This is a genomic window from Pseudarthrobacter sp. SSS035, from assembly GCF_023273875.1.
Taxonomy (GTDB): domain Bacteria; phylum Actinomycetota; class Actinomycetes; order Actinomycetales; family Micrococcaceae; genus Arthrobacter.
The window spans coordinates 1,771,083-1,826,621 of sequence record NZ_CP096882.1 but is presented as its reverse complement, the minus strand read 5'-3'; the positions used below and the strand labels follow the sequence as shown (position 1 = coordinate 1,826,621).

Genomic DNA, 55,539 nt, shown 5'->3' with positions numbered 1-55,539 from the left:
ACCCTCAGTGCCCTGTCCGACGACGGTGACGCCGTCCGCGGAACCGAGGGCTTCGGCTCCGGCGTTCCAGGATCCGGCGATTCCCTCGGTGAGCATCGTCTGGCCGGCGCAGGCGGAGACGGCGCGGCCGACGGCGGCTGCGAGTTTGTCGCCCAGCTCGCCTTCGGGGGCGAACAGCAGGCCGGGGGAGGTGCAGAGTTGGCCTGAGCTGCCGGTGACGGCGGTGACGTACTGCTGTGCCAGCGCGTCAACGTCACCCTTGAGGGCGCCGTCGAACACAAACACCGGGTTCAGCGAGGACATTTCCGCGTACACCGGGATGGGTTCCGGCCGGGCGGCGGCGGTCCGTATCAGGGCGATCCCGGCACTCTGGGAGCCGGTGAAGCCCACTGCCTTAATGGCGGGATCGGCTACCAGGGCCTGGCCGATGCTGGCGCCGGGTCCGTAGATCAGGGAGAAGACGCCGGGGTGCAACCCTGCGTCCGCAACGGCCTTGGCGATGGCCTGTCCCACGAGTTCGCTGGTCCCGGGGTGGGCGTTGTGGGCCTTGAAGACCACCGGGCAGCCGGCGGCGAGGGCGGAGGCGGTGTCTCCGCCCGCCGTCGAGAACGCGAGCGGGAAGTTGCTGGCACCGAACACCGCCACGGGACCCAGCGGGATCTGGCGCTGGCGGATGTCCGCGCGGGGCAGGGGAGTGCGCTCCGGCAGGGCCGGATCGATGCGGACGCCGCGGAAGTCACCCTGGCGGACCACGTTCGCGAACAGGCGGAGCTGCCCGGTGGTGCGGGCCCGTTCACCGGTCAGCCGGGCGGTGGGCAGCCCGGTTTCCTGGCCCGCGCGGATGATCAGTTCATCGCCGATGGCCTCGATGTTCCCGGCGATGGCTTCAAGGAAGCCGGCGTGCGTCTCGGGGTCCAGGGCACTGAAGGAGGGGTAGGCGGCGGCGGCGGCGGAGGTCGCCGTCGTCAGCTGGTCTTCGGTGATCAGCGTGTACGCGGGTTCGAGCGCCTCGTTGGTGGCGGGGTTGAAGCCGAAGGCGGTCCTGCCGCTGCCGACGACGGGCTGGCCGGCGATCAGGGAATGTCCGGTGAGTGTCACTGTATTTACTCCTAGGGAGACGTTGGTAAGAAGGCCGAGGTTCAGGAAACGGTGGCGATGAGGGCCTTGAGGTCTGCGAGGTCCTGGGGCGCCAGGTTCTGCAGCGGCGGGCGGACGCCGCCGGCGGAGCGGCCGATGGCGTCCAGGCCGCCCTTGACGATGGAGACGGAGTAGCCTTTCACGCGGTCGCGGATGTCCAGGTACGGGATCACGAACTCGTTGAGCTTCTTGTTCACGGCGACGCGGTCGTTGTTGCGGACGTCCTGGTAGAAGTCCAGGGCGAACTGCGGGACGAAGTTGTACATGGCGCTGGAGTAGGTGCTCATGCCCAGCTGCAGCAGCGGGAGGGCGAAGGTTTCCGCCGTGGGAAGGCCTCCGAGGTAGAAGAGGCGGTCGCCGAGCTTGGCGTAGACGCGGGCGTCGTGTTCGAGGTCGCCCACGCCGTCCTTGAAACCGATCAGGTTTTCGTGGCGGTCCGCGAGGGTGGCCACAGTGGTGTCCTTGTAGATGGCGTTGGCGCGGTTGTAGATGATGACGCCCAGCGAGGTTGAGGCGCAGATGGCGCTGACGTGGTCGGTCAGGCCACCCTGGTCGGCCTCGGTGAGGTACGGGGGGAGGAGCAGGAGCCCGTCGGCGCCGGCAGCTTCGGCGGCTTTGGCGTTCTCGATGGCCTGGGCGGTGGACCCACCGGCAGAAGCCAGGACGGGAACCAGGTTGCCGACTTCCTCGACGGCGGTGCGGACCACACGCTCGGATTCCGCCGGAGTGAGGGAGAACCCTTCACCGGTGCCGCCCGCCGCGAAGAGGCCGGCAACCGGGAAGCTGGCCTGCCAGGCGAGGTGCTTGCGGTAGTTTTCCTCGTCGAACTGCAACTGGGCACCGAAGGACGTCACCGGGAACGAGAGCAGGCCTTCCTTGAGGGTGTCTGCCAGTTCCTGGGGGGTGTATTTCGCCACGATGTGTCCTCTGTCTGGAGGCCTCGGGGCGAATGCCGCGGGCCGCTGGATGCTGATTCCTGTCCAGAGTAGGGAGGTCACATGATGCCTGTCTAAGCCCTTTTTCGTATTGATTGATACCCGGACTGCATCACTCCCAAGGAGTCAACCGGCCGCTACTCCGTCCTGAATTCCAGGTCCTGCAGCAGCCGCCGCAGGGCCGGGTTGGCCACCTTACGGTTCCAGATGGCGTGCAGTTCAACCGGGTCCTCGCTGCTGGCGCCGGCCAGTGGCAGGAATTCGACTCCCTTGATCGCCAGGAGCGTAGCTGAGTGCGGGACAAAGGCAACACCGCGCTTGGCTGCGACAAGGGAGACCATGGTGAGGATCTGGCTCACGGTATGCAGGACATTCCCGTGGTGGATGGAGTGCAGGCGGATGACCAGGTCGTAGAAATAGGCGGCTTTCGCCGGCGAATGCATGATGAGGGGTTCGTCCCGGAAATCGGCATCCTCCACCGGCCGGGAAAGGTCCGCCAACCGGTGGCCCGTTGGCACGGCCAGCACCAGAGGTTCCCGGTACAGGAGATGCGAATCAAAGACGTCCCGGTCAAAGGGCGGCCGGGCCAGGCCCAGGTCGAGTTCACCCGTCAGCAGGCCCTGGATCTGTTCCCCGGTGACGAGCTCCTGCAGGTCGATGTCGACGTCGGGAAGGATTGACGCGATCTCCTCCAGGAGGGGACCAAGGATGCTGAACCCGCTGGCCGCGGTGAAGCCCACCCGGAGGACGCCGGAGCGGCCGGTGGCGATCCGGCGGGCCGTCACCGGGGCCCGGTTGGCCAGGGCCATAAGCCTTTTGGCCTCGTCCAGGAAGGCCCGGCCGGCGGGTGTGAGCTCCACTTTGCGGTTGTCGCGCTCCAGCAGCTCCGTGCCGATGCTTTTCTCCAGCTTCTGGATCTGGCGGCTGAGCGGCGGCTGGGTCATATTCAGCTTTTCCGCGGCCCGTCCGAAGTGGAGTTCCTCCGCGACCGCGATGAATCCGGCCAGTTGGTCGAAAGTGAACATGATGCCTTTCGGGTATCACAAATGCATGCAGGGGCTTAGAGATGCATCGTAGCCGACGGCGGTACCCGGAAATTCACCGGATGAGGGGTGGATCCCTTAGCCGGTTTTCCGGTCTTGGCCGGCGGCCAGTGTGGCTCGCCGGTCCTGGATCCACGGTGCGGCCACCCACCAGGCCAACCCGGCCGGGACGAGTCCGGTCCCCACGAGCACCAGGGTGGGCAGCTTGGCCAGCACCAGCAGCCACGTAACCATCACGACGACGGAAAGCGCCAGGGGGATGGCCCGGCGCTGCGCGAGCGACCAGGCCGCAGAAAGCCGCTCGCGGAATCCCGCGATGCTGCCGCTTCCCAGGGTGCCTGTATCCGCGGCGGAGGCCTGAAGGGTGGACGCGAGGACGGCAACATAGCCGGCAACCAGCACCCCATACATCGGAACCAGGATGCACAGGGCCACCACGCCCGCCAGGCCGCCTGCCGTCAGCCAGAACAGAAGTGACGCGGCCGCCAGAACCATGATCAACGGCAGCAGGACAGCCACTTTCCACGTGCGCCTTAAAGCCCAGGTGAAGTTCGCCCAGAAGAGCCTCGCAGGCCGCGGCCTTCCTTCCACGAAGATGTCGCCAAGGGAGTACTGGAGCGCCAGGGCCGCCGGAAACATCGTGATCACAGGCAGGGATGCCAGCAGGAACAACAGCTGAAGCGTCAGGATGTCCCCGGTCACCTCGAAAACGCCGAGCAGCCGGGCAGAGCGCGATGGCCCCTTGGTCGACTCCACTGGCGTCCCTCATCCTTCGTCATTGTGGCTGGTGCACGTCCGGCCGACAGCGTTCCGACGTCCGGACGCGCCTTGCGCGTATGTTCATTTGATCGGATTATGATCGATATTGCAACGGTCGGGCACGAAACTGATCTCGGATGAAGGAACCACGCCATGCTTGCAGAGGAACGCCAGAAGCTCATTCTCGAGCACATCCGCCTCTATGGCCGTGTCCGTGCCGTGGATATGGCCCGGGAACTCAACGTCGCGGAGGTCACTATCCGGCGGGACCTGAACGGCCTGCACTCTGCCGGGATGCTGAGCCGGATCCATGGCGGTGCTGTCCGTCGCGGACAGGAGCAGCCAGGCAGTCCCGGCCAGAAACTGGTGGGCATCGTGGTGCCGAGCAGCCTGTATTACTTCAGCGAGGTCATCCGCGGGGCTGAATCAGCGGCGGAGCGTTTCGGTGTCCGTTTGGTCCTCGGCGTCTCCGACTACGGTGCCGTGGAACAGGACCGGGTGCGCCGCATGATCGCCCTGGGTGTGGAGGGTATCCTTTTGGCCACTGCGGCCGGTGACTCCGATCCCGGTGCCGCGACCTGGCTGGAGGACATCAGTGTTCCCACGGTGCTGATGGAGCGGGCCTTTGGCAGTCCCGGCCTTAAGCGGGAAATGGATCACGTCCGGACGGATCACAGGGCCGGTGCTGTCCTGGCCCTGCGGCACCTCCATGGGCTGGGCCACCGGTCCATAGCGGTGGCCATGTCCGAAACACCTACGTCGTACTGGCTCGAACTGGGTTGCCGGGATGCCTGGGAGATTCTCGGGCTGACGAATCAGCCGGACGTTGTCCAGCTGGGACGGGTGGGCGGAGATGGCGTGCCGGCTGAGTTGGAACGGCTCCTTGACCGCTGCCTGGCAGACAGGACACGGGCGTTCTTTGTTCACAACGACATGGCCGCTGCCCTCCTGGTTGAACTCGCCTTCCAGCGGGGACTCCGGATACCTGAGGATATTGCCGTGGTGGCCTACGACGATGTCACCGCGAGCATGGCGCCCGTCCCGCTGACGGCCGTGTCACCCCCCAAGCAGGCCGTGGGTTCCCTTGCCCTGGAACAGCTCATGCGCAGCATCGGCTACGGCTCCACGGCTGCGGGCCCGGTGTCCCACCTCTCCCTGCTCCCCACGTTGCACATCCGCGAATCCTGCGGAGCGAGGGAACCGCGCGCTGACCGATAATGTTCGATCATGCACGAAACGATTGAATGAAGGGTTGTTTCGATCTACCTTCTTAGGAGGCGCTGGCCCCTGTGCGGCGCATCACAGTCAAGGGAGACAACTCATGAAGAAGAACGCTTTGAAGGTCATGGCGATGTCCGTCGGCCTCGGGCTTGCGCTGGCGGCGTGCGGCTCCGGAAGTGCACCGAGCTCATCCACGGACGACCCCGCGACCGCGACCGGCTCGCTGCGGGTCATGATCCCCACGTACCCCCTTTCCAACGAAGGCAAGGCGGAATTCCAGAAGGTCGTTGACGACTTCAACAAGACCTACCCGAAGATGACCATCGAACCGGACTTCGTCACCTACGACACCATGAACGAGAAGATCTCCACTTCGATCGCCTCCGGATCCGGCTATGACGTCCTGGTCACGGGGATCGGTTGGATCCAGCCGTTCGCCGCCAAAAAGGTTTTCAAGGATCTCGCGGACGTGGGATTGACCAAGGAGGACATCAGCACCAAGACGGCGGAGGCGATGGTCCCGGCCGTCACCCACGATGAGAAGGTTTACGGCTACCCGTTGATCGCCGATGCCCGTGCCGTGGCCTTCCGCAAGAGCGCCTTCATCGAAGCCGGCCTGGACCCCGAAAAGCCGCCGGCCAGCATGGCAGAGCTCAAAGTAGCAGCCGAGAAACTGACCCAGCGCGATGCCTCCGGGGCCATCACCCGTCCCGGCTTCGACTTCTGGGCAGCGTCCGGGGCATACCGGCAGACGTTCACCACCTTCCTGGCTTCGACAGGCACGCCCCTGTTCGTGGACGGCAAGCCGAACTTCAACAATCCGGAGGGTGTGGAGACGCTCGAATGGATGAAAAGCATGATCAACAACGTCCAGGCCTTCGGCCAGATGAACTCCGCCAAGAAGCCCCTCGTCTACACGAATGAGGCCCCCATCGGCATGGTGGGCGGTGCTGTGGACTGCAGCGACCAGGGCATCGGCCAGGCCAACTGTGACGACCTCAGCTTCTTCCTGCTGGACAGCGGCACCAAGGCCGAGTTCGTGGGCGGCGACATTGCCTCGATCGGTGCCAAGACCAAGAATGCCAAGGCTGCCTGGACGTTCATCGAATCCCTCATCAAACCGGAGGCCAACAACGCCCAGGCCAAGCTCAATTCGAAGATCCCGGCTACCAAGGACACCGCGAAAGCAGGGCAGGCCCAGTCCAACCCGCTGAGCAAGTTCGTCGCGGCGAACCTCTCGCACGCGGCCTACGAAGGCGGAGCCTCGAACTGGCTGGAAGTGCGTAAGTCCTTCAACTCCGGCCTGGACGAAGCCCTGCTCGGCAAGCGTCCGGCAGAGGAAGTCCTGTCGTCCCTGGCGGCGCTTTCAAAATGAGCAACCGAGCAACCATGACGCCGACGCTGGCGTCGGAGTCCCCAACCGCGGCGCCGTCAGGCCCGCAGAAACCGGCCGCCGCCAACCGGCGCGGCGGCCGCCCGAAGCGGCGCTCCGTCACACGAAAGCAGGTGTGGGCCGGCTGGTTCCTGCTGACTCCGGCGCTGCTGCACTCCACGCTCTTTATCTCCGTGCCCACCCTCGCCGCAGTGTTTCTGAGCATGACCGACTACAGCTTCAGCGGCGAGTGGGCGTGGGTTGGTTTTGACAACTTCGTCGAGCTGATGGGCGATCAGAACTTCAAGACCGCCTTTGTGAACACCGTTCTGTACGCCGTCGTGGTGGTGCCCATCTCCATGGGCCTGGCACTGGTCATCGCACTGGGGCTCAACCAGAAGCTTCGCGGCATGGCCTTCTTCCGGACCGCCTTCTACATCCCTACGGTGACCGCCACGGTGGCGGTGGCCACCGTATGGCTGTGGATCTACAACCCCGGCGCAGGCCTGGCCAACGGCGCGCTGAGCTTCTTCGGCTTCGGCCCGCAGCCGTTCCTCAACAGCCCCGACACGGCACTGCCCTCCCTGATGTTGGTGGGGATCTGGCAGGGGCTCGGCGCCAAAATGATCATCTACTTAGCCGCCCTGCAAGGTGTTTCCCGGGAACTCGTGGAAGCCGCGGAATTGGACGGCGCCAACAGGTGGCAGACCTTCAAGCATGTGAAGTGGCCGGCCCTGGCTCCTGCCCAGTTCTTCGTCCTGATCACTTCGATTGTGGGCACGTTCCAGGTCTATGACCTTGTCTACGTCATGACCAGGGGAGGTCCCGGGATCTCCACCAACGTGCTGGTGCTGGACATCTACAACAACGCGTTCCAAGGGATGCGGCTCGGGTATGCCTCAGCCGAAACGGTGATCATGATCCTCCTGATCAGCGTGTTCATCATTGTGGGCCGGAAGCTTCAAGGATCTGATAAGAGTGAATAGAACCGCAGGAATCAAACCCGGCAGGATTGCCCTGTATGTGGCCTTAACGGTGGGCTCGCTGCTGATGCTCGCGCCGTTCATCTGGATGGTGCTGACCGCGCTCAAGGCTCCCAACGAAGTGGGTGTCTTCACGTGGCTGCCCACCGAGTACCACTGGGAGAACTTCGCGGAAGCGATGAAAATCGCCCCGTTCCTGAACTACTTCCGCAACAGCTTTATCATCGCCATCGGTGAGACAGCGGTGACCCTGGCCGTCTGCACGATGGCCGGTTACGCTCTGGCCAAGCTCCCCCTTCGCGGGGCCAAATCGCTGCTTAACTACTTCATCGTGCTGCTGATGGTTCCGTTCCAGATCATCCTGGTCCCGTTGTTCCTGATCGTGAAGAGCATGCCGCTGTTCGGCGGCAATGACATTCTTGGCCAAGGCGGCACGGGCTGGCTGGATTCCTGGTGGGGTCTCATCATCCCGCTTGCGGCCGGCCCGATGTACACGTTCCTGGCCCGGCAGTTCTACGTCTCGCTCCCGTCAGAGCTGGCCGACGCGGCCCGCATGGACGGTGTGGGGGAGTTCGGGATCTTCCTGAAGGTGATGACACCTTTGATCAAGCCCGCGTTGGTCACCATTTTCGTCTTCCAGGTCGAAGGAGCCTGGAATGCATTCCTCTGGCCCCTCATGATCACCAACACTGACGAAATCAGGCCGCTCCAGCTTGGCCTCGCGATCTTCTCCCAGGACCAATCCGACGTCCTGTGGCCGTACCTCATGGCCGGGACCGCACTTGCCACTTTGCCGATGATCATCCTGTTCATCTTTGCGCAGAAGCGGTTTGTTGAAGGCATGGCAAGCGCGGGGCTGAAAGGATGAACCGCTGGACGGACGACGACGGCGTGAACCAGTTGCGGCCCCGGGTGGCCTTCGCCATGGGCTCCAATGAGCTCAGGGACGGCCTCATCAATGCTGAAGGATTCGTCCGCCTCCGGGCGGTTGCCGACGTTGTCAGCACGGATGTGCTGACCGACTTCACGACTCCACGGGCGCGGGAGGTGTTGGCTGGGACCACGGCGCTGATTACGGGGTGGGGCAGCCCCAGCATCGATGCGTCCGTCCTGGACCTGTCTCCCGGCCTGCGCCTCGTGGCGCATGCTGCCGGAACGGTCAAGAACCATGTGGCACCAGTGGCCTGGGACCGTGGACTGACAGTCACCACGGCGGCGCACGCCAACGCGGTCCCGGTGGCGGAATATGCGCTGGCCTTCATACTCCTGGCCGGAAAGGACGCCTTCGCCTTCCAAGCCGGGCAACGCGCCAGGCAGTCCGGCTATCGGAAGGAGGTCCTGCGGCAGGACGTGGGCAACAACGGAAACACCGTGGGCATCATTGGTGCCTCCAGGATCGGGCGTCTGGTGATAGAACGGCTGAAGTCGCATGGGCTTCGTGTCCTGCTGTCGGATCCGACTGTTTCACCATCCGAGGCCGCACGCCTGGGTGTCGAACTGGTGACCCTGAAGCAGCTGATGCACAGCAGCAAGGTGGTCTCACTGCACGCTCCCGTGCTGCCCTCCACACTCGGGATGATCGGTGCGGCAGAACTGGCGCAAATGCACGACGGAAGCACATTCATTAACACGGCTCGTGGCGTCCTGGTGGATCACGACGCGCTGCGTACCGAGCTGCGCAGCGGCCGGCTCAGCGCCGTCCTTGATGTCACAGCACCTGAACCGCTGCCGGACGGGGATGAGCTGTACGGGATGCCCAATGTGATCCTGACCCCCCACATCGCCGGCTCCCTGGGCAACGAGCTCGCCCGCATGGGGGACCTTGCCGTGACCGAGGTGGAACGCCTGGCGCAGGGCAGGGCGCCGGAGCATTCAATCAGCCGGGAGACGCTGGACGGCATGGCATGAATGTCCTGACACCAGGCATTTGCTCGGTGACGTTGCGGAACAGCAGCATCGAGGACGTTGTGGACGTCGTTTCCACAGCCCGCCTGGCCGGCATCGAGTGGAGCAGCCAAGCGCACGTTTTCGATGCGGCTGCCGCGCTCCGGGCCAAGCAGGCCACCGCGGCAGCCGGCCTCAAAGTCCTGTCGCTCGGTTCCTACTATCGTGTGGGGAGCCGGGGTGACTTCGGCGCTGTCACGGCTTTGGCGTCAGCCCTGGGAGCTCCGCGGATCAGGGTCTGGGCGGGGGAATCGGCGTCACTGGACGCCAGCTCGCAGGTCTGGGATGCGGTGGTGGAGGACGCGCAGCGGATCTCCGGGCTTGCCGCGGGGTATGGACTGGAAATCGCCTTCGAATACCACGGCGGAACGCTGACTGACTCGGCGGAAACCACCCTGGAGCTATTGGCGCGGGTGGGCCGGCCCAACGTCGGAACATACTGGCAGCCCGCCGTCGGACTCACCGACGAACAGGCCGTCGAGTCGCTGCGCCAAGTGCTGGATCACGTCCTAGGCATTCATTGCTTTTCCTGGTGGCCCGGGCGTGAACGGCTGCCACTCACGGACCGAAAACAGCTGTGGCATTCAGTGGCGGAGATCCTCCGGGACAGGGGAGCGTCCACGGACCTCATGCTGGAGTTCGTGGAAGCGGACCTTCCGGAGAACGTCATCCGGGACAGTGAATTCTTAACCCGCATCACCCTCGGTGCGGAGCAGGCAACGGCACTCAAGGGAGGACCGGAATGACCACCATCGGCGTACAGGCAATGATGCTGAAGGACAGCTTCGCGGAGATCGGGGCGTTTGAAACGCTGCGTAAGGTCGGCGGCATCGGCTACCGCGCCGTCGAGATCTCCCAGATCCCGATGACGCCGGAAAACGTCGCCGAGCTGGACCGTTCCCGCGGCGAGCTGGGCATGGACATTGCGGCCCTGTCCGTCGCGATGGAAATCCCCAAGGGCATGCCGGGCGATTCGCTCAAGGACAACTTCGACAAGGTGGTGGACGACGCCAAGCGCCTGGATGCGAAGCTGCTGCGGATCGGCATGCTGCCGTACTCGGCCATGAAGTCGATCGACGCCGTCATTGACTTCGCCAAGCAGGCGAATGAATATGCCGAGCGGCTGCAGGAGCAGGGCCTGGGCCTGTATTACCACAACCACCACATCGAGTTCGCGAAGTTCGACGGCAAGTACATGCTGGACATCATCGCCGAGAACTCCCCGGCCATGGGCATGGAAATCGACGTGCACTGGGTCCAGCGCGGCGGCCTGGACCCGGTCCGGACCCTGGAAAAGTACGCCGGCCGCACGGCCATGGTGCACCTGAAGGACTACCGGATCGGACACCTCCCGGACGCCGCGTTCGGCAGGCTCGAAGCGGGGGATATGGCTGGCTTCAAGGCCCAGTTCAGGGACCTGGTCCAGTTCGCCGAAGTGGGCGAAGGCAACCTGGACTTCGCCTCCATCATCCCGGCCGCGCAGGCCGCCGGCGCCCAGTACCTGCTGGTGGAGCAGGACGAGCTCTACGGCCGCACCGTCTGGGAAGCGCTGCAGACCTCCTACGACAACCTGGTTGCACTGGGCCACGCCGACCTTTTCTAAGGTCCCACCATCCACCGGCGGAGCCGGCGCGGCTGCCCACTGCGGCAGCCGCGTTCCGGACGCCCCGGGCTGTGATGCCTTGCGGGTATCACCTGATGCATATTTGGGCTTAGACAGGCATCATAACGCCTCCTTATAGTCGTTGAGCGAGCCAGAAGTGATTCGGTTCACAGCGAAGACCGGGCCACGTCCCGAATCTCTATGAGGAGTTCCAATGATGCACTTCCCCACACGGCGCACGATTCTGGGTGCGGCCTCCGCCGTCACGCTGTTGGCACTGACCGCCTGCGGCAACGTCGCAGGCGGCGCCACCGATTCAGCGAAATACCCCAACGGGCCGGTCAACCTCACGGTGGGGCAGGCGGCCGGCGGCAGCACGGACCTGATCGCCAGGGCCCTCGCTGAAGGTGCCTCCAAGACCCTAGGGCAGCCGGTGCCCGTGGTGAACAAGCCGGGTGCCAATGGCGCGCTGGCCACCAAGGAAGTTGCCGGGAAGCCGGCCGACGGCCAGGAACTGGTCCTGCTCACCGCATCCCTGATCACCATTACGCCGCTCGCCGTCACCCAGGACGAAGCCGTGAACATCGATGACCTGGACATCATTGCCGGGTTGTCGCAGGACGACTACGTCCTGGTGGCCAGCACGCAGTCAGGCTTCAAGACCTTCAAGGACATTTCCGATGCCGGCCGCAACGTCACGTTCGGTACGACGGGCGTCGGGACCGGCAGCCAGCTCGCCCAGACCGTGCTCTTCAAGCAGGCAGAGGTCAAGGGCACCGACATTCCCTTTGACAGCGGCAAGCCCGCCCTGACGGCAGTCCTCGGGAACCAGGTGGAACTGGCTACCATCCAGCTCGGCGAAGCGATGCCGCAGATCAAAGCCGGAAAGGTCACGCCGCTCCTGGTCTTCTCCGAAGACCGGAACAGCTTCCTGCCGGACACGCCGACGGCGAAGGAGTCAGGCTATGACGTGCCCGTGGCGCAGTACCGGGCAGTCGCGGCGCCCAAGGGCACCTCGCAGGCAGTCAAGGACAAGCTGCTCGCGGCCTTCCAGGAGACCTTCAAATCGGAGGCCTACAAGGAGTTCAACAAGAAGAACTCCCTGACGCCGAAGGAAATCTCGGGTGAAGAGGTACTCACCGAGTGGAAGAGCTACGCGGCGAAGTACAAGGAACTGGTGGCGAAGTACGACATCAGCCTCAGCGGAACAAAGTGATTCCTGTGAAGGACTCACCCGCAGGAACCACCGACGAGGTTCTCGATGACCTGACCCCCGAGCAGCTCGCCGCCCAGTGGGAGGACGAAGAGCCTCCGGCCGCCGGAGCCCTGGCCAACGCGGCCTCGTCGCTGGTGGTCATGGGGGTGGGCCTGGGAGCCGTGATCCTTTCCTTGGCGATGGGACTGGGAACTCCTGACAAACCGCAGCCCGGCCTGTGGCCGTTCATCATCAGCTGCGTCATGGGGGGTCTCGGGCTGTTCCAGCTGATCGCCGGCCGGAACAACCGGGACGCGGAGAAGTTCACCCGCATGTCCGGCGCGCCGCTGACCGGCCTGGTGACCCTGGCCGCCATGGTGGCCCTCATGCCGCTCATCGGGTTTGAGCTGCCGGCCCTGGCGCTGTGCCTCATCTGGATGCGCCTCCTGGGCGGCGAAACGTGGCGCTCCACGCTGGTGGTCAGTGCCGCCGTCGTGATTTCCTTCTACGCCATCTTCGTCCTCGCGCTCCAAACCTCCATTCCCCACCTCTTCTAGGAGACCCCGTGGATTTTCTGAATCCCGTCATCAACGGATTTGCCGTTGTCCTGGAGCCCACCAACCTCCTGTACTGCCTGCTCGGCGTGGTGATCGGCATGCTGATCGGTGTGCTGCCCGGCCTGGGGCCCGCGGCAACCATCGCCATCCTGCTTCCGCTCACGTACAACGTGGAGCCCGTCACCGCGATCATCATGCTGGCCGGCATCTTCTACGGTGCCCAGTACGGCGGCACCATCACCTCGGTCCTCCTGCGGCTGCCCGGCGAAGCGTCCTCCGTGGTCACCGTCTTCGACGGCTACCAGATGGCAAAACAGGGCAAGGCCGGCACGGCGCTGGGCCTGGCGTCCATCGGCTCCTTCATCGGCGGAACCGTCGCCATCATCGGCCTGACCTTCCTCGCGCCCCTCGTGGCGAGCTTCGCGCTGGACTTCGGTCCGCCCGAATACACCGCCCTGGCGATGCTCGGCATCCTCCTGGTGGCCACCATCAGCAGCGGCTCGAAAGCCAAAGCGCTCATCGCGGCGGCCCTTGGACTCCTGCTCGCCACCGTTGGCCGGGACATCTTCACCGGCGAAAGCCGCTTCACGTTCGGCAGCCTGCAACTGGCCGACGGCATCGACTTTGTGCCGATCGCCATGGGCATCTTTGGCCTCGGCGAGATCCTCTACAACCTGGAGGAACGGCATCGGGCCGCCAAAGCGCCGTCGAAAGTCACCAACGTCTGGCCGTCCCGCCAGGACCTCAAACAGGCCTCAGGCGCCATCGGCCGGGGATCCGTCCTGGGTTTCTTCCTGGGGATCTTGCCCGGCGGCGGCGCCACGATTGCGTCCATGGCCTCCTACGCCATGGAGAAAAAGCGCGCCAAGCAGCCCGAGCGATTCGGCAAGGGCGCACCCGAAGGTGTGGCCGGGCCGGAAACAGCCAACAACGCTGCCGCCACCTCGTCCTTCATCCCGCTGCTGACCCTCGGGATCCCCGCCAACGCCACCATGGCGCTGATGTTCGGCGCGCTGCTGATCCAGGGCGTAACCCCCGGCCCGCAGCTGGTGGAAGAGAACCCGGAGCTGTTCTGGGGCGTGGTGAACTCCATGTACATCGGCAACATCCTGCTGCTGATCATGAGCCTGCCGCTGGTGGGAATCTTCGTGAAGATCCTCCGCGTCCGCGCCGCCATCCTGGCACCCGTCACGGCCCTGATCACCCTGCTGGGTGCGTACACCATCAACAACAGCATGTTCGATGTCACCCTGGTGGTTGTCTTCGGCATCGTCGGCTACCTCATGAAAAAGTTCGGCTTCGAACCGGGTCCCCTGGTACTGGCATTTGTGCTCGGCGAACTGCTGGAAAGCTCCATGCGCCGTTCGCTGCTGGTCTTTGGCGGCGATCCCATGGGCTTCTTTGGCCGCCCGATTTCGGCCACGCTGCTGCTGGTCTTTGTCCTGGTAGCGGTTCTCCCGGCCATCCGCGGCGCCATCGCCAAGCGCAAGTCCCTGGCCACCCCGGCCGTTATGCCTGAGATCAAGGAGAAGGTATGAGCATCGTCGTCGGATTCGTCCCAACACCCGCAGGACAGGCCGCGCTGACGGCCGGCATCGCCGAAGCCAAGCTCCGCAACGAGGACCTGGTGATCGTCAACTCCGCGCGGGAAGGTGCGCTGGTGGACAAGTCGGTGGCACCCGACGACGTCCTCGCCCAGGCAGCCAGCCGCGCCACCGAAGCCGGCGTGAAGGCCACGGTCATCCAGCCGCCATACCTGAACGATCTTGCCGACGAGTTCCTGGAATTCGCCCGGGAGGCCGATGCGTCCCTGATCGTCATCGGGCTCAGGCACCGGACCCAGGTGGGCAAGTTCATCCTGGGCAGCCACGCGCAACGGATCCTGATGCAGGCGGACCGCCCGGTCCTGGCGGTCAAGGCCGGTACTTCGGACAGCTAAGTTCCCGACGGCGGGATGCAGCTTGGGTGCCCCGGTGTCCCCGGCGCCCCGGTGGCCACGCGGAAAGGCAGGCAGTTCCCGCGAGGGGCCGCCTGCCTTTTGTGTCGAGCCGTCGCGGGGCACTTAGGGCATCGGAACCCGGGAACCGGCCCAGTCCGGCGGCGTGTCCGTGTGGAATGCCCCAGTTCCGCCGGACCCTGGCCGGGAGTCTTACTGCCTGAGGTAGAAAATAAGCATGCTTACCAATACGCTGGCAAAGGGAACTTCCCCGTGAACCAGGACGAGGTGAGAGCATGACGGAGACTGAGGGCATCAGCAAAGTTACGGACATCATCAACGGCGCGCACATCGGTATGTTGACCACCATCAACGAAGAGGGCGCCCTAGTCAGCAGGCCGCTCGCCGTCCAGGACGTGCAGGATGACGGCGACCTATGGTTCTTCACGGGCCGGGGAACCTCGCAGGTGGCCCATGTCCAGGCCGATCCGCGGGTCAACGTGTCCTTCGGTAAACGCACCGAGTGGGTGTCGGTGGCCGGTACCGCCGAAGTGGTCACCGACCGCGCCAAGATCCACGAAATGTGGAACCAGACGGTCGAAGCCTGGTTCCCGGACGGACCGGACACCCCCGAGGTGTGCCTTCTTCGTGTCGACTCCGACTCAGCCGAATACTGGACCAGCCCCGGCGGGACCGCGGCCACGGTCTTCCAGTGGGTGAAGTCCAAGGTCACGCACAGCCGCATGAGTGTGGGCGAAAGCGGCACGGTAGAGCTGTAGGGGCCGGCGCCCCTAGTCCCCGGCCGTCAGCGCGGCGAGGACGGCGGGCAGCAGCACGTCATTGCGGCCCCAGACCGGATCCAGGATCTCCACGTACCAGGAGTCGGCGAGCAGTAGCGCCAGCGTTTCGTTGGTTTCCTCCGCCCAGTCCTGGATCTGCTCTTCCTGCACCGGAGTCTCGCTGGAGCCGAGGACGGTAACTACCTCGTCGCCGTCGAGCGTTACCGGGATGGCGGCGCTGCTGGCCTCGCCCGGGGCGTGCGCCACCGTCACCAGCTCAGTCCGGGTGGAGAGGGCCAGGAGTTCCACGGCCGCCTCTGCGCTGCAGAAGCCGGTCACGTACTGGCGCTGGGCGGAGGTGTCGGCCCGCAGGCCGGGCTGGGATTCCTTGGTGAACAGCCCGCTCCTGTTGAGGGCGGCAAGCTCGGTGGCGATCGGTTCTGTTTCGGCGTCGTAGCGGGCCGTGAAGGTGGCGGCCTGGTATTCGCTATGGCCCTCCAGCCACCGCGCCGTCAGTTCCCCGGCCGCTGCAAGGGTGGTGGCCTGCCGCCAGGCCCCCTTATTCTCCAGGCGCCTGCCGAACTGGTCGCGGATTTCCGCTTCTGTGGGTTCCATCCTCGGATGCTACGGCGCCCTGCCGCCGGACTCCAGTGGCAGCGACACAGCAGTTAATGTCCGACGGCGGGAAGTTCCGCAGGGATCCCGGCCGCCCGTTCCGCCGCGGCGAGGGCAAGGCCAAAGCGGACGACGGCGGGAGCGTAGCCCTGGTGCTGCACTGCACGGAGCTGTTCCGCCTCCCTCATGGCGCGGATCAGCGCGGACGTTTCGGGCCGCCGGACGTCCGTCATGGCGGGGTAGTCGATGCAGCTGGCAGGGTCCAGTTCATAGCGGCTCCACCGGGCCAGGAGCGCGTCATGTTCAGCCTGCGCCGCGGTGTGGACGGGCCGGTCCTGCCGCAGCTGCTTGCGGCCCTCCTGCCAGGCCAGGATCTGGGGACTGCCCCGGTATGCGGCCACGCCCGCACCTGTGCCCAGCGCGGCGAGGACCACACCAAACCAGGGTGAAGCGAGTGTGGGAATAAGGATCGCCGGAAGTGCCACGGCGGAGCCCATAAACACGTCCCAGAACACGGGGTCCGGGGCCCGGACGGCAGGGTCCGGCGTTGAATGCTGGCGGACGGCCAAGACGGTGGCAGCCACGGCGCACACGAGCACTGCACCCCAGAAACCCAGCTGCAACGCTCCAAACAGGACGGATTCTGCAAATGCCGGCACTGCGGCACCTCCCCGCGTCAGGCCCGGCCCAGGATTCCGGACTGCTACTTCCATTGCAGCCCTTCCGGCCGCGGGGGTCAATGGCAGGACCGGCTCGGGCGCGGTTTCGGGACCGGCGGTTCCCGCGCCTGCCGCGGGCCGGTAGCTTGGGACCATGAGACTGAAAATGTGCAGCATCCATGTCCAGGATCCGGCCGCCGCCCATACGTTCTACACCGGGACCCTCGGGTTCGAGACGCTGATGGCGATGCCGGAGTACAACCTCTTCATCATCAAGGATCCGGGCTCCGACGCCGCTTCGGTGGGTCTGCTGCTGGAGCCCAGCGACAATCCGATCGGTGCGAACTACATGAACGCACTGCACGACGCCGGGATCGCGGCCATCACCTTCGGGGTTCCGGATGTGCAGGCCGATTACGACCGGCTGGTGGCTGCCGGCGTGAAATTCCAGGGCGAGCCGTCAGAGGATCCGTCCGGGATCAGTGCGGTCTTCGACGACGGCTGCGGCAACTTCGTGCAGCTGCACCAGGACTGACGTCGCAGGTGACTCAGAAAGCGGAGGCTACTCGGCTTGGGCGCGGGCTTTCTTGGCGTCCTTTTTGGCGGCTTCGTCCTTGACGCGCTGGGCTTCGGTGCGGACGGCGGCGTGGGTGGAGCGCTCGGCGACCAGCCAGGCCGGGGGAGCCTGCAGCAGCGCGGTGATTTCCGCCGTCGTCAGCGCTTCCTCAACACCGCCGCGGGCCAGGCCGCTGATGGAGACGTTCAGCTTCTGGGCCACCACCGGGCGGGGGTGCGGGCCGTTACGGCGGAGCTCCACGAGCCACTCCGGCGGGCTGGACTGGAGTTCGGCGAAATCGGCGCGGCTGATGGTTGAATCCTGGAACTCCTGCGGTGTTGCCGGCAGGTAGATGCCAAGCTTCTTGGCAACGGTGGCCGGCTTCATGGACTGGGAGTTTGCAGAGGTCATGGTTCAAGGGTATCCGGCCGCCCGCCCGAAGGGCACCAGCACATCACCAACTCAGTACCAGCACTGCGCCATCCCAGCACCACTCCTGTACCAACCCCGCACCGGTTCCGGCATTGCGGGGCCGCGCGAGCGGTACTGTGAAGACGTGCCCGCAGACAATGAATCCCCCCAGAACGCCAGCCCCGACGAATCGCCGGAGCAGGAGGCGCCCCGCGTGCTCCGCTTCGCCTATGTGGCCGGCGTAACCCCGGGCAAGTGGATCCGCCGCTGGGAAGAGCGCGTGCTGGACATCCCGCTGGAGTCGTTTATGTCCGACGACGGCGCCCAGCTTTCCGTATTGCGTGACGGTTCCGCGGACCTCAGCTTTGTCCGGCTTCCGGTGGAGCGGGAGGGCCTCAACGTGATCCCACTGTATGAGGAGCAGCCCGTGGTGGTGGCGCCCAAGGGGCACGAGATTTCAGTGTTTGAGGAAGTGGCCCTGGCCGACCTCTCGGCAGAGACTTTCCTGGACGTCGCCGAAATGGGTGGCCCGGAAGCGGCCATGCAGGTGGTGGCGTCCGGTGCGGGCCTGGTGATTCTGCCCATGTCCGTGGCCCGGCATTTCAACGTCAAGGACACCGTGGCCCGCCGGCTGACGGGTGGCCCGGTCACGGAGATCGCGCTGGCCTGGCCCAGCGATTCCTCGGACGACATCATTGAGGAGTTCATCGGGATTGTCCGCGGCCGCACCGCGGCGAGCTCTCGGCAGCCCTCGGCCCAGCAGGAGAAGCCCAAGAAGGAGCCGAAGCCGGACCGGCGCGGCCCGGCGGTCAAGAAACCGAAGGTGGCCCAGCGTTACGCGCCGAATCCGGACAAGGGCCGCGGCAAAGGATCACGCAAAAAGGGCAAGCGCTAGCAATTTTGCCGGCGGTGCCGGCTAAGTTGCCCAAGCTGTTGGCAATGCCGGCGCTGCCGCCAAAGGTCGGAACTAGGCCGAGCAGGCTTCCGTCAGTGCTGCGACTGACTCAGCCGGCACCTGGTCTCCGGCCTCGGCGATCTGGCCCAGCGGCGTCGTAATTTCCGCGGGCACCCCGGCAGTGTCCGCGGCGGACACCAGCCCGCCCAGCAATGCCTTGTCCTGGACGCTGACCAGCCCGTCCTCCACCACGGTGCAGACCTGCTTCCTGACCTCGTCCGAGGCTGCGGTTGCCACCTTAAAGGCGGCATCGTTCGCGGCGGTTTCAGCGACTTCCTGGACCGATCCGCAGGCGGAGAGCAGAAGCATCAGGGGGACGGCGGACAGGGCGGCAAGGCGGCGTTTCATTCGTCCAGCCTAACGGCTTAGTCTGTTCCGGATTCGCCGTGCACTTCGCTCAGGTTGTCTTCGGAGCGGTCCAGATACGCCAGGAGGAGATCGGCCGCGCGGTCCAGTTCCCCGGCTTCCAGGGCCAGGCAGATCGCTTCGTTGTCCTGCAGGTAGTGCTGGTAGAACTGCGCGTCCACGGTGGCTTTGTGGAAGAACAGGCGCATCTCGGCCAGGACCTGGCCCATGATGCTGTTCAGCCGCGGGCTTCCCGCCATGGCAACAATGGCGCCGTGGAAGTGCTGGTTGGCGGTGCCCAGGGCTTCGTCGTCACCGGCTGCCGCAGCTCGTTTTCCTTCCTCGACGGCGGCCCGGACAGCGGCCACGTCCTCCGGGCTGCCTCCGGCCCGCAGCGCGCTGACCTCGATGGCGCGACGGACGGTATAGACGTCGTGGACGTCCCCTGCCTCCAGGCTTGCCACAAAGACGCCGCGGTTGGGATGGCGGACCACCAGGCGTTCGCTGGCAAGTTCAACGAAGGCCTCACGCACCGTGTTGCGGGAGACGCCCAGGTCCTCGGCGATGGTGGATTCGGTGAGCCGCGTTCCGGGAAGCAATGCTCCTTCCGCCAGCTGCAGGCGGAGTTCATCCGCCACCCGCTCCGCCACGGACGGAACGGCGACGCGAAGGCGGCCTGCAGCGGTCCGCGTCACCGCGTGATTCGCCGATCCCCGCGGAGAGAAGGACGAAGAGGGGACGAGCGGTTCTGAAGAGGCCATACTCGAGAATTTACACGATCGTCACATTGTTGAATCGAAGGATTGTTGAACAATCTGCAAATTAAGTGCATCCTAGTAGGACCACTCCATGAGACGGGGATCACAAATGGCAACGATTGACCTGAACAGCGACGTCGGCGAGTCCTTCGGACGCTGGAGCCTTGGCGATGACCTGGCAATGTTCGGCTCGGTTTCGAGCGCTAACGTGGCCTGCGGATTCCACGCCGGCGATCCCAGCGTCATCCGCAGGACCTGCCGCGAGGCAGCTGCTGCCGGCGTTGTCATCGGAGCCCACGTCGGCTACCGGGACCTGGCCGGGTTCGGACGCCGTTTTATGGACATCAGCCCCGCGGAGCTGGCCGACGACGTCGTGTACCAGATCGGTGCCCTGCAGGCCCTGGCCGCCGTTGAAGGAACCCAAGTCCGGTATGTGAAGCCCCACGGCGGACTGTACAACGCCATCGTCACACACACGGCGCAGGCCCAGGCCGTCGTCCACGCCGTGAAATCGGTGGACCCCAACCTTCCGATCCTCGGCCTCCCCGGTTCGGAAGTTCTGCGGCTTGCCGAAGCAGCCGGACTGCGCGCCGTGACCGAAGGGTTCGCGGACCGGGCCTACAACCCGGACGGCACCCTGGTGTCGCGCTCCCTCCCCGGAGCAGTCCTTGAGGATCCGGAACAAGTGGCGGAACATGTCCTACGGATGGCCACGGAATCCGCCGTCCGCGCCATTGACGGCTCCACCCTCAAAATCCGCGCGGAAAGCATCTGCGTACATGGTGACTCACCGGGGGCCGTAGCGATGGCCACTGCAGTGAAGTCCGCTCTCGGAGACGCCGGTGTCAGCATCGGCTCGTTCCTCTAGCCCCATCCCGCGGCCGCACTCAGGCCCCCGCACCACCCCTCATCCCCCCGGAGGAAACCATGACCAGCACAAACAAGGCCGCAAAGGCCGCGGCAAGGAAGCCGCCGCCCGGCGCGCTCAAGGCGTACGTCGCCAGCCTCACCGGCACCTCGCTTGAGTACTACGACTTCGCCATCTACTCGGTGGCCTCAGCCCTCGTTTTCCCCAAGATCTTCTTCCCTTCGGATGATGAATTCGTGGGCCTCCTCCTGTCCTTCTCCGCCTTCGCGGTGGGCTACCTCGCCCGCCCCATCGGCGGCATCGTGTTCGGCCGGCTCGGCGATAAGGTGGGCCGCAAGTACGTCCTGGTCTTCACCCTGGTGCTGATCGGTATCGCCACCGTCCTCATCGGTGCGCTGCCCGATTACTCCGCGATCGGCATCTGGGCGCCCATCATCCTGGTGCTCCTGCGCCTGGCCCAGGGCATCGGCGTCGGCGGCGAATGGGGCGGCGCTGTGCTGCTGTCCAGCGAATTCGGCGACCCGAACAAGCGCGGCTTCTGGTCTTCCGCAGCCCAGATCGGCCCGCCCGCCGGCAACCTCATGGCCAACGGCGTACTTGCGATCCTGGCAGCCTCGCTGAGCACCGAAGCGTTCCTCTCCTGGGGCTGGCGCGTAGCCTTCCTGGCCTCGGCCCTCCTGGTGGTCTTCGGCCTGATCATCCGCCTCAAGCTCGAGGAAACCCCGGTCTTCAAGGCCATCGCAGCCCACGGCGACCAGCCGAAGGCGCCCATCAAGGAAGTCTTCACCACCCAGCCCCGTGCGCTGATCGCCGCTGCCCTGTCCCGCGTCTGCCCGGACGTGCTCTACGCGCTCTTCACGGTCTTTGTGGCCGTTTACGCCACCAAGGAACTGGGTATGACCACGGGCAACGTGCTGGCCGCCATCCTGATCGGCTCCGCGTTCCAGCTCTTCCTCATCCCGCTCGCCGGCGCCCTCACTGACCGGTTCAACCGCCGCTGGGTTTACGGCATTGCCGCTGCCGCCACAGCCGTCTACATTCCCCTGTTCTTCCTGATGATCGCGGGCAAGTCCGTGGTGATGCTGATCATCGGCGTGGTGATCGGCCTGGCCCTGCACGCCTTTATGTACGGCCCGCAGGCGGCCTTCATCACCGAGCAGTTCCCGGCCCGCCTCCGCTACGCCGGCAGCTCGCTGGCCTACACGCTTGCCGGCGTCATCGGCGGCGCTGTGGCTCCGTTGATCTTCACCGCCCTGTACGGCGCAGCGTCCGGCGGCTGGTACCTGATCGCCGGGTACATCCTCCTGACGGCCATCATCACCATCGTGGGCATGCGCCTGGGCCGCGACCCGCAGCCGGAAGAGGACCTCCGCCTACTGCACCGCGACGACTCGCAGGAGAGCCGCGCCTGAGCGGCGCGGCCTGATCTCTATGGAAACAGTCAGTAAGCGCGCTGCCGCGGCCCGGGTGCTCGCCGTCAGGCCGGTAGGTACGACGGCGGTACTCGCCGAACTCTTAGGGCTCCACGACGTGCTGGCCCTGCAGGCCCTCCTGCTGGAGGAGCCGCTGCCCGGCCAGGTGGACGTCCTGGCCGCCGCCGAAACCGTGATGGTCAAGGCGGATTCACCCGCTGCGGCGCGCAGGATGGCGGCCCGGCTGCTGGAGATGGACCTGACGGTCCAGTCCCACGCCGAAGGCAAACTGGTACAGATTGAGACCGTGTACGACGGCGACGACCTCGCCGAAGTGGGCCGGCTCACCGGACTGGGCGCCGACGGCGTCATCGCCGCCCACACCGGGCAGGTCTGGACGGTGGCGTTCGGCGGCTTCGCGCCGGGTTTCAGCTACATGGTGGGGGAGAACCAGGTGCTTGAAGTCCCGCGACGGAGTTCGCCCCGGACGGCCGTCCCCGCAGGCTCCGTGGCCCTGGCCGGCAACTATTCGGCCGTGTACCCGCGGAAGTCCCCGGGCGGCTGGCAGCTGATCGGCCGCACCGCGGCCCCCATGTGGGACCTCAGCCGGGAGCAGCCGGCCCTGGCCGCGCCCGGTGACCGCGTGCAGTTCAGTGCGGTCCGCGAACTCGTTGAAGTCGCTGCGCCGCACGCTGCATCGGCGGATTCCGAAACCCCGGGTTCCGGGGAACCGGACGTCCGGTCCGGCCTGCTGATCCTGTCGCCGGGACTCCAGAGCCTGATCCAGGACCTCGGCCGCCCCGGCCACGCCGGGCTCGGCGTGTCCTCAGCCGGGGCACTGGACCGCTCCTCCCTGCGCCGCGCCAACCGGCTCGTGGGCAACGACCCGTCGGCCGCCGTCGTCGAATCCGTTGCCGGCGGACTCCGCGTGCAGGCTGTGGGGGACCAGGTGCTGGCAGTGGCCGGTGCGCCCTCGGCACTGACTGTGGTGACGCCGTCGGACGTTCCCGGCCCGGAAGCTGAAGACGAAGAAACTGACCAGTCCGAGCAGGTGCGCGAGGTGCCCATGGCCACGGCGTTTGCCCTGCTGGACGGCGAAATCCTGACCATCGGCGCACCCGAGCGGGGCTTCCGCAGCTACCTGGCCATCCGCGGCGGCGCAGCAGTCGATGCGGTGCTGGGGAGCCGGTCCACGGACACGATGTCCGGGATCGGACCTGCACCGCTGGCCGCCGGGCAACTGCTGGGAGCCGGCGCCGCCACGTCCTCCAACGTGGTGGGCAACCCTGAGCTGCAGCCCGACTTCCCGGACACCGGCGTCACGGTCCTGGAGATCGTTCCCGGACCCCGCGATGACTGGTTCGACGCCGCAGCACTGGAATCGCTCTGCGCCCAGGACTGGGCGGTGACGCCCCGCTCCAACCGCGTGGGCATGCGCCTGGATGGCCAGCCGCTCAGCCGGAGCCGGGACGGGGAGCTGCCCAGCGAGGGAACCATGGCCGGCGCGCTGCAGATCCCGCCGGAGGGACAGCCCGTGCTGTTCCTGGCCGACCACCCCATCACCGGTGGCTACCCGGTTATCGGCGTGGTGGTTGACCACCAGCTGGACCTGGCCGCCCAGGTTCCCATCGGCGGGTCCATCCGGTTCCGATGGGCTCCCGGCTACGGGCTGCCCACGAGCTTTTCCCATTCTTCCCCTGACATTTCCCAGACAAAGTGAGCAACTGATGCGCAAGGTCCTGATCGCCAACCGCGGAGAAATCGCCGTCCGCATCGCCCGCGCCTGCGAGGACGCCGGACTGGAATCCGTGGCTGTCTACGCGGACGTGGATGCCGACGCCATGCACGTGGGCGCCGCCACCGAGGCGTACAGCCTGGGCGGCAACGCGCCGTCGGAAACCTACCTCGATATCCTCAATCTCCTGCGCGTGGCCGCGGAGTCCGGGGCGGACGCGGTCCACCCGGGGTACGGCTTCCTGTCCGAGAATGCCGGCTTTGCCCAGGCGGTCCTGGACGCCGGCCTGACCTGGATCGGGCCCAGCCCGGAGGCCATCCGGCAGCTCGGCAACAAAATCACGGCCCGCGAGATCGCCGTCCGCGCCGGCGCCCCCTTGGTGGCCGGCACCGACGGTCCGGTGGCTTCGGCCGCGGAGGTCCGCGAGTTCGCCGAACAACACGGCCTGCCGATCGCCATCAAGGCGGCCTTCGGCGGGGGAGGGCGCGGTCTGAAAGTTGTCCGCGAGATGGACCAGATCGAGGAGTCCTTCGATTCCGCGGTCCGTGAGGCAGTGGTGGCCTTCGGCCGTGGCGAGTGCTTCGTGGAGCGGTACCTGGACCGGCCCCGGCACGTGGAGGCCCAGGTCCTGGCGGACCAGCACGGCAACGTGGTGGTGGTGGGCACCCGCGACTGCTCGCTGCAGCGCCGGCACCAGAAACTGGTGGAAGAGGCCCCTGCACCCTTCCTGACCGATCAGCAGACCCAGCTGATTTACGACGCCGCCAAGGCAGTGTGCCGCGAAGCCTCCTATTCGGGGGCCGGGACGGTGGAGTTCCTGGTGGCCGCCGACGGCACCGTCGCGTTCCTCGAGGTGAACACGCGCCTGCAGGTGGAGCACCCCATCACCGAGGAGACCACCGGCGTGGACCTGGTCCAGGAGCAGTTCCGGATTGCCGCCGGCGAGCCGCTGCGCTTCACCGCCGATCCCACGCCGCGCGGCCACTCGTTTGAATTCCGGCTCAACGCCGAGGACGTGGGCCGGGGCTTCCTGCCGTCGCCCGGCACCATCGCTACCTTCAGTGGCCCGACGGGACCCGGCATCCGGCTTGACTCCGGCGTCAGCTCCCGCTCCATCGTGGCGCCGCAGTTCGATTCGCTGCTGGCCAAGCTGATCGTCACCGGCGCCGACCGCCAGCAGGCGCTCCGCCGGGCCCGCCGTGCCCTCGCCGAAATGGAGATCACCGGCGTTGCCACCGTCCTGCCGTTCCACCGGGCCGTGGTCCAGGCGCCGGACTTCACGTCCGAGACCGCGCTCGGCATCCACACCCGCTGGATCGAGACCGACTTCGCGGATTCCATCGCGGCGGATCCGGAGTTCGGCACGTCCGTTCCGGACGGTGAGCGGCGCACCATTACCGTTGAGGTCGACGGCCGGCGCCTCGCCGTCGGCCTTCCCGCTGACCTGCTGGATGGCTGGGCGCGCTCCGGTGCGGGCGTTCCGGCCGGACTCTCCCTTGACGGGGCTGGTTTGGATGGCGCTGCCGACGGCGGTGCTGCGGCTGGTGCCGCTGATCCCGGCGAGCTGCGGGCCGACATGGCCGGGACCGTGGTCAAGTGGCTCGTGGAGCCGGGCGCCGACGTTTCGGCGGGGGACGCCGTCGTCGTTCTTGAGGCGATGAAGATGGAGACCCAGGTGACCGCCCACCGCGCCGGAACGGTCACTGATGTCAGGGCCCAGCCCGGCGGGGTTGTCAACGCAGGAGCCGTGCTGGCGCTGATCGGCTGACGCGTCCCGTCCGAATGCCCGAACCCGGCCGCCGGCTTACCCTGCCCGCTCCAGCCGAATGTCCTCGCCCGCTTTCGGCTTCCATCCGAGTTCGAGCGAGATCGACATGGTGGTGGCCAGAAGATCCGGGACGCTTTGACGGAGCTCGTCCAGGCCGGTCTTCTCACGGAAGGTCGTGATGGAGATTGCTCCGGCAACCCGGTCGGCGTGATCCCAGACGGGGGCCGCGATGCAGTTCGAGACCACGTCGAATTCTCCGTTGTCCTCTGCCCATCCGCGCTTCCGGACCGTATCCAGGCGTTTCATGAACTCGGGCCTGGAAGTGATGGAGGTCGGTGTTCGTCGTTCGAAGGTGGCGGTGTCGAGGATGGCATCTCTTCTGGCTCCATCCATGAAGGCCAGGATCGCCTTGCTGACGCCGGCGGTATGGATAACCACGAATCCGCCGATGCGGGTGTTGAGGCTGATGGCTTCCTGGGGTTCCACCTTGTCCACATAAACGATGTGGGTGGACTCTGGAACAGCGAATTGGACTGTGTGCCCGAGCTGTTCGCTGAGCCGGACAATGTGGGGGTGGACCACGGACCGGAGGTCGAACTGCTCAAGGGCCGATTGTGCCAGCCCGGCGAGCCTGAACCCGACCCCGTACAGGCCTCGTTCATCAGTGCGGACAAACCCTGCGTCCATCATGGTCTGTAGTATCCGGGACGCCGTAGTCCGATGTACACCGAGGTCGGCCGCGATGTCCTTCAGCGACCGAGGATGAGCGCTGCAGTATTCCAGAATCTGGATAGCTCTGGCTACCGTTTGCGACATGGTCTGCTCGTTCCTCTGGTTTCTCGGGTCGTCCTACGGACTGGGTGCAGCATATGATCCGGTTTCTTCAGTTTAGACACTTGTCTGTCGGGGGTTGGTGGATGGGCTGCGGTGCCCTACTTCATGCCGCTCATCGCTACACCACGAACCAGATAGCGCTGCAGGGTGATGAAGAGGATGATCGTCGGAATCATGCTGATCATGGTGGCTGCGTTGATGAGGTTCCATTGGTTGAATTCGGATCCGGCGAAGTTCACCAGGCCAACGGTCACGGTGTACATCTTCTCGTCCTGCGCGATCAGCATCGGCCACAGGAACGTGTTCCACGTGAACATGAACTTGATGATGATGAAGACAACGATGGCCGGAGCGACCATTGGCGTGATTACACGGGTCATGATTCGGAACTCGCTGGCACCGTCCATGCGCGCGGCTTCCACGTAGCTGTACGGGATGCCCTCCATGAATTGCCGGAGCAAGTACACGCCCAGCACCGTGAACAAGTCCGGGAACGCCATTCCGATGTAAGTGTTGTTGAGGCCGGCGCCGGAGACCATCAGGAACATCGGAATGACGAGTGCTTCCTGGGGAACCATGAACAGGGCCAGTACCAGGAGGAAAATCGGTTCCTTGAACGGGAATTGGTAGTAGGCAAACGCATAGGCCGCAAATAGGGCAATGACCAGGCTGGTGATGATACCGATGCCCGTGACCAGGAACGAGTTAGCGATATAGCGGCCGAAGTCGTACTGGGCGAACAGCTGAACGTAGTTGCTGAAGTTGAAGAAATTCTCCGGTAGCCATTTCACCGGAAGCTGCAGGATCTCGTCCGGACGCTTTAGTGATGACAGAGCGACCCAGGCCAGTGGCACCAGCAACACGACGCCGCCAGCGATGAGCGCGATCTTGATCAGCAGCAGACTCCATCGGAATCGGATGCGGCGTTGGGCAGGCTGCGATGTGCCCTTCGTTTCAGGTCGGATAATCGTGGTGGTCATTCCGATATGTCCCTTGTGAAGAGTTTCCGGATCAATCCGGTGACGACGAGCAGGAAAATGAAAAGGAAAATTACGTAGACCGCAGCTTCTCCCCACCGGTCGGCGCGGAACGCCAGTTCGTAGATTTCCATCACGATCGATCGGGTTGAGCCCACTGGTCCCCCCTTGGTCGCGACGAACGGCAGCTCGAAGAGCTTGATTGCGTTCATTACCTCCACGCTGATGACCAGCACCATTTGACGGTTCAGGAGCGGAAGCGTGATGGACCAAAACATCTTGAACGGGCCTGCACCGTCGATTCGTGCGGCTTCGTAGTAGGAGCGGTCAATCGCTTGAAGTCCAGCCAGGAGGATGATTACGTTGAAGCCCAGACGCGCCCAGATATACATGATTGCCAGAGCAGGCACAGCTTGCGATTCATCAGTCAGCCACGGCTGCGGTCCGATTCCAAAAATGCCGAGCACCTCGTTGGCCAGACCGTATGACGGATTGAAGATCCACAGCCAGACGAAGGCCACTGCAGTGAGGGATGCAACCACAGGGGCGAAATAGAGTGCTCGGATGAATCCTGTGATTCTCGTGATGAAAAGCGCGTTAAAGCCCAGGGCAACAATCAGCGAAAGGGCGACGCCGATGGGAACGGCCAGCGCGGTGAAGTACATGGTGTTGCCGGCCGCGTTTAGGAATCGTTCGCTACCCAAAACTTTGACATAGTTCTCGATCCCATTGAACTGCTTCCGGCCTACCGCCGACCAGTCAAAGAAACTGATTAGGACGTTGTAACCGAGCGGGATGATGAAGAGAACCAGGACGAAGAACAGGGCGGGCGCTAGAAAGATGTAGGCGCGGCGCGTGTGAAGCGACGTGTTCATTCCCTTTGTTTTCAGGACAGTTGCATTCACTGTTTACCGCCCGCGCTCGAGTAGCTCATCGACCTGCGAAACGATGCCGTCCAGGGTCTGTTTGACCTCGGCACCCTGCAGGCACTTTTCGATGGCGCTACCCACCACGAGCGCGATCTGGTTTGTGTAAGGAGCGTTATACACCGGCCCTCCGCCTTCCGCGATCTGCTTTTCCACAGCTTGGAAATCTCGGCGCTCCGTGACATAGGGAGTGGCGAAGTTTTCGTTCCAAACCGGCAGGTAACCTTCGAGCTTGGCGAGCTCCAGATCAGTGGCGGGGTTGGCGACAGCCCTCATCCATTCCCATGCCAGGTCCTTGTTATTGGAACGATCGTTGACCATCCAAGCCCAATTGAACAGCAGCGATACCTTGGGGTAGCCCTCGGGGCCTTCAGGGTAGGGGACGACGCCGAATTCCACCGTGGGTGCGTTCTGCTTCAACCAGCCTTCGTACCAACCTTCGCGCATCGTCATCGATGAGAGTCCTTGTGCGAAGGTATCGTCGGGGCTTCCCAGCTCGAGGCTGGTGACGCGGTCCTTGGTAATCAGGTCCTGCATGTACTGGATTCCCGCGACTGTTGCTTCGCTGTTGATGAAGCCTTTGGACGTCTTGTGGTCCTCGGAGTACAAACGCCCGCCAAAGGCGTGAACATAGGGAAGTGCCTTGTCCGCAATGCCGGTGGGGTTCCCGGAGTAGCGCAGTGCCAGCCCGTTGCGGGTGACCTTTTCGCCATCTCTTTTTGCAAGATCTCCGGCAAACTGGCGCAGTTCCGCGAACGTTTTCGGCGGTGATTTGGGATCCAGGCCGGCGGCCACGAAGTGCTCAGTGTTGTAATAGAGCTGCATTCCCAGGTCAGTGCTAACCGGATACCCGGCCCATTTTCCATCCACCTTGAAGTTGTCGCGGGTCACACTGCTGAGCTTCTCCTCCCAGGTTTTCTGAAGCTCGTCGGGCGCTAGGGCCGCGATCCCCATTGCGCCGCCGTAGTAGGAAACTTGGCCCATAAAGATGTCCGGCGCATCAGAGGAGCTGCTGAATCCCGAGGTGTAGCGAGCTTCGTATTGTCCATAGGGAACGTCGACGTATTCGACCTTCACTTTGGGGTATTTATCCGTGAACGCCTGGACCCTGCCGTCGTAGAACTTCGTGGTCTTGCGCCAGTTGTCCTGAGGGTTCCAGACCTTCAGTGTGGCCTCGCGGTCGCCCGCCGGGGCGGCCGGCTGGGAGCATGCCGCCAACGCGGTCATTGCCAGGGACCCGGTGGCCAGTATCAAAAAGCTGCGCCTGTGCATCAAGTGATCCTCCTTGATCAATCGCCCTTTACGGGGAAAGTCGAAGTGCAACATATGCACTAGGTGTGCAAGAACGATAAGGCGACGCTGTCCAGAATGTCAACGGTTTCGATGGAACCCGCTCCTCGATGCGGTATTCAGCGAATCCCCAGTGGCGCTGCTTGCACATAGTGTGCATATGTTGCACACTATGTGAATGATGAGTAGATTCCTCATCCGCCGTTCACACCACCCCTACCTCCGGAGGACCAGTGCCGAATTCACTCGCAGGAAAAACAGCCCTAATTACCGGGGGAGGGGTTGGAATCGGATTTGAGATTGCTGCCGCATTGGCCGCGGCCGGCGCCCGCGTCGCCGTCACTTACCGATCGCATCAGCCTGACGATGAGCAGATGAAACAGCTCATTTCCAGCGACGGAAGCCGACCGCTGGCCATCGCATCAGACGCAACAAGCGATGCTTCGGCGGCCGAGCTTATGAAGACCATCGAAAATGAATTTGGGAAGCTGGACATCCTGGTCAACAACGCCGGCGGCCTCATCCAGCGGTGCCTGATCAAGGACATGGACTTCGCACTGTGGCGTTCCGTCCAGGCCGTCAACACCGACAGCGCATTCCTGACCACCCACCATGCGCTCTCGCTGTTAAGTAGCCCGGGCGGAAGAATCATCAACATCGCCTCCCTTGCCGGACGCAACGGCGGACACCCCGGGGCAACGGCCTACGCCACCAGCAAGGCAGCTCTATTCGGCTTCACCCGTGGACTCGCAAAGGAAGTCGCGCCCGACGGCATCACGGTAAATGCAATCGCACCCGGTTTCATTGAAGCAACCCCGTTCCACGACACGTTCACATCCGCGTCGTCTAAAGCGGCAACCATCAGCGGTATCCCCGCCGGCAGAGCCGGACGCCCGGGCGATGTGGCCGACGCCGTCCTGTGGCTTGCCGGAGAAGGATCTTCATTCGTCTCCGGCACCGTGGTCGACGTCAACGGCGCCCAGTACTTCGGCTAAGCCTTATGATTCGCGGAGAAATAAAGCACCCAGGAGTGCTGGCAGCCCTCGCCAGTGCAGGTCACGGGTCGAAAATTATCATCACCGACGCCCATTACCCCGTGGCAACAGCCGTTCGGCAAGGAGCCCCCATAGTCCGGCTGGCCCTGATTGCGGGTGAGCCCACCGTTTCATTTATCGCCCAGCGCATAGTTGCAGCCATTCCGGTCGAGTCAGCAGAGCTGCCAAGGGTTCCGGACGAGCACCTACCGGCGGAGGTCCACGCCGAACTCTTAGACATCCTTGGCGACACTCCCATCAACTGGGTATCCCGCAGTGAGCTGTACGAAGTGGGGCGGTCCGAAGACATCGCACTCTGCCTGGTCAGCGGAGACACCCGGCGATTCGGCAACCTCATCCTGACCGTTGGGGTACTCCACAACGACTGACTCCGCGCCCAACGCGAGGATCACTTATTCGATAAAGCCTCACTCGTCCCAATTCGACAGAGGAGTTGAAAGTATTGGAATCTGCAAGCGCGTTTTTTCTGGCCAAGCTCCGCCACGAAATCGACGTCATGGCTGTTGCCGATGCGTTAGACGGAGGGGGATTCGTCCTTGTCGACTCACGTCGTCGCGAATCGTGGGACCACGGCCACGTTCCTGGGGCGCTCCATCTGCCTACTGCTGACGTTGAGCGTCGTGCGCGGCAATTGATTCCGCTCGACAGGAAAATAGTGGTCTACTCCTGGGGTCCCGGCTGCAATGGCAGCACACTTGCAGCGTTGGCTTTCGCCAATCTCGGCTACTCGGTCCAAGAGATGATGGGCGGCATGGAGTATTGGGCCAGAAACGGCCTTCCAGTTGAAATATCCGGCAGACCGATGTCCTCAGCAGCTGACCCGCTGGTGACGGCCCAAAAACATCCTGTAGACGGTGAAACAGCATCTAGCCCGTAATGTGAGGAAGCGGTGGTCTCCATCGAAGGTGGTCAGGGGCTTGCGCCGGACTTTCTCATCGAGCAGGCCGCCGTTCCGGTTGTGAACGCAGGAGCTGTGCTGGCGCTGATCGGCTGAGCCGTTCGGGCATGCCAGGTTCCAGCGAAAGGTCCGGCCGGCGTTCTCACGCGGCCGGACCTTCCTGGCGTGTGGAGGTGCTTCAGTCGACGTGGTTGGACAGGGCCACCAGGACGCCTGCCAGGGCGAAGTACTTGTTGCTGCCGAGCTCCCGGACCGTTTTGATCCCGAGGCCGGCAAGGAGTTCGTCGTGCTTGTCCGTGAGGCCGGCCAGGGCGGACGGCGGGGCGTCCAGGACTTCCTCCAGGCTCTTGTTCTCGTAGTCCTTGTCGAGTTTCTTGCCCAGCTCAATTGAAACGGCCATGATCATCCTTTGCTTGAACGAAACAACAGTCACAACCCGGCGGCAGCATCACCGCGGATCCCGGGGCCGCGGAAACTACCCGATCCCCAGATGAAACACACTCTAGTACTACGGCCTGCGGCGCAGCCGGGATCCCCGCCGTCGGAGTCGGAAGAGGAAAGTGTTTGAATATGCTTCATGACACTAAATCGAAACACGGCGGTTGACTCTTTTCTTGAGTCACTGGACCACCCGCTGAAGCCGGTGATCGAGCGCCTTCGGGTCGCCATCCTGGACGCGGATGACGCAATCACGGAGCGCATTAAGTGGAGGGCGCCGAGCTTCTGCTTCAACTCTGTCGACCGAGTCACGTTCAACTTGCGGCCGCTGCATCACGTGCAGCTGATTTTTCACCGCGGCGCGAAGACGATCGAGGATGACTTTCCTTTTGATGCGTCGAAATGGAGCGGGCTTTTGGAAATGATCGGGCAAGACCGGGGCCAGGTGATTTTTCCCAGCGCGGAAGCGGCGGCAGCCCAGCAGGACGAATTTGTTGCGCTGGTGCGGGAATGGGTGCGGGCCTGACCTGCTAAATTCGACGGCTTTGGCTGGCGGTGCCCTGGCATGATTCTGATAGTCTTCAGTCATCCACGGGCCTCCCGGTCGCCTCTTTGGCCGGTTGTAGATAACGAGTGGGAACTCGCGATTTATCGCGAATGATTGGGAGGCTTTAATGCATCTAACGCCACGCGAAAGCGAAAAACTGATGATCGTGGTTGCTGCCGATCTTGCACGACGGCGGCAGAAGCGCGGACTTAAGCTCAACCATCCGGAATCCATCGCGATTCTTACCTATGAGCTGGTGGAGGGCGCCCGCGACGGACGCCGGGTCGCGGACCTCATGAGCTATGGCACCACCATCCTGACCAGGGAAGATGTCATGGAAGGCGTCGCCGACATGATCCATAACGTCCAGGTCGAAGCGACGTTCCCTGACGGCACCAAGCTCGTCACCGTGCACAATCCCATTCGCTAGGCGAAGGAGAACCCCATGAAACCCGGCGAATACATCCTCCGCCCGGAGCCCGTTACGTGTAATGCGGGCCTTATTCCCCGCGCCCTCAGCGTGATCAATCGCGGTGACCGCCCCATTCAGGTGGGGTCCCACTATCATTTCTTCGAGGTGAACGATGCCCTCGAGTTCGACCGGGATGCGGCCCACGGCTTCCGGCTGGACATCCCGGCGGGCACCGCTGTGCGCTTCGAGCCCGGTGATGCCAAGACGGTCAACTTGCTCGCTCTCTCGGGCGAGCGTGCGGTGTTCGGATTCCGGGACCGCATCAACGGCCCGCTTGAGCCGAGCCGCGGCCTGATCTCCCTGCAGGACGACACCAAATGAGCTTCGAGCTGAGCCGCAAACAGTACTCGGACCTCTACGGCCCCACCACGGGCGACGCCGTCCGCCTGGCCGACACTGATCTGTTCCTCGAGATTGAGCACGATCACACCAACTACGGTGAAGAGGTGGTGTTTGGCGGCGGCAAGGTGATCCGTGACGGCATGGGCCAGAACGGGCAGCTGGTCCGGGACGAGGACATCCCGGACACCGTGATCACGAACGTGATCGTGTTTGACTACACCGGCATCTACAAGGCCGATGTGGCCCTCCGGGACGGGCACATCTTCAAAATCGGCAAGGCCGGTAACCCCCAGATTTCCCGGGGCGTGAACATCACGATCGGCGTCGCCACCGACATCATCGCGGGTGAGGGCAAGATCCTCACCGCAGGCGGCATTGATACGCACGTGCACTTCGTGAGCCCCGACCAGGTGCCGGTGGCGCTGGCGTCGGGAGTCACCACCCTGATCGGCGGCGGCACCGGACCGAGCGACGCGAGCAAGGCCACCACCGTGACGCCGGGCGCCTGGCACATTTCACGCATGCTTCAAGCCGTGGAGAACCTCCCCATCAATGTCGGCCTGCTCGGCAAAGGCCACGCCAGCGCAATGGAGCCCCTCGCGGAGCAGATCCGGGCGGGTGCCATCGGGCTGAAGGTGCACGAAGACTGGGGCGCCACCACGTCCTCGATCGACATGTCGCTGCGCGTGGCTGACGAGTATGACGTGCAGGTGGCCATCCACTCCGACACCCTCAACGAGTGCGGCTTCGTCGAAGACACCATCCGGGCCATCGGCGGCCGGGTCATCCACACGTTCCACACCGAAGGCGCCGGCGGCGGGCATGCCCCGGACATCATCAAGATCGCGGCGCTGCCCAACGTCCTGCCGGCGTCGACCAATCCCACCCTGCCGTACACGGTCAACACCATCGACGAACACCTCGACATGCTGATGGTCTGCCACCACCTGAGCCCGGACATCCCCGAAGATGTGGCCTTCGCCGATTCGCGTATCCGCAAGGAAACCATCGCCGCGGAGGACGTGCTGCATGACATGGGCATCTTCTCCATCACCAGCTCCGATTCCCAGGCCATGGGCCGGGTCGGCGAGGTGGTCCTGCGCACCTGGCAGGTAGCGGACGCCATGAAGCGCCAACGCGGAAAGCTCGACGGCGACCCCGCGGTGGGAGACAACTTCCGGCTCAAGCGCTACGTGGCCAAATACACCATCAACCCGGCGATCGCCCACGGCATCGCGGACGCGGTCGGAAGCATCGAGGAGGGAAAATTCGCCGACCTCGTGCTCTGGGACCCGATGTTCTTTGGGGTCAAGCCCGAGCTCGTGCTCAAGGGCGGGCAAGCGGTCATGAGCGTTATGGGGGATCCCAACGCCTCGATCCCCACGCCGCAGCCACGCACCCTCCGCGGCAATTTCGGGGCGCTCGGCACCGCGGTACATGCCTCCTCGATCACGTTTCTTTCCAAGGCCGCCATAGCCGCCGGAGTCCCCGAGCAGCTGGGCCTGCGCCGCGTGATCCGGCCGGTGAGCGGTGTCCGTACCCTCACCAAGGCAGATATGAAGCACAACGGCGAGACGCCGGACATCGGCGTTGACCCGGAAACTTACGAGGTGACTGTCGACGGCGAGCCAATCACGGCGGAGCCTTCAACGGTGCTGCCCATGGCGCAGCGCTACTTCCTCTTTTAGACACGTATCCCTAAGGGGGCATATATGATCATCGACCACGTCATCGCCAACCGGCACGATCTCCCCGACGACGAATTGGCCGGCCTCCACGAGGAGCAGGTCCTCCTGCCGAGCGCGGAACTCGTCAAGAAAATCCAGCGGGTGACCACCGACCACGGCCGTGAACTGGGCATCCGGCTCAGCGATGCCGCGGGCCCGGTGCGGGATCTCCGCGACGGCGACATCCTGTTCCGCGACGACAAAACAGTTATCGTGGTGACTGCGCTGGCAACCGACGTCCTTGTTATCGCCGCGCGCAGCATCCGTGAAATGGGGGTTGTTGCGCACAACCTCGGCAACCGGCACATGCAGGCGCAGTTTTTCGACGCCGACAGTGAATATGCCGCCGAGGTGATGGTGGTGCAGTACGACCACACGATCGAGGATTACCTGATCCACGTTGGTGTGCCGTACTCGCGCCAGGAACGTGTGGTGCCCGTGCCGTTCCGCCATGCCGAACACACCCACTGAGCGCGTGAACGAGCCACCGTCGTACCTGCTGCCGCTGTTGCAGCTCTCTGATTCCGCGCTCCCCACCGGCGGGTTCAGCCATTCCTTCGGTATGGAAACGTTCCTGGAACGTGGCCTCATCGACGGCGAAGCGAGTTTCGCCAGCTGGTTGAGCCAGTTCGTGAGCATCCAGCTGACCTACAGTGACGGGTTCGCCCTGCGCCTGGCGTACGAGGCATCCTCGGCGGACGACATTGCCCGGGTCGACCGGATGATCGCCGCGGCGGCGCTGCCCCGTGAGGTGCGCGAGGCGGGGACCAAGATGGGCGCACGGATGCTGGCCATCGCCGGAACCGTGGCGCCAGGTGCCCGGCTCGCGGGCTACGCGGCCGACGTCGGATCCGGGCGTTGCGCCGGGCATCCGGCGGTCGCGTTCGGTGTCGCCGGCCGGCAGTTGGGCGTCCCGCTGGAGGAATTGCTCGCGAGCTACCTCTTCACGGCGGTCACGTCCCTGACGCAAAACGCCATCCGGGCCATCCCCATCGGGCAGGACGCCGGGCAGCGTGTGCTGCTGGGAACGCATCCCAAGATCATGGATGCCGTCCACCGGATCCAGGCACTGGATGCCGACGACTTCGGGATCACGGCCCCGGGCCTGGAAATCGCCCAGATGCGCCACGAACGCCAGCGCGTCCGCATGTTTATGTCTTAGCAGTCCGCGGTTCGCCGCACCCAATATTTAGCAAGGAGCATCATGAATCTCATCAAAATCGGCGTCGGCGGTCCTGTCGGCGCAGGCAAGACCCAACTCGTGGAACGCCTGACCCGCCACCTCAGCGCCGAGATCTCGATGGCCGCGATCACCAACGACATCTACACCATCGAGGACGCCAAGATCCTCGCGGCCACCGGGATCCTGCCACTGGACCGCATCATCGGCATCGAAACCGGCGGCTGCCCGCACACGGCCATCCGGGAGGATACGTCGATGAACTCGGCCGCTGTAGAGGAGCTGCGGCTGCGCCACCCCGGCCTCGAAGTCGTCTTCATCGAAAGCGGGGGAGACAACCTTTCGGCCACGTTCAGCCCGGAGCTCGTGGACTTCTCGATCTACATCATCGACGTGGCGCAGGGCGAAAAAATCCCGCGCAAGGCCGGCCAGGGCATGATCAAGTCCGACTTCTTCATCATCAACAAAAAGGACCTGGCCCCGTATGTGGGTGCCGACCTCTCCGTGATGGAGGCGGACACGCTCGAGTTCCGCGGCAACAAGCCCTACTGCTTCACGAACCTCAAGACCGACGAAGGCCTGGAGCACGTCATCAACTGGATCAGGCGCGACGTGCTCATGCTTGATCTCCGCCAGTGACGGGTGCGCCGGCGCCCGAACTCCCGGTGCGCCGCGCCGCCGTCGCGCTCGCCGGTACGCTCGCCCTCACCGTGGGTGTGCGGGGCGACCGCTGCATCGCCACGAGCCAGTACCACCAGGGCGCGCTGCGCATCCTGCGCCCGCACTACCTCGATGACACCGGCCAGGTCTGCTACGTGGTGGTCAATCCCGGGGGCGGGTACGTCGGTGGCGACGAGTATGAAATCGACATCACTGTGGAAACAGGGGCCCGGCTCCTGCTGACCACACAGTCAGCGACGAAGGTCTACCGCACTCCCGGGACCCGCGCCGAACAGCGGACGCACATCCGGCTCGGCCCCGACGCGAGCCTGGAATCTGTGCCCGACCCCCTGATCGCTTACCGCGGGGCGACCTACCGGCAGGCCACGGTGATTGAGATGCACGGCAGCGCCTCGCTGGTGATGGCCGAGATCGTCACCCCGGGCTGGTCACCGGACGGCGCCCTGTTTGGCTACGACGAAATTCGGCTGCGGAACGAGATCTCGGTCGACGGGCGCCTGGCGGTGCTCGACAACCTTCTGATCCGTCCGCTGACCGGTGCCGCCCCGATAGACGGCATGGCCTTCCTTGAGGACTACACGCACGTCGGTTCCCTCCTGGTCATGGATGCCCGCGTGGACGCCGCGCTGCTGAACGAGCTGCATGAGCTGCTGGTGCCGCTTGCCGACGGCTGCAGCCTGGGAATGACACTGCTCGACGGCGGCCTGGCCATCCGGGCACTGTCCCACGCCACCGAGCCGCTGGACGCCGTCATCCGCGCCGGCATCGATTTTCTGCGGTTCCGCTGGCACGGCCAGCCCCGCCTCAACCTTCGAAAGTACTAAATGAAAGCCCTGTTGAACCACCACGAGCGGGAAGCCCTCCCGACGGCCCGCCGGTTGGCGGTCACCTTCGCGGCAGTCGCCGCCCTCCACATCGTCATGCTCGCGCTGCTGGCCGATTCGCTGCGCACAAACCACAACCCTGTGGTAATCGGCCTGCTCATCACGGCTTACCTGGCCGGTGTGAAGCACAGCTACGACTGGGACCACATTGCGGCGATCGACAACTCCACCCGCCGCTTCGCCGCCCAGGGCCGCAGCCCCGTCAGCGTGGGCTTCGCCTTCAGCATGGGCCACAGCATGGTGGTTGTGCTTGCCGGGGTGCTTGTGGTCAGTGGTGCCGGCATAATTCAGGACGCGCTGAATGACGGATCCACTGCGAATGTGGTTCTGAGCATTACCGGGGCATCCGTTTCGGGGCTGTTCCTGCTGACCATCGGTGTCTACAACGCCGCCGCGTTCCGGCGGACCGCGTTGCTGTACCGGCGGGTCAAGGACGGCGCGACCGTCACCCGTGAAGCGCTAGCCCCGACCGGACTCGTGGCCCGCCTGCTCGACAAACCGCTCTCCCGCGTCAACCGCCCACGCGACATCTTCGTCCTGGGGTTCCTCTTCGGCCTCGGCTTCGACACGGCCTCGACCATCGCGTTCCTGCTCCTCACAGCGACGGCCGCCCTCGCCGGCATCTCCCCGGTGGCGCTGATGGCCCTGCCTTTTGGCTTCATGGCGGCGATGACATTATGCGACACGGTGAACGGCGTCGCGATGATGAAGATGTACCGAAGCGCGGTTGTGGACCCCAAGCGCCGTATCGGTTTCAACATGGTCATCACGGGCGTTTCCGCGGCCTCTGCCCTGTTCATCTCGGCCATCACGATCGCCGGGATCTTGCACGGGCTGCTCGGACTTACCGACCCGGTGACCACGTTCCTGGCCGAACTCGACTTGGGCCACGCCGGGCTGGTCCTCGTGGCGCTGCTGCTGTTCATCTGGGGTGCGCATGCTTGGGTGCGCCGCGTCGGCGAAGCCGCCTCTGCCGCCTCTGCCGCAACGGGCGGAAATCCGCAGGGATAGGGCTCGACGGCGGGATCGCCGCTTGGTGCCGCCGGCGCCAGGCCGGGGGCGGTGCTACTCGGCGGACGGCCGCTGCCGTTGCCGCTTCGTCGCCGACCGCTGTTCCTTGGCGGCGAGGCGACGGCGGTTCGAACGCCGGGTGGGTTTGGTGGCCCGACGTCGGGGGCCTTCGGGTGCCAGGCCCTCCGCTACAAGCTCGGCGAGCTTCGCCAGTGCGGTCTCGCGGTTGCGCAGCTGGGAGCGCTGCTCGGAGGAGGCCACGGTGATCACGCCGGAAATGAGGCGTGGTCCGAGCCGCCTGAGGAGCATCTGCTGCTGGTCATCCGTGAGGACGGCGGAGCCGGCGATGTTCCACGAGACTTCCGCACGGCTGTCCGTCGTGTTGACGTGCTGACCACCAGGCCCGGACGAACGTGAGAACCGCCAGCGGAGTTCCGACGCGGGAATCGTGAGCGCGGGCGACACCTCCAGATCCATGCAACCAGCGTTGCACACTATGGGCGCGATCCAAGCCCGCATCCCTGGGCTTACCCAATAGGGCACATGATCTTAACCCTGGTGTTGGTAGATGTCGCGCCGGTGGCCCATGGCGACTACCAGGATGATCAGCTGTGCGTCCAGGATCTCGTAGATGATCCGGTAATCGCCTGTACGGACACGCCAGTCGCCGCTGCTTCCGGTTAGTTTCTTGGCTCCTGGGGGACGCGGTGTCTCGGCGAGTAGTTCGATGGCGGCTTGGATGCGTCGGCGCGCATCGGGCGGAAGTTTGCGCAACGGCCGGACAGCGGCCGGAGCGAGCTGCACGGCATAGCTCACACCAGACCCAGTTCCGCCTTGACTTCCTCCCAGGGCACCGGGCCTTCGCCTGTATCGGCCATTTCGGTCCGTGCCGCGGCCGCTGCGCGGAGATCCTCCAGGTCCTCGGCAGCCTCGATCAAGCGGGCGAGATCCCCGGCGTCGATCAGCGCGGCCACGCGGCGTCCCCGGCGCAGCAGGTACACCGGTTCGTGGTTCACGCGCGCAGTATCGACGGCCTCCGAAAGCCGGCTCCGCGCGTCCGTCACAGTCATCTCGCTCATGAAGTCATTTTAGTCCGAACTCGCCGAAACGTACATAAGTGCCATAAAAGCGCAAATGCCGTCCGCGCTACGCCGTCCGCAGCGGAGGGGTACTGGCAGGCCCCTGATCAGCAGGGCCCTCGCTAGGACGGGGATGACCGGGTTCTATTGAACGTGACCCCAGTCTTTGCCCTCAACCCGTAGAACGGAGCCAGCATGACCGCCGTCGAAGCCCCGCTTCGCGAGCAGGCGGTGGGCCGGCCTCTGGCGGTTGTAGCGCATGGACGTCAACGGGCAGTGGATCATGCTCGCCCATGATGTAGTGCGGCCAGGTCTCTGCGGTCTTCGCCGTGCACCGCCGGGTTGCGGTCCGTGTAGGTGGCATGCGGAATGAGGAGCGATGCCCGTAGATCCAGCTCGCACCCTTCACTGATTGGTGCGGACAGGCGGAACAGGCTGCAGGTGCTCAAAGATCAGCGTAGTTTGGGTGTTCACGAATGATTGATTGCTGCCAAGATGTGCGGCGACAAAGTCCCGCAGGTCGCCTGTGCTGGCACAGGCAACGTGGAGAAGCAGGTCGTGCTCGCCGCCGAGGACGAAGACATTGAGCGTTTCGGGCAGATCGCGCAGTCCGCGCGCGAGTTCCAGCATGTTCTTTCGCGCCTGAGCATGGACATTGATGGAAATCAAAGCTCCAACATCAAGCCCCAGGCTGCCCAGACTGATGTCGGCGTGGAAGCCGCGGATGACACCCGCCTCCCGCAGGGCCCGGACCCGATTCAGGCAGGTTGACGGGGCCAGACCGGCACGACGGGCCAGCACATTGTTGGGTGTGCGGGCATCATCGGAGAGTTCGCGCAGTATGACCATGTCCGCCGCATCAAGGCGAATCGGATTCAATTGAGGCCGACGCTCGCGGATAGCTTCTGAATGCAGCACTAAATTTCCCGCTAACCTTGATTGATTATTCAGAACAGATACTCAACACCTGATGATTATTCTATCCTGTGAGGAACAGATGAACACTGCGCCACCCCACGGCGTCCTCAATGCCAGGAGTCTGAATGTCCACCAGAAACACCTTCGTCCGCACGGAACGTGAGGACTGCATCGCCGCCGACGCGGCGGACTCCCTGTCGCACTTCCGGGAGCGGTTCATCCTGCCCGAGGGGGTCATTTACCTCGACGGAAACTCGCTCGGTCCCCGTCCGGTGGGCGCCTTGGAACGAGTGCAGGACGTTGTTAGAGCTGAATGGGGCGAGGGCCTGATACGCAGTTGGAATACAGCAGGCTGGTTCGACCTTCCAGGCCGCCTGGGCGACAAACTCGCGCAGCTCATTGGTGGACGCCGGGGCGAGACAATTGTCACCGACACCACCAGCCTGAACCTGTTCAAGGCGCTCGCCTCGGCGATCCGTCTCCAGCAGGTTGACCACCCGGAAAAACGTGTCATTGTCACCGAGCGGGACAACTTTCCGTCCGACGTCTACATCGCCGAGGGGATCACCGACTTCCTGAACTCCGTGGCCGAGGAATCTGGCATCCGGTACGAGGTCCGGCTCATCGACGACACCCTGCCGTTGAATGAGGCCCTTGACGAGTCGACCGCAGTGATTGCCCTCTCACACGTCAACTACCGCAGCGGCGCCATGTGGGACATGGCTGCTGTCACCGCCCAGGCCCACAACCTCGGCGCATTGGCGGTCTGGGATCTGGCCCACGCAGCCGGGGCCGTCAATGTCGACCTTAACGGGGCGGATGCCGACTATGCCGTAGGGTGCACCTACAAGTACCTCAATGGTGGGCCCGGGTCCCCGGCATTCATTTGGGTCAACGACCTCCACCAGGACCGCTTCTGGCAGCCGCTCGCGGGCTGGTGGTCCCATGCCAAACCATTCGACATGGCGGACGCCTACACACCGGCCAAGAACATCAACAGGTTCCTCTGCGGCACCCAGCCGATCACCGCGCTGGCCATGGTCGAAACCGGTCTAGACATCATGCTTGACGCCGATGCCGACGTCCTGCGTGCCAAATCGCTTGCATTGACCGACCTGTTCATCTCCCTTGTGGAGCAGCGATGCGGCGGCCATCCTCTCGAACTGATCACCCCGCGCGACCATGCCACCCGGGGCAGCCACGTCAGCTTCCGCCACCCCGAGGGCTACGCCGTCATGAGCGCCCTCATCGCCCGCGGCGTCATCGGTGACTACCGCGAACCCGAGGTGCTGCGCTTCGGCATTACCCCGCTCTACCTGGGTCATGCGGACGTTTGGGACGCCGTCGAAATCCTGCGCGACATCCTCGACACCCGCGCCTGGGACGCCGAGGAATTCAAACAGCGCAACGCCGTCACCTAAGCACTCCCCGCCCCGCCACTCGGCACAGGTACCTGCATTTCCCCGTTATCGCGCCCAAAGCGCCACGCCCCGGCAGCTTCGATGCCCCCACTAAGGAGACAACGACGTCCGACACCTTTGACCAAATCAGACAGCGCGAACACAGGCTTAGACCCGAATTGACCAGCCCCCAGCTCACCAAGATCGCCCTCGGTGGCGCTATCGGCACCGGTCTGTTCCTCGGCAGCAAGTCAGACATTGCACGTCGGTCTGCGGCCATACCGCTGCGACCGCGTCCGGCAGACCCTTAAACCCGTCGCAGACCCGATGCAACAGTCGGCCACGCCGCGGTTCTTGATCTCGGTCAGCACCCGCAGCCAGTGCTTTGCTACCGGACGCCGACGGTGGCGCTCTCCCCTTCCGCGTCGCCGTCGAGCACTCGGCTCGCCTGCTCGCCGCCCTCAGCCACGGCTGCGGGAAACCGGGTCCTCGGTGCGGCGCTTCGGAATCATCGCCACGGCACCTGCCGCGAGCACGGCGATTCCGGCGAAGATGGCGAAATTGTACTCGAACGGCAGCTTCGAACTGGCAATCCAGCCACCGATAAGAGGCCCGGAGATGGCGCCCAGGCGGGCGAAGCTCACGGCCCAACCCGTGGCAGTACCGCGGATCTTGGCCGGGTAGTAGTCGGCGATATAGCCCGTCAGGACAAGCGACGTGGAGATGGATCCGACGACGGCAAAGGCCACGAACAACAGGTTGACCACCATGGTGTTGGGGAAGACGAGCAGCATGATGCCCAGGCCACCAATCGCAGAGGCAAGGCTGAAGTCCAGCAGGAACGTCAGTGACGAGCCCAGATCGTAGCCGGCCTTCTTCATGATGCTCGGTAGCCAGGTGTTGAGGCCGTAGACGAGGACCAGGCCACAGAACAGCGAGATCCAGAAGAAGACGGTTGACCGCAGGTACTTCAGCGAGAACATGGTGGTGATGGTCTTCCACCACGGCTCCGCCGGCCGGGACCCAGGACCGCCCTGGGGGACCTGCAGGAGACACCGGGACAACAGGAACATAGCTGGCGATCTTCAGCTTGGATGCGAGGGCTTTGGCTTCCGCCTTCCGCCCTTTCGACTCAAGGTATTCGAGGGATTCCGGAAGGAACTTCCAGATGATGGGCAGTAGCACGATCGGCGCTGCGCCCATGGCGACGACGGCACGCCACCCACCGGTGGGGAGCACGAACAGGGCGGCGAGTGCAGCCGAAACGATGCCCAGCGAGTACCCAGAGTACATGAGGCCGTAGTTATAGGACCGCTTGTTGGGCGCCAAGTATTCGACGGTCAGCGCCGCCGCCACTGGGATGACACCGCCCATACCCAGCCCGCCGATGAGGCGGAAGAGTCCGAACAGTTCAGGCGTGGGAGCCCACGCTGCGCCGGCCTGGGTAATCGTAAAGATCACCATGGAGGCCAAGAGCATCTTCTTGCGGCCCACGAGGTCACTGAGGGTGCCAATGCAAAGGGCTCCAATAAGCATGCCTCAAGGCATATGAACCGAGTCCGCCAAGAGCCACCGGGCTCAGGTTCCATTCCTTATACTCAGCGAGGGCCGGCAGGACGGCTCCCAGGACGCCGACGTCGTAACCTTCGGCAAGGATGGCGAGCCAGCAGCAAAACAGCACAAGACCTGTTGTGCGCGTGGGCACTTTCCGGTCGTTGACCGGAGCGGTGGCCAATGGCTACTTCACCAAAACCGATGCGGCAGCCGACTCAGGAGTCCAGCGCAAGTGGGTGGTGGCCTCTTCGGCATCCGGTTCCTTGAGCAGGGACAGACGCGGACGTACGGCGTCAGTGCGGGAGCTCGGCGGCTTCCGGCGGCCGGCGCGGAATTGCGGAATCCACTGCGCACCGGGGCCTCGGTATTCCTGTTCAGCGGCGGCATGCAGGGTCCACTGGGGATCGTAAAGGTGCGTGCGGCCCAGAGCGATCAGGTCCGCGCGGCCTGCGAGGAGGATCGAGTTCACATCGTCATAGCTGGAGATAGCGCCGACGGCGATCACTGCCGCGCCTGCCGGAGCGGCAACTTCCTGACGGATACGGTCGGCAAACGGCGTCTGGTAGCTACGGCCGAAAGCGGGCTTCTCTTCCTTGGCCACCTGGCCGGTCGAGATATCCAGGCCGGCAGCACCGTGGGCGACGAACGCCCTGGCGATCTCCACAGAATCGTCGGAGGTGTTGCCACCCTCGATCCAGTCGGTCGCTGAGATGCGCACAGTCACAGGCTTGCTGGCAGTCCATGCCGCACGAACGGCGTCGAACACTTCCAACGGGAACCGCAACCGGTTCTCCAGGCTGCCACCGTATTCGTCGGTCCGTTTGTTGGATACCGGCGAGAGGAAGGAGGACAACAGATAACCGTGTGCGGCGTGGATTTCGAGGAGGTCGAAGCCTGCATGGTCTGCACGGACGGTGGAGGCGACGAACTCTGTCTTGATGGCTTCCATGCCGGCGCGATCCAACTCTGCCGGGGTCTGGTTGTCCGGACCGTACGGCAAGGCGGACGGACCAACCGTGGGCCAGTTGCCGGACTCGAGTGGCTGGTCGATGCCTTCCCACATGAGCTTGGTGGAACCCTTGCGGCCCGAGTGGCCAAGCTGGGCGCCGATCTTGGCGGTGGAGCGGCTGTGGACGAAGTCCACGATCTCCTTCCAGCTGTCACGCTGGCCATCCGTGTACAGGCCGCTGCAGCCCGGGGTGATACGGCCTGCTTCGGAGACGCAGACCATTTCGGTCATGACCAGGCCGGCACCACCTAAGGCCTTGGAACCCAGGTGAACCTTATGGAAGTCGCCCGGGATGCCGTCCACCGCGGAATACATGTCCATGGGCGAAACTACAATGCGGTTTTTTAGTTCCAGCTCACCGATGGTGAATGGCTGGAACATGGCAGGTGCAACGTCGGAGAGGCCCTGTGACTCCGCAAAGCCGCGGTCAACGGTGTCCGCGAATTCGGGGTCGCGGAGGCGCAGGTTCTCCTGGGTGATGCGGCGGCTGCGGGTCAGCAGGTTGAATGCGAACTGTGTGGGGTCCTGGTCCTTGTACTGGCCGATGCGTTCGAACCACTCAAGCGATGCCTGGGCCGCGCGCTGGGTGGAAGCAACAACGGGCCGACGCTCGGCCTCGTAGGCAACCAGCGCAGTTTCAACATTCGGGTGCTCGTGCAGGCAAGCGGCCAGAGCCAAGGAGTCCTCCATGGCCAGCTTGGTACCGGAACCGATGGAGAAGTGTGCCGTGTGGGCGGCGTCGCCGAGAAGGACTACGTTGTTGTGGCGCCAGCTCTCGTTGCGGACCGTGGTGAAGGTGATCCACTTGGAGTTGTTGGTCAGGACCTCGTAGCCGTTCAACTCTTCGGCGAAGATCTCGCGGATCTTGGCGATTGCCTTTTCGTCCGAGACGCCTGGAGGGAAGACCTCATTGGCGGTCTCGTCGAAGCCTGCCGCGTCCCATACGTCCTGGTGCATTTCCACGATGAACGTGGAGCCCTCATCCGAGTATGGGTAACCGTGGATCTGCATGATGCCCCACTCGGTTTCCTTCACGAAGAACTTGAAGGCCTCGAACACCTGGTCCGTACCGAGCCACATGAACTTGTTGGTGCGGGGGTCAAGGTCAGGCCGGAAGGAATCGGCGTACTTGGCACGGATCTGCGAGTTGATGCCGTCGGCGGCAAGCACGAGATCGTAGTTGGCTTGGAGTTCCTCAATGGCCGGGGCCAAGGTCTGGAAGCGGAGGTCCACGTTGAGTTCGGCGCAGCGGCGCTGCAGCAGCTCCAGCAGTTCCTTGCGGCTCATGGCAGCGAAGCCCTGGCCGCCTACCGTGATCATCTCGTCGCGGAAGTGGATATCAATATCGGACCAGCGAGCGAAGCGGCGGCTCATGTAGTCGGCCACCACGGGATCGGCGTTGCCGATGCCGCCCAGGGTCTCATCGGAGAATACGACGCCGAAACCAAAAGTGTCGCTGGCAGCGTTTCGTTCCCACAGGGTGATGTCGTGAGACGGGTCCAGCTGCTTCATCAATGCTGCGAAGTACAGGCCTCCGGGGCCGCCTCCAACGATTGCGATTTTCATGGTGATGCTCCTTCTCAGGCCTGGCTCTGGCCGGCGGGGGTCAGTTGTACGGATTCGCTCGTATGGTTCTCTTCGAGTCCGTCGCGAAGTTTGAAGTGCTGGAGTTTGCCGCTGGGGTTGCGCGGCAGCTCGGTGACGAAGCGGATGTCCCGGGGGTACTTGTAAGGGGCGATGGTTTGCTTCACGAAGTCCTGGATTTCCTTGCGCTTCCCGGCGTCGCCAGTGACGCCTTCGCGCAGGACGATGAACGCGCAGACAATGCTGCCGCGCTCAGGATCCGGGCGGCCGATGACTGCGTTCTCCACCACGTCCGGGTGTTGATCAATGGCCGATTCAACCTCAGGTGCGCCGATGTTGTAGCCCGAGGAGACGATCATGTTGTCCGAACGGGCCTGGTACGTGAAGTACCTGTCCTCGTCCATGGAGAACGTATCGCCGGTGACGTTCCAGCCGCGGACCACATAGTTGGCCTGCCGCGCATCGTCCAGGTACCGGCAACCTGTGGGGCCAATCACGGCCAGGCGTCCTGACTGTCCGGGGCCGAGTTCATTGCCGTCATCATCGAGGATGGTGGCCCTGAAGCCCGGAACAGCGCGACCCGTGGTTCCGGGCCTGATGTCGTCGCCAGCGGCGGAAATGAAAACATGCAGCATCTCCGTGGCTCCGATCCCATTGACCAGCCGCAGACCCGTCGCTTCATGCACTGCTTCCCACGTCTCTTTGGACAAGTGCTCTCCTGCCGAGACCGCAATCCGCAGGCCCCCGAGCAAGTCTCCGCGGCCCTCTTTGAGGATGGCCCGGTACGCCGTAGGGGCGGTGAAAAGAATAGTGGCCCCGGCCGCGGATGCGTGCTGGGCCAGTTCCACAGGACCGGCCTTCTCGGTCAGGAGCGACGACGCGCCAAACCGGAGTGGGAAGACCACCAGGCCGCCAAGGCCGAACGTGAAGGCAAGTGGTGGCGAACCGGCAAAGACGTCGTCCGCCGTGGGTTGCAGGATGTAACGGGCGAAAGTGTCTGCGTTGGCCAGGATGTCCCGGTGAAAGTGCATGGTCACCTTGGGCACACCGGTGGTGCCGGACGTCGGACCCAACAGCGCAACGTCGTCGGCGGACGTGTCCACAGCCGTGAATTCGCCGTTCTTGAGCTGGCAGCGCGCGGTGAGGTCGCCGCCGTCGTCGGATCCGTAGGCCAGGACTGTAACGTCATCCCCAGCGGCGACCGCGAGCTCATCCACGAAGCGATGGTCCGAAATGGCCACCACTGGCTTGGTGAGCTGGATCAGCGTGGCAACCTCGGTGGAGCGCAACATGGGCATGGTGGTGACCGCCACGGCGCCGGCCTTCAGCACACCGAGCCACGCGGCGACGATCCAGGGGTTGTTGGGGCCGCGCAGCAGCACGCGATTGCCGGGAACAATGCCGAGGTCTTCGGTGAGGACCTGGGCCACCTGGTTGGAGCACTTCTGGAGCTGACCGTAGGTCCAGACCGTGCCGTCAGATGTCCACAGAGCCGGGCGGTCTGCGCCGTACTGCTCGACGGCGTCGTCGATCAGCACCGCGGCGGCGTTAAGCCGCTCCGGGTAGTGAAGTTCAGGGAGGGTGAATTCAAGCGCAGGCCAGGTATCGGCGGCCGGTAGGTGGTCGCGGGTGAACGTGTCCACGTGGGCCGATGGCATCATGCTCATGGCCGTTCCTTTCAGTGGTGCGTCGTTGAAGCTTGGATGGTGTTGCGGCCGGCGCTCAGGCGCCGGCGCGGATCATGCCCTCTTGGGCGACAGTGGCAAGGAGCCTTCCTCGCCGATCGAAGAAGCGGCCCATGGCCAGGCCCCTGTTGCTTTGGCCAGAAATGGCGTCCTGTGCGTAAAGGACCCAGTCGTCGGCGCGGCCGTCGCGGTGGAACCACATGGAGTGGTCCAAGCTGGCGGTGGCAAGTCCGGGACTGGACCAGTTCAGTCCGTTCACCCGGAGCAACGGCTCCAAAATCGTGTAATCGCAAACGTAAGCCAGGGCTGCGCGGTGGAGGTCAGCGTCGTCAGGCAGTGCGTCGAAAGCCCTGACCCAGATGGCCTGCTGCGGCACGGAACCGCCCTCCAGCTCAATGTAAACCGGTCCGGGTATATGCCTCATGTCGAAACTGCGACCCGTGGACCAATAGTCTGCGGCCGGACCCTCAGTCCCGTCCAGCGCTTCCGCCGCACTTCTGAGCGATTCAGGCTCGACGGCGGCAGGAGCCTCGGGCTGGAAGTCCGGTCCCTCTTCGGGAACCTGGAAAGAACCCATCGCGGCATATACCGGTTTGCCGTTCTGGAAGCCGCGGACGGTGCGGGTGGAGTACCCGCGGCCGTCCCGCAAACGCTCCACTTCGTACCGGACACTTGAACCGATATCCACGGGACGCATGAAGTAGCTGTGCATCGAGTGCAGCGAGCGGTCCGTATCCACCGATCGCATCATGGCCGCGGCGGCCTGCGCCACCATGTCGCCACCGTAGGCCTTGGGCCACGGCACGTACTGGGTGGTTGCCTCATACGCTTCATCGTGGACCTGCGCCGGAACCGGGGTAAGCTCCACTGCCCTGAGGAAAGTCTCTGACATCAAGGTTCCAATGATCATTGCTTCTATGCCCGGTGGTAGTCGGCGAGGGTTTCGTCGGGAACGTCCTCGAGGTTCACCACGAGGTTCTCCGGGGTTCGCGCGGTCAGCCACACGAGTTCCTCCGTGACGGACATATTGGCCTCGACGTGGGGCATGAACGGCGGGACGAAGACCCAGTCGCCTGCCTTCATGTCCAGGAATTCCTGGTAGTTCTCGCCAAAGTAGATGCGGCCGTGGCCGCGCAGTACGTAGCCGCCGGTTTCGGCCTCACCGTGATGGTGCGGCAGCGAGCGATAGCCGGGAGTGTTTGAGACCTGGCCGAACCAGATCTTCGTGGCCGGGGTGTGCTGGATGCTGACACCGGAGACGCGGACGCAGTCCCCGGACTGGGCGGTGTTGGTGTCTTCCTGGCCGGCGCGGGTCACGACCGGCACCACCTTGCCGTCGGCCTGGGCGTAGGTGGAGTTGTCGCCTTCGAGGCGGTAAACGGTAGCGGTTGGGTTCATGGTTGGTCACTCCTTTGAAGTGGTAGTTGCTTGGGCTGTCTTTAGGCGTCGGCGACGACGGGAGCGTAGATCCGGAAGAGGTTCTCCAGCCTGCCGATCCCGTCGATTTCAGTGGTGAGGACGTCCCCGTCGCTGAGGAAACGCGGGGGAGTCATTCCCATCCCCACTCCGCCGGGCGTACCCGTCAGGACAAGGTCGCCGGGGCGCAGCGTGGTGAACTGGGAAATGTAGGACAGCAGCTTCGCCGGGCCAAACACCAAGGTGCTGGTGTTACCGTGCTGCACGAGTTCACCGTTGACGTAGCCGCGGACCTCAAAGTCGCCGTCCGCTTCGTCAGCGGTCAGCATGACCGGGCCCACCGGCGTGGTTCCGTCGAAGGCCTTGCCCTGGAACCATTGAAGAGTCCGGCTTTGCCAGTCGCGCATGGAGACGTCGTTGGCGACCGTGTACCCGGCGATTGCCTCGCGTGCTTGGTCCTCGTCCGCGCGGAACAGTTCAGCACCAACGACGACGCCGAGCTCGGCTTCCCAGTCGACGCTGCCGCTGCCGTGGACTTCCACGGTGTCCGAAGCGCCGACCAGCGTATCCGCGTACTTGGCGAAGAGCGTGGGGTACTCGGGAAGCTCGCGGCCCATCTCCTGGATGTGATCGCCATAGTTCAGGCCGCAGCAGATGACCTTCCCGGCCTGGGGAAGGAGGGGGGCGAGGTCGGCGTCGGTGATCGTGTCTTCCGTCGCTTCAGTTCCACGAACGATGGCCTGCCAATCCGGCTGGGCGAGGAGCGCCCCGACGTCGGTGGCCGGCAACGCGACGTACGTGTCGGGGCCCGTGGCGAGTGCCGCCGTCGTGCCTCCGCCGGCCGTGCGCAAGGTGGCAAGTTTCATGCGTTCTGTCCCTTCGAAATTGATGTGTCGACTTTTTTACGATCGTCACATATGCTCAAGGTAGCACGGCAGAAATGATCTGCACAGAGGCTTTCCAAAAGTTTTGCAGTTGCCACGACCAGGAGGAACAGCATGAGCCACCAGACGATCAACCCGGAATCGCTCCCCAAGCCTTCGGGTTTTGCGCACGGCATTCTTGCCGGCAACACAATCTTCCTGGGCGGCCAGACGGCCCTGGACAAGAACATGAACATCGTTCCCGGCGGCATCGTTGAACAGTTCAAGCAGGCGTTCTCCAACGTCCTGACAACGCTGCGGGAGGCGGGCGGCCAGCCCGAGGACCTCGTCAACGTGACCATCTACCTCACGGACGTGGACGACTATATGGCGAACGGGCGCGAGATCGGACGCATCTGGCGTGAAATGGCCGGTTCCGAGTACCCGGCAATGGCGGGTATCGGCGTCACCCGGCTATGGCAGAAAGAGGCTCTGATCGAAATCCAGGGCATTGCGGTGATCCCGGAGGGCTGAGAGACGCCCACTGAACATGCAAGGGCCGGCCGAGGGTTGTGGCCGGACAGCAGAATGCCCGCGACGGGTGCCGCCATTGGCGCCAATCGCGGGCATTCTGCTGTCTGTTCGCGCTACCGGCGCGTCATGCTAGGCGTTTTTCCTGCGGTTCTTCGTGCGAGAAGAGTCATTGCCACGACCGCCAACACCACGGGAGCGCAGGCCATCACCACAACAGTCTGGGCTGACTGGCCAGCGGCGAGCATCAGGCCGCCGGCTGCGGGGCCGGCGATCGAGCCCATACGGCCCATGGCCGAGGCCCAACCGACACCGGCCGTCCGTGAAGCCTCCGAATAGGCACTCACGGCGACGGCCGCCTGGCCGACCATGCTGCTGGCAAGTCCGGCACCGACCCCTGTGAACAGAATCAACAGGAGCACGGGGCCGGGCCTGGTGAACGAGACCAGCATCAGGAAGACGATGGCCAGGGCACCGGCAGCAATGAGCATTCGGCTCGTGGGGAACTTGCCTGCGAAAATGATCAGCAGCGAAGCACCCAGGATGCCTCCGATTCCCAGCGAAGCAGCACCCAGTGGGGCCATGGACGGGCTGAAGCCATAGCTAAGCAAGAGAGTGGGGAGCCAGGAGGAGAAGGCATAGAAGGTGGTGAAGATCAGGAACGCGAAGGCCCACAGGAGCAGTGTGCGCGGCGTCATTCCTCCGCCGAACAAACTGCCTACACCCGACCTTTCCAGCCCCCGGTGTTGTGCCGTGATTCGGACATCGGCAATGCCGAACCACATCATGGGCAGGAGAACAGTCGGTAGGATGGCCCCCACCCAGAAGATGGATTGCCATCCGTAGGCGCCGATCAGGTTGCCGCCACTGAGTCCGGCAGCGAGGGATCCCGCGGACAGCCCCATCGTGACCAGGACCGCGAGTCGTTCGCGCGTACGCGCCGACGCGCCGTGGGTGGCCAGGGAAACGGCCGACGGCAATACGGCGCCCAATCCAAACCCTGTGATGAGCCTTGCCAAGGCCATCATGGTGATATCACCCGACAGGGCGGTCACGGCTGAGCCCACCGCGAAGATTGCCGTCCCCCCGATCAGTGTGAGCCGCAATCCGAGTTGGGCGGAGATCCGCCAGCAGGCGATATATCCGATGACCACACCGGCGTTGGTGGCGATCAGCGGTGCGGTGAAGGCGGCTGGGGTCGCTCCCCATGCGGCCGAAAGGGAAGGAATGGACAGCCCCATGGAAGCGGTGTCGAATCCATCGAGGACCACAGCCAGGAAGGTCAGGAGGATGACCGCCCAGCGCAGCGGCCGGACCGCTTGAAGTGCGGGGGCACCTTCCGTAGGGGGAGCCGTTGGAACAGGGTGACTATTCATGGTTTCACTTTCTCTCAGTGATTTCGCCCGGGTGGGCTGGTTCGAGGCAGGGGAGAGCCTGGATGCGGGGGAGCACGCCGCCGTCAAATTCGCCGTGGCTGACGCGCCCGTCCACAACCGTCAGGAGGACCTCGATGGCTCCGATGTCATGGCTGGCAACCGCGCCTGGGTCGTCGGACAGGACCACCAGGTCCGCCAGCATCCCTGGTGCCAGGGTGCCCAGCCGGCGTTCGGCGTTCGCACACCATGCGCTGCCGCTCGTGTACATGGCCAGGGCATCGCGGGGTGATATGGCGAACTCGTGGCCCAGAACTCCCGCGGACCGAGTGGAGCGCGTCACGGAGGCCTCGATTCCCAGCAACGGTTCATACGGGGCAACGGGGCTGTCCGAGCCGCCGCCGATCGGATTTTCGCACTTGGCCAAGTAGTCTGCCAGTGGGGCAATTGCCGCAGCCCTGTCGCTGCCGAGATACTCGGCAAAACCGCTGCCCAAGGCGAAATGGAGCGGCTCCTGGGCGGCGATGCCCACGCCCAGCGCGTTGACACGGTCCCAGTGTTCTGAATGTGGGTAGAGCATGTGGATCAACGTCCAGCGCTGACCCTCCAATGGCTTCAGGACGTTCGCCTTTTCGTAGGCATCCAGGACCATGTCAATGCCTGCATCCCCCACGCAGTGGGCGCCGACGGGCAAGCCCGCCAGATTCGCTGCCTTGCAAAGACGGTCAAGGTCTTCGGTTCCCAGGAAAGGCTTGCCGCGGGGATGATCGATGTCATCCACCCGCCGGTACTGCTCCCGGTAGTAGCCCGTTTCCACCCCGCCGTCCACACAGATCTTGACGCCGATCGTGCGCGCCCAACCATCGCCGTCGTCAACCTGGACCTGCCCGGATTCAATCATCCGGACGGCGGCGTCCACTCCGACTCTGGGAGGGGGAACGCGCCAGAGCATCGAGACCCGTACCTGCAGCCCCGAAGAAGCCGCCAGGGAGCGGTACAGCTGCATTTCCTCAAGGGTCAGGGCAGGGTCGATCACTGAGGTGATTCCGGCCGCGCTGTAACGGCGCTGGACAGTCTCAAGAGCCTCGCGGTACTGGTTCGGGCCAGGTTTTGGGAGCAGGTCGAGCAGATCCGTCACGTGGGCATTGCCGATGATCTGCCCGGTCAGGCGGCCGTTGTCCCTGACATACGTAGCACTTGCCGGGGCTTGGGAGTCTTCGGCAATCTCCAGGCGTTCAAGCGCCATGCTGTTCAGGACAATATTGTGCCCACCCCGACGGAGCACCGCAGGGTGTGCGGGGCATGCCTCGTCCAGTTCAGCCCGGGACGCCATGCGGGCTTCGTGCAGCCTGCTCTCATGCCAGTCACCCGCGGAGACCACCCAGGTGCCGGCCGGCGTATCATCGGCCTGCGTACGCAAGACCGTCAGCAACTCACCGACGGACCGTGCGCCGGAAAGGGTGGGGATCAGCATCCCGAGGCCGGTCATCAGCATGTGGTTGTGCGAATCGTGGAACCCCGGGCAGATGAACCGGCCCTTCGCGTCCACCACCGTGGTGGCCGGTCCAAGGAATTGTTCCGCGTGCTGGTCGTTCCCGACGAAGACGATCGTGTTTCCCCGCACGGCCACGGCGCTGGCCCTTGGTTGCTCGGGGTTCATCGTGAGCACAAGGGCGCCACGGATGATGAAATCAGCTGGTTCGCCAGCGGGTGAAGAATCATGGCTTTTCATGGAGGCCTTCCGGGAGGTCGTAAAAGTTGCCGGCTTTCTTGCCGCGGTCCCTGCCATGCACTGCCGGGATATACCGGAAGCCAGACGGCGATCGCGAAATATGTAGCAACATTGACTATCGTCACGGAAGTGGGATATGCCCGTGACGTATCCCGTTGACACCAAAGGCGCAACGGATGTTTCGTTTATTTCAGCGCGACATGTCAATGTCCGTTCCGAGGCCGTGCCGCACGGCGGCGTCATACAGCAGGCGGCCGATGGCCAGGTCCTGCATGCCGATGCCCACTGAATTGAAGAGGGTGACGTCGTCGTCGTTGTCACGCCCGGCCAACTGCCCGGCAATGACCGCACCGAGTTCACCCCGAACCTCGTCGAGCGAGATGGCACCCTCGGACACGGCCATCATGAGATCGCCGGACTTCTGTACGGCGGTCTCCATGCTGTCGACGAAGACCTTGGAGCGGCCCATCCCGGCCGAATCTATTTCACGGTGGGTTAGCCGGGGGCGGGCCCCGACCGCATTGATGTGGAGCCCCGGACGGAACCAGCCGCCACGGACCAGGGGCTCTTCGGATGGTGTCAGCGTGCAGAGGACATCAGCGGCTTCCACCGTTTCCTGGACGCTGGATGCTGCCACGAACTCGATGGCGTGATGCGCGGTCCTCGCTTCGAAGGCCTGAATGGTGGCTTTGCTGCGGGACCAGACGACAACCTTCTTGATGGGTAGCACGTGCAGCAGGGCCTCGACGTGGGCGATCGCCAGGGCGCCGGCGCCAATGAGGCCGAGCGTTGAACTGTCCGGGCGGGCTAGGTACTTGCTCGCCACAGCGCTTGCCGCAGCGGTCCGGACGCGGGTGGGAACCCGGCCGTCGAGAAGAGCAAGCGTTTCCCCGGTGCGCTGGTCCGCCAGCAAGATGCTTGAACGCTGCGTGGGTAGTCCAGCTTCACGGTTCGCGGGAATATCGGACAGCAGCTTCACGGCCGCGAGTTGCTGCGTGTCAGCCAGCCCGGACATGAGCAGATACCGTGCGTCCGAAGACGGCAGGTGAAGGGACATCGGAGCGGGCTGTTGGGCAGTGCCTCGTGCGATATCGACGAAGCCACATTCGACGGCGGCGATAGTTTCGGCCATGCTGGCCAAATCTTCAAGGGCTGAAGCGGTGAGAATGAGTGTCATGGGCACCTCCGGTTGTTGGTCTTTGCGATGGGGCGTCGATTGCGCCAACGGTATACCAAGCGAGAAATTACCGTCAATGATTGATGGGATGTTTCCTGTCAATGCGGTTTTTTTGCGCAGGCTTCACGAAGCCAAGTGAGCATGACGAAACCACCTGGCATACCAAAGACGGTTTTTGACGATCCTACCCATGGCGGGCATGGGCGGCCTCCCAGCGTTGCGGAGGGCTATTTGTGGGCGGGGAGGAGGCGATTGTATCGTCAAAATGACTAATCTGTAACGACCGTCGATTTTTATGCATAAGTCGTCAATCAACGCCGAAGGGGCATGCAGGAAGCCGGTGTGCGCATTCAAGGAGAGAGTCGCGTGCCCGTCCGGCCAAGCGTGGACCAGCCCCTTAGTGGGCTGGG

The 55,539-nt window shown here is 64.1% G+C and carries 60 protein-coding genes and 2 pseudogenes (2 of these 62 running past the window's edge); 32 read left to right on the top strand and 30 right to left on the bottom strand.

Features of this window, described 5'->3' with window-relative positions:
- The 4 genes from MUN23_RS08425 to MUN23_RS08410 all read right to left on the bottom strand — a co-directional run.
- Positions 1-1,098 carry the 5' portion of an aldehyde dehydrogenase (NADP(+)) gene (locus MUN23_RS08425; protein ID WP_248763402.1) on the bottom strand. 510 nt of this gene lie to the left of the window's left edge, so 1,098 of the gene's 1,608 nt are visible here — the first part of the coding sequence; it begins with the start codon at positions 1,096-1,098; the stop codon falls past the left edge of the window.
- A 41-nt stretch (positions 1,099-1,139) separates the two neighbouring features.
- Complete coding sequence (kdgD, locus tag MUN23_RS08420) at positions 1,140-2,054, bottom strand: 5-dehydro-4-deoxyglucarate dehydratase (RefSeq protein WP_248763401.1); 915 nt, start codon at positions 2,052-2,054, stop codon at positions 1,140-1,142.
- A 155-nt stretch (positions 2,055-2,209) separates the two neighbouring features.
- Entirely contained in the window at positions 2,210-3,097 is an 888-nt protein-coding gene (locus MUN23_RS08415) for a LysR family transcriptional regulator (RefSeq protein WP_248763400.1), read from the bottom strand.
- Positions 3,098-3,193: 96 nt separating this feature from the next.
- Positions 3,194-3,871, bottom strand: coding sequence for a DUF624 domain-containing protein (locus MUN23_RS08410; protein WP_248763399.1), 678 nt, complete (start codon positions 3,869-3,871; stop codon positions 3,194-3,196).
- 156 nt (positions 3,872-4,027) lie between these two features.
- Between MUN23_RS08410 and MUN23_RS08405 the strand changes: the two genes are divergently transcribed.
- From MUN23_RS08405 to MUN23_RS08350, 12 genes are all read left to right on the top strand, one after another.
- Positions 4,028-5,092: a substrate-binding domain-containing protein gene (locus tag MUN23_RS08405; RefSeq protein WP_248763398.1), complete on the top strand. Its 1,065-nt coding sequence runs from the start codon at positions 4,028-4,030 to the stop codon at positions 5,090-5,092.
- Positions 5,093-5,195: 103 nt separating this feature from the next.
- Positions 5,196-6,470 carry an extracellular solute-binding protein gene (locus tag MUN23_RS08400; RefSeq protein ID WP_248763397.1) on the top strand — a complete coding sequence of 425 codons (1,275 nt, stop codon included), beginning with the start codon at positions 5,196-5,198 and terminating at the stop codon, positions 6,468-6,470.
- A complete protein-coding gene (locus tag MUN23_RS08395; protein ID WP_248763396.1) occupies positions 6,467-7,453 on the top strand; it encodes a carbohydrate ABC transporter permease in 987 nt (328 codons plus the stop codon). Before MUN23_RS08400 ends, MUN23_RS08395 begins: the two co-directional genes overlap by 4 nt.
- Positions 7,446-8,318 carry a carbohydrate ABC transporter permease gene (locus MUN23_RS08390; RefSeq protein ID WP_248763395.1) on the top strand — a complete coding sequence of 291 codons (873 nt, stop codon included), beginning with the start codon at positions 7,446-7,448 and terminating at the stop codon, positions 8,316-8,318. The genes MUN23_RS08395 and MUN23_RS08390 overlap by 8 nt, the downstream gene beginning before the upstream one ends.
- Positions 8,315-9,358 carry a hydroxyacid dehydrogenase gene (locus MUN23_RS08385; protein WP_248763394.1) on the top strand — a complete coding sequence of 348 codons (1,044 nt, stop codon included), beginning with the start codon at positions 8,315-8,317 and terminating at the stop codon, positions 9,356-9,358. The genes MUN23_RS08390 and MUN23_RS08385 overlap by 4 nt, the downstream gene beginning before the upstream one ends.
- Positions 9,355-10,140: a sugar phosphate isomerase/epimerase gene (locus tag MUN23_RS08380; protein WP_248763393.1), complete on the top strand. Its 786-nt coding sequence runs from the start codon at positions 9,355-9,357 to the stop codon at positions 10,138-10,140. The genes MUN23_RS08385 and MUN23_RS08380 overlap by 4 nt, the downstream gene beginning before the upstream one ends.
- On the top strand, positions 10,137-10,997 hold the full coding sequence (locus tag MUN23_RS08375) for a sugar phosphate isomerase/epimerase (RefSeq protein WP_248763392.1): 861 nt from the start codon (positions 10,137-10,139) through the stop codon (positions 10,995-10,997). Before MUN23_RS08380 ends, MUN23_RS08375 begins: the two co-directional genes overlap by 4 nt.
- A gap of 214 nt (positions 10,998-11,211) precedes the next feature.
- Positions 11,212-12,213 (top strand): tripartite tricarboxylate transporter substrate binding protein, encoded by a 1,002-nt coding sequence (locus MUN23_RS08370; RefSeq protein WP_248763391.1) that lies wholly within the window; start codon positions 11,212-11,214, stop codon positions 12,211-12,213.
- A 5-nt stretch (positions 12,214-12,218) separates the two neighbouring features.
- Positions 12,219-12,749 carry a tripartite tricarboxylate transporter TctB family protein gene (locus tag MUN23_RS08365; protein ID WP_248763390.1) on the top strand — a complete coding sequence of 177 codons (531 nt, stop codon included), beginning with the start codon at positions 12,219-12,221 and terminating at the stop codon, positions 12,747-12,749.
- 8 nt (positions 12,750-12,757) lie between these two features.
- Positions 12,758-14,287 (top strand): tripartite tricarboxylate transporter permease, encoded by a 1,530-nt coding sequence (locus MUN23_RS08360; protein ID WP_248763389.1) that lies wholly within the window; start codon positions 12,758-12,760, stop codon positions 14,285-14,287.
- Positions 14,284-14,688 carry a universal stress protein gene (locus MUN23_RS08355; protein WP_248763388.1) on the top strand — a complete coding sequence of 135 codons (405 nt, stop codon included), beginning with the start codon at positions 14,284-14,286 and terminating at the stop codon, positions 14,686-14,688. Before MUN23_RS08360 ends, MUN23_RS08355 begins: the two co-directional genes overlap by 4 nt.
- 293 nt (positions 14,689-14,981) lie before the next feature.
- Complete coding sequence (locus MUN23_RS08350; RefSeq protein WP_248763387.1) at positions 14,982-15,464, top strand: pyridoxamine 5'-phosphate oxidase family protein; 483 nt, start codon at positions 14,982-14,984, stop codon at positions 15,462-15,464.
- 12 nt (positions 15,465-15,476) lie between these two features.
- On the opposite strand, the gene MUN23_RS08345 is transcribed toward MUN23_RS08350, so the two are convergent.
- Entirely contained in the window at positions 15,477-16,079 is a 603-nt protein-coding gene (locus MUN23_RS08345; RefSeq protein WP_248763386.1) for a hypothetical protein, read from the bottom strand.
- Positions 16,080-16,132: 53 nt separating this feature from the next.
- The gene (locus tag MUN23_RS08340; RefSeq protein ID WP_248763385.1) at positions 16,133-16,738 is read right to left on the bottom strand and encodes a hypothetical protein; all 606 of its coding nucleotides are present in this window, start codon (positions 16,736-16,738) and stop codon (positions 16,133-16,135) included.
- Between the two features lie 154 nt (positions 16,739-16,892).
- Between MUN23_RS08340 and MUN23_RS08335 the strand changes: the two genes are divergently transcribed.
- Complete coding sequence (locus MUN23_RS08335; RefSeq protein WP_248763384.1) at positions 16,893-17,273, top strand: VOC family protein; 381 nt, start codon at positions 16,893-16,895, stop codon at positions 17,271-17,273.
- A gap of 27 nt (positions 17,274-17,300) precedes the next feature.
- Here the strand turns inward: MUN23_RS08335 and MUN23_RS08330 are convergent, their stop codons facing one another.
- On the bottom strand, positions 17,301-17,705 hold the full coding sequence (locus tag MUN23_RS08330; protein WP_248763383.1) for a DUF5997 family protein: 405 nt from the start codon (positions 17,703-17,705) through the stop codon (positions 17,301-17,303).
- A gap of 145 nt (positions 17,706-17,850) precedes the next feature.
- Between MUN23_RS08330 and MUN23_RS08325 the strand changes: the two genes are divergently transcribed.
- Positions 17,851-18,600, top strand: a complete 750-nt coding sequence (locus MUN23_RS08325) for a LysR family transcriptional regulator substrate-binding protein (protein WP_248763382.1) — start codon at positions 17,851-17,853, stop codon at positions 18,598-18,600.
- A 72-nt stretch (positions 18,601-18,672) separates the two neighbouring features.
- On the opposite strand, the gene MUN23_RS08320 is transcribed toward MUN23_RS08325, so the two are convergent.
- Together MUN23_RS08320 and MUN23_RS08315 are read right to left on the bottom strand one after the other, a co-directional pair.
- Positions 18,673-19,008: a hypothetical protein gene (locus MUN23_RS08320; RefSeq protein ID WP_248763381.1), complete on the bottom strand. Its 336-nt coding sequence runs from the start codon at positions 19,006-19,008 to the stop codon at positions 18,673-18,675.
- Positions 19,009-19,025: 17 nt separating this feature from the next.
- Positions 19,026-19,766, bottom strand: a complete 741-nt coding sequence (locus tag MUN23_RS08315) for a GntR family transcriptional regulator (protein ID WP_248763380.1) — start codon at positions 19,764-19,766, stop codon at positions 19,026-19,028.
- A 106-nt stretch (positions 19,767-19,872) separates the two neighbouring features.
- On the opposite strand from MUN23_RS08315, the gene MUN23_RS08310 reads away from it, so the two are divergent.
- From MUN23_RS08310 to MUN23_RS08295, 4 genes are read left to right on the top strand one after another with little or no spacing between them, the layout of a single operon-like run.
- Positions 19,873-20,631, top strand: coding sequence for a LamB/YcsF family protein (locus tag MUN23_RS08310; RefSeq protein WP_248763379.1), 759 nt, complete (start codon positions 19,873-19,875; stop codon positions 20,629-20,631).
- A gap of 59 nt (positions 20,632-20,690) precedes the next feature.
- Positions 20,691-22,043 (top strand): MFS transporter, encoded by a 1,353-nt coding sequence (locus MUN23_RS08305; protein WP_248763378.1) that lies wholly within the window; start codon positions 20,691-20,693, stop codon positions 22,041-22,043.
- Positions 22,044-22,062: 19 nt separating this feature from the next.
- A complete protein-coding gene (locus MUN23_RS08300; protein ID WP_248763377.1) occupies positions 22,063-23,763 on the top strand; it encodes a 5-oxoprolinase/urea amidolyase family protein in 1,701 nt (566 codons plus the stop codon).
- Between the two features lie 7 nt (positions 23,764-23,770).
- Complete coding sequence (locus MUN23_RS08295; protein ID WP_248763376.1) at positions 23,771-25,546, top strand: biotin carboxylase N-terminal domain-containing protein; 1,776 nt, start codon at positions 23,771-23,773, stop codon at positions 25,544-25,546.
- A 36-nt stretch (positions 25,547-25,582) separates the two neighbouring features.
- Here the strand turns inward: MUN23_RS08295 and MUN23_RS08290 are convergent, their stop codons facing one another.
- The 4 genes from MUN23_RS08290 to MUN23_RS08275 all read right to left on the bottom strand — a co-directional run bounded on the left by MUN23_RS08290 (position 25,583) and on the right by MUN23_RS08275 (position 29,576).
- Positions 25,583-26,362: an IclR family transcriptional regulator gene (locus MUN23_RS08290; protein WP_248763375.1), complete on the bottom strand. Its 780-nt coding sequence runs from the start codon at positions 26,360-26,362 to the stop codon at positions 25,583-25,585.
- Between the two features lie 116 nt (positions 26,363-26,478).
- Positions 26,479-27,360: a carbohydrate ABC transporter permease gene (locus MUN23_RS08285; RefSeq protein ID WP_248763374.1), complete on the bottom strand. Its 882-nt coding sequence runs from the start codon at positions 27,358-27,360 to the stop codon at positions 26,479-26,481.
- Positions 27,357-28,232 carry a carbohydrate ABC transporter permease gene (locus MUN23_RS08280; RefSeq protein ID WP_248763373.1) on the bottom strand — a complete coding sequence of 292 codons (876 nt, stop codon included), beginning with the start codon at positions 28,230-28,232 and terminating at the stop codon, positions 27,357-27,359. The genes MUN23_RS08285 and MUN23_RS08280 overlap by 4 nt, the downstream gene beginning before the upstream one ends.
- A gap of 33 nt (positions 28,233-28,265) precedes the next feature.
- On the bottom strand, positions 28,266-29,576 hold the full coding sequence (locus MUN23_RS08275) for an ABC transporter substrate-binding protein (protein ID WP_248763372.1): 1,311 nt from the start codon (positions 29,574-29,576) through the stop codon (positions 28,266-28,268).
- A gap of 230 nt (positions 29,577-29,806) precedes the next feature.
- On the opposite strand from MUN23_RS08275, the gene MUN23_RS08270 reads away from it, so the two are divergent.
- The 3 genes from MUN23_RS08270 to MUN23_RS08260 all read left to right on the top strand — a co-directional run bounded on the left by MUN23_RS08270 (position 29,807) and on the right by MUN23_RS08260 (position 31,505).
- Positions 29,807-30,568, top strand: coding sequence for an SDR family NAD(P)-dependent oxidoreductase (locus tag MUN23_RS08270; protein ID WP_248763371.1), 762 nt, complete (start codon positions 29,807-29,809; stop codon positions 30,566-30,568).
- Between the two features lie 5 nt (positions 30,569-30,573).
- Positions 30,574-30,996 carry an RbsD/FucU domain-containing protein gene (locus MUN23_RS08265; RefSeq protein ID WP_248763370.1) on the top strand — a complete coding sequence of 141 codons (423 nt, stop codon included), beginning with the start codon at positions 30,574-30,576 and terminating at the stop codon, positions 30,994-30,996.
- Between the two features lie 74 nt (positions 30,997-31,070).
- Positions 31,071-31,505, top strand: coding sequence for a rhodanese-like domain-containing protein (locus MUN23_RS08260; protein ID WP_371876001.1), 435 nt, complete (start codon positions 31,071-31,073; stop codon positions 31,503-31,505).
- A gap of 199 nt (positions 31,506-31,704) precedes the next feature.
- Here the strand turns inward: MUN23_RS08260 and MUN23_RS08255 are convergent, their stop codons facing one another.
- Complete coding sequence (locus MUN23_RS08255; protein WP_248763369.1) at positions 31,705-31,926, bottom strand: hypothetical protein; 222 nt, start codon at positions 31,924-31,926, stop codon at positions 31,705-31,707.
- Positions 31,927-32,103: 177 nt separating this feature from the next.
- On the opposite strand from MUN23_RS08255, the gene MUN23_RS08250 reads away from it, so the two are divergent.
- From MUN23_RS08250 to MUN23_RS08210, 9 genes are all read left to right on the top strand, one after another.
- Complete coding sequence (locus tag MUN23_RS08250) at positions 32,104-32,490, top strand: DUF1801 domain-containing protein (protein ID WP_248763368.1); 387 nt, start codon at positions 32,104-32,106, stop codon at positions 32,488-32,490.
- A 148-nt stretch (positions 32,491-32,638) separates the two neighbouring features.
- A complete protein-coding gene (locus MUN23_RS08245) occupies positions 32,639-32,941 on the top strand; it encodes an urease subunit gamma (protein ID WP_248763367.1) in 303 nt (100 codons plus the stop codon).
- A gap of 15 nt (positions 32,942-32,956) precedes the next feature.
- Positions 32,957-33,304, top strand: coding sequence for an urease subunit beta (locus tag MUN23_RS08240; protein ID WP_248763366.1), 348 nt, complete (start codon positions 32,957-32,959; stop codon positions 33,302-33,304).
- Complete coding sequence (gene ureC, locus MUN23_RS08235; RefSeq protein WP_248763365.1) at positions 33,301-35,013, top strand: urease subunit alpha; 1,713 nt, start codon at positions 33,301-33,303, stop codon at positions 35,011-35,013. The genes MUN23_RS08240 and ureC overlap by 4 nt, the downstream gene beginning before the upstream one ends.
- A 24-nt stretch (positions 35,014-35,037) precedes the next feature.
- Positions 35,038-35,523, top strand: coding sequence for an urease accessory protein UreE (gene ureE / locus MUN23_RS08230; protein ID WP_248763364.1), 486 nt, complete (start codon positions 35,038-35,040; stop codon positions 35,521-35,523).
- Positions 35,504-36,214 (top strand): urease accessory protein UreF, encoded by a 711-nt coding sequence (locus tag MUN23_RS08225; RefSeq protein ID WP_248763363.1) that lies wholly within the window; start codon positions 35,504-35,506, stop codon positions 36,212-36,214. Before ureE ends, MUN23_RS08225 begins: the two co-directional genes overlap by 20 nt.
- A gap of 42 nt (positions 36,215-36,256) precedes the next feature.
- Positions 36,257-36,871 (top strand): urease accessory protein UreG, encoded by a 615-nt coding sequence (ureG, locus tag MUN23_RS08220; RefSeq protein WP_371876000.1) that lies wholly within the window; start codon positions 36,257-36,259, stop codon positions 36,869-36,871.
- The gene (locus MUN23_RS08215) at positions 36,868-37,737 is read left to right on the top strand and encodes an urease accessory protein UreD (protein ID WP_248763362.1); all 870 of its coding nucleotides are present in this window, start codon (positions 36,868-36,870) and stop codon (positions 37,735-37,737) included. Before ureG ends, MUN23_RS08215 begins: the two co-directional genes overlap by 4 nt.
- The gene (locus MUN23_RS08210; RefSeq protein WP_248763361.1) at positions 37,738-38,808 is read left to right on the top strand and encodes a HoxN/HupN/NixA family nickel/cobalt transporter; all 1,071 of its coding nucleotides are present in this window, start codon (positions 37,738-37,740) and stop codon (positions 38,806-38,808) included.
- Between the two features lie 54 nt (positions 38,809-38,862).
- Here MUN23_RS08210 and arfB read toward each other — a convergent pair whose 3' ends face one another.
- The 4 genes from arfB to MUN23_RS08190 form a co-directional block, all read right to left on the bottom strand.
- Positions 38,863-39,285, bottom strand: coding sequence for an alternative ribosome rescue aminoacyl-tRNA hydrolase ArfB (gene arfB / locus MUN23_RS08205; protein WP_248763360.1), 423 nt, complete (start codon positions 39,283-39,285; stop codon positions 38,863-38,865).
- 72 nt (positions 39,286-39,357) lie between these two features.
- A complete protein-coding gene (locus tag MUN23_RS08200; protein WP_248763359.1) occupies positions 39,358-39,624 on the bottom strand; it encodes a type II toxin-antitoxin system RelE/ParE family toxin in 267 nt (88 codons plus the stop codon).
- Positions 39,621-39,887 carry a type II toxin-antitoxin system Phd/YefM family antitoxin gene (locus tag MUN23_RS08195; RefSeq protein WP_248763358.1) on the bottom strand — a complete coding sequence of 89 codons (267 nt, stop codon included), beginning with the start codon at positions 39,885-39,887 and terminating at the stop codon, positions 39,621-39,623. Before MUN23_RS08195 ends, MUN23_RS08200 begins: the two co-directional genes overlap by 4 nt.
- Before the next feature lie 405 nt (positions 39,888-40,292).
- A complete protein-coding gene (locus MUN23_RS08190; protein WP_248763357.1) occupies positions 40,293-40,805 on the bottom strand; it encodes an Lrp/AsnC family transcriptional regulator in 513 nt (170 codons plus the stop codon).
- Between the two features lie 125 nt (positions 40,806-40,930).
- On the opposite strand from MUN23_RS08190, the gene kynU reads away from it, so the two are divergent.
- On the top strand, positions 40,931-42,226 hold the full coding sequence (gene kynU, locus MUN23_RS08185) for a kynureninase (protein WP_248763356.1): 1,296 nt from the start codon (positions 40,931-40,933) through the stop codon (positions 42,224-42,226).
- A 237-nt stretch (positions 42,227-42,463) separates the two neighbouring features.
- Here the strand turns inward: kynU and MUN23_RS23550 are convergent.
- The 8 genes and pseudogenes from MUN23_RS23550 to MUN23_RS08150 all read right to left on the bottom strand — a co-directional run.
- Positions 42,464-42,594, bottom strand: a pseudogene (locus MUN23_RS23550) (transposase); the annotation flags it as partial.
- 72 nt (positions 42,595-42,666) lie between these two features.
- Entirely contained in the window at positions 42,667-43,278 is a 612-nt protein-coding gene (locus MUN23_RS08180) for an MFS transporter (RefSeq protein WP_248763355.1), read from the bottom strand.
- Between the two features lie 52 nt (positions 43,279-43,330).
- Positions 43,331-43,684, bottom strand: a pseudogene (locus tag MUN23_RS08175) (MFS transporter); the annotation flags it as partial.
- A 259-nt stretch (positions 43,685-43,943) separates the two neighbouring features.
- Positions 43,944-46,334, bottom strand: a complete 2,391-nt coding sequence (locus MUN23_RS08170) for a bifunctional salicylyl-CoA 5-hydroxylase/oxidoreductase (protein WP_248763354.1) — start codon at positions 46,332-46,334, stop codon at positions 43,944-43,946.
- Between the two features lie 14 nt (positions 46,335-46,348).
- Positions 46,349-48,019, bottom strand: a complete 1,671-nt coding sequence (locus tag MUN23_RS08165; protein ID WP_248763353.1) for an AMP-binding protein — start codon at positions 48,017-48,019, stop codon at positions 46,349-46,351.
- A 55-nt stretch (positions 48,020-48,074) separates the two neighbouring features.
- The gene (locus MUN23_RS08160; RefSeq protein WP_248763352.1) at positions 48,075-48,947 is read right to left on the bottom strand and encodes an acyl-CoA thioesterase II; all 873 of its coding nucleotides are present in this window, start codon (positions 48,945-48,947) and stop codon (positions 48,075-48,077) included.
- A 5-nt stretch (positions 48,948-48,952) separates the two neighbouring features.
- On the bottom strand, positions 48,953-49,435 hold the full coding sequence (locus tag MUN23_RS08155) for a cupin domain-containing protein (RefSeq protein ID WP_248763351.1): 483 nt from the start codon (positions 49,433-49,435) through the stop codon (positions 48,953-48,955).
- Between the two features lie 41 nt (positions 49,436-49,476).
- Positions 49,477-50,319 (bottom strand): fumarylacetoacetate hydrolase family protein, encoded by an 843-nt coding sequence (locus tag MUN23_RS08150; RefSeq protein ID WP_248763350.1) that lies wholly within the window; start codon positions 50,317-50,319, stop codon positions 49,477-49,479.
- A 132-nt stretch (positions 50,320-50,451) separates the two neighbouring features.
- Between MUN23_RS08150 and MUN23_RS08145 the strand changes: the two genes are divergently transcribed.
- Positions 50,452-50,850, top strand: coding sequence for a RidA family protein (locus tag MUN23_RS08145; RefSeq protein ID WP_248763349.1), 399 nt, complete (start codon positions 50,452-50,454; stop codon positions 50,848-50,850).
- Positions 50,851-50,963: 113 nt separating this feature from the next.
- Here MUN23_RS08145 and MUN23_RS08140 read toward each other — a convergent pair whose 3' ends face one another.
- The 4 genes from MUN23_RS08140 to MUN23_RS08125 form a co-directional block, all read right to left on the bottom strand.
- Positions 50,964-52,223: an MFS transporter gene (locus tag MUN23_RS08140; protein WP_248763348.1), complete on the bottom strand. Its 1,260-nt coding sequence runs from the start codon at positions 52,221-52,223 to the stop codon at positions 50,964-50,966.
- A 4-nt stretch (positions 52,224-52,227) separates the two neighbouring features.
- Entirely contained in the window at positions 52,228-53,952 is a 1,725-nt protein-coding gene (locus MUN23_RS08135; protein WP_248763347.1) for an amidohydrolase, read from the bottom strand.
- A 190-nt stretch (positions 53,953-54,142) separates the two neighbouring features.
- Positions 54,143-55,129 carry an ornithine cyclodeaminase family protein gene (locus MUN23_RS08130; RefSeq protein WP_248763346.1) on the bottom strand — a complete coding sequence of 329 codons (987 nt, stop codon included), beginning with the start codon at positions 55,127-55,129 and terminating at the stop codon, positions 54,143-54,145.
- A 397-nt stretch (positions 55,130-55,526) separates the two neighbouring features.
- Positions 55,527-55,539: the end of a PaaX family transcriptional regulator C-terminal domain-containing protein gene (locus tag MUN23_RS08125; RefSeq protein WP_248763345.1), read on the bottom strand. Its footprint extends 872 nt past the window's final position; 13 of the gene's 885 nt are visible here — the last part of the coding sequence; the start codon falls outside the window, past its right edge — the gene reads right to left on this strand; its stop codon occupies positions 55,527-55,529.

Coding starts and splice junctions, on each gene's coding strand:
- MUN23_RS08415 (WP_248763400.1), bottom strand. CDS start 3,097: ATGTTCACTTTCGACCAACTGGCCGGATTCATCGCGGTCGCGGAGGAA.
- MUN23_RS08405 (WP_248763398.1), top strand. CDS start 4,028: ATGCTTGCAGAGGAACGCCAGAAGCTCATTCTCGAGCACATCCGCCTC.
- MUN23_RS08400 (WP_248763397.1), top strand. CDS start 5,196: ATGAAGAAGAACGCTTTGAAGGTCATGGCGATGTCCGTCGGCCTCGGG.
- MUN23_RS08395 (WP_248763396.1), top strand. CDS start 6,467: ATGAGCAACCGAGCAACCATGACGCCGACGCTGGCGTCGGAGTCCCCA.
- MUN23_RS08385 (WP_248763394.1), top strand. CDS start 8,315: ATGAACCGCTGGACGGACGACGACGGCGTGAACCAGTTGCGGCCCCGG.
- MUN23_RS08380 (WP_248763393.1), top strand. CDS start 9,355: ATGAATGTCCTGACACCAGGCATTTGCTCGGTGACGTTGCGGAACAGC.
- MUN23_RS08375 (WP_248763392.1), top strand. CDS start 10,137: ATGACCACCATCGGCGTACAGGCAATGATGCTGAAGGACAGCTTCGCG.
- MUN23_RS08370 (WP_248763391.1), top strand. CDS start 11,212: ATGATGCACTTCCCCACACGGCGCACGATTCTGGGTGCGGCCTCCGCC.
- MUN23_RS08355 (WP_248763388.1), top strand. CDS start 14,284: ATGAGCATCGTCGTCGGATTCGTCCCAACACCCGCAGGACAGGCCGCG.
- MUN23_RS08350 (WP_248763387.1), top strand. CDS start 14,982: ATGACGGAGACTGAGGGCATCAGCAAAGTTACGGACATCATCAACGGC.
- MUN23_RS08345 (WP_248763386.1), bottom strand. CDS start 16,079: ATGGAACCCACAGAAGCGGAAATCCGCGACCAGTTCGGCAGGCGCCTG.
- MUN23_RS08335 (WP_248763384.1), top strand. CDS start 16,893: ATGAGACTGAAAATGTGCAGCATCCATGTCCAGGATCCGGCCGCCGCC.
- MUN23_RS08330 (WP_248763383.1), bottom strand. CDS start 17,705: ATGACCTCTGCAAACTCCCAGTCCATGAAGCCGGCCACCGTTGCCAAG.
- MUN23_RS08320 (WP_248763381.1), bottom strand. CDS start 19,008: ATGAAACGCCGCCTTGCCGCCCTGTCCGCCGTCCCCCTGATGCTTCTG.
- MUN23_RS08315 (WP_248763380.1), bottom strand. CDS start 19,766: ATGGCCTCTTCAGAACCGCTCGTCCCCTCTTCGTCCTTCTCTCCGCGG.
- MUN23_RS08310 (WP_248763379.1), top strand. CDS start 19,873: ATGGCAACGATTGACCTGAACAGCGACGTCGGCGAGTCCTTCGGACGC.
- MUN23_RS08305 (WP_248763378.1), top strand. CDS start 20,691: ATGACCAGCACAAACAAGGCCGCAAAGGCCGCGGCAAGGAAGCCGCCG.
- MUN23_RS08300 (WP_248763377.1), top strand. CDS start 22,063: ATGGAAACAGTCAGTAAGCGCGCTGCCGCGGCCCGGGTGCTCGCCGTC.
- MUN23_RS08295 (WP_248763376.1), top strand. CDS start 23,771: ATGCGCAAGGTCCTGATCGCCAACCGCGGAGAAATCGCCGTCCGCATC.
- MUN23_RS08290 (WP_248763375.1), bottom strand. CDS start 26,362: ATGTCGCAAACGGTAGCCAGAGCTATCCAGATTCTGGAATACTGCAGC.
- MUN23_RS08285 (WP_248763374.1), bottom strand. CDS start 27,360: ATGACCACCACGATTATCCGACCTGAAACGAAGGGCACATCGCAGCCT.
- MUN23_RS08280 (WP_248763373.1), bottom strand. CDS start 28,232: ATGAACACGTCGCTTCACACGCGCCGCGCCTACATCTTTCTAGCGCCC.
- MUN23_RS08265 (WP_248763370.1), top strand. CDS start 30,574: ATGATTCGCGGAGAAATAAAGCACCCAGGAGTGCTGGCAGCCCTCGCC.
- MUN23_RS08255 (WP_248763369.1), bottom strand. CDS start 31,926: ATGGCCGTTTCAATTGAGCTGGGCAAGAAACTCGACAAGGACTACGAG.
- MUN23_RS08250 (WP_248763368.1), top strand. CDS start 32,104: ATGACACTAAATCGAAACACGGCGGTTGACTCTTTTCTTGAGTCACTG.
- MUN23_RS08245 (WP_248763367.1), top strand. CDS start 32,639: ATGCATCTAACGCCACGCGAAAGCGAAAAACTGATGATCGTGGTTGCT.
- MUN23_RS08240 (WP_248763366.1), top strand. CDS start 32,957: ATGAAACCCGGCGAATACATCCTCCGCCCGGAGCCCGTTACGTGTAAT.
- ureC (WP_248763365.1), top strand. CDS start 33,301: ATGAGCTTCGAGCTGAGCCGCAAACAGTACTCGGACCTCTACGGCCCC.
- ureE (WP_248763364.1), top strand. CDS start 35,038: ATGATCATCGACCACGTCATCGCCAACCGGCACGATCTCCCCGACGAC.
- MUN23_RS08225 (WP_248763363.1), top strand. CDS start 35,504: ATGCCGAACACACCCACTGAGCGCGTGAACGAGCCACCGTCGTACCTG.
- ureG (WP_371876000.1), top strand. CDS start 36,257: ATGAATCTCATCAAAATCGGCGTCGGCGGTCCTGTCGGCGCAGGCAAG.
- MUN23_RS08210 (WP_248763361.1), top strand. CDS start 37,738: ATGAAAGCCCTGTTGAACCACCACGAGCGGGAAGCCCTCCCGACGGCC.
- arfB (WP_248763360.1), bottom strand. CDS start 39,285: ATGGATCTGGAGGTGTCGCCCGCGCTCACGATTCCCGCGTCGGAACTC.
- MUN23_RS08195 (WP_248763358.1), bottom strand. CDS start 39,887: ATGAGCGAGATGACTGTGACGGACGCGCGGAGCCGGCTTTCGGAGGCC.
- kynU (WP_248763356.1), top strand. CDS start 40,931: ATGTCCACCAGAAACACCTTCGTCCGCACGGAACGTGAGGACTGCATC.
- MUN23_RS08180 (WP_248763355.1), bottom strand. CDS start 43,278: ATGTTCCTGTTGTCCCGGTGTCTCCTGCAGGTCCCCCAGGGCGGTCCT.
- MUN23_RS08170 (WP_248763354.1), bottom strand. CDS start 46,334: ATGAAAATCGCAATCGTTGGAGGCGGCCCCGGAGGCCTGTACTTCGCA.
- MUN23_RS08165 (WP_248763353.1), bottom strand. CDS start 48,019: ATGAGCATGATGCCATCGGCCCACGTGGACACGTTCACCCGCGACCAC.
- MUN23_RS08160 (WP_248763352.1), bottom strand. CDS start 48,947: ATGATCATTGGAACCTTGATGTCAGAGACTTTCCTCAGGGCAGTGGAG.
- MUN23_RS08155 (WP_248763351.1), bottom strand. CDS start 49,435: ATGAACCCAACCGCTACCGTTTACCGCCTCGAAGGCGACAACTCCACC.
- MUN23_RS08150 (WP_248763350.1), bottom strand. CDS start 50,319: ATGAAACTTGCCACCTTGCGCACGGCCGGCGGAGGCACGACGGCGGCA.
- MUN23_RS08145 (WP_248763349.1), top strand. CDS start 50,452: ATGAGCCACCAGACGATCAACCCGGAATCGCTCCCCAAGCCTTCGGGT.
- MUN23_RS08140 (WP_248763348.1), bottom strand. CDS start 52,223: ATGAATAGTCACCCTGTTCCAACGGCTCCCCCTACGGAAGGTGCCCCC.
- MUN23_RS08135 (WP_248763347.1), bottom strand. CDS start 53,952: ATGAAAAGCCATGATTCTTCACCCGCTGGCGAACCAGCTGATTTCATC.
- MUN23_RS08130 (WP_248763346.1), bottom strand. CDS start 55,129: ATGACACTCATTCTCACCGCTTCAGCCCTTGAAGATTTGGCCAGCATG.